Below are 57,671 nucleotides of genomic sequence, written 5' to 3'. Positions count from 1 at the left end.
CCCAGGTGTAGGCGTCATCGTGCGGTAGGACATTGACCAGGAGGAACATGTCACTGCCGTCGTCGGGGGCGAGGACGACACCGCGCCAGAAGTCGGTGATGCGGATCGTCCGCATCCGCGGGTCACGGGCGTTCTGGACGGACTCCAGGTGCAGCCCCTTGTCCGCGTTGAGTTCGGCCGCGCTCATGGCCTGGAACTTCGCCATGGCCTTGCGCACTCCGGCCCGGACCGGCTTCTCCAAAGCGTCGTAGCCGTCCCAGAAACTCTGGGCGAAGGCGAGCCGAGGCATCAGGTACCTTCCCTTCTTCCGGACGCCAGACGTCCGGCGATCTCCCGGAAAGCCGTGAGGAGTTGTTCTGGTTCGCGGGAGAGATCGAGGCTGTGCTGATAGATCCGCATCCCCCGCCCGTCCGGCCCCGCAGCCGTCCCCCGCACTTCGTGGACGCGCTCGGGCTGCCGTCCGGCCGCGTACACCAGGTGGGCCTCGCGCAGACCGAGCACCGTGGCATACGCGAGCGCCTGGTACAGGTCGGCGTTGAGAAGCCCGTCGGCCTTCTCGACCTTGTACTTGGCGTCGACGACGGCGAGCGGAGTACGGCCGTCACCGGTGCGGACGACCAGGTCGGGGCGCAGGCCCACCCGACCCGCGACGTCGAGGTGATGGGGGTCCTGGAGGCGCGCGGTCAGACCGTGCTCCCTGAGCGCCTCGCGCAGGCCGACGGTGACGAAGTCCTCGAACAGTTTGTTCATGTCGAGCAGGAAGCCGTCCACGGCGAGCGGGTCGGCCCCGGCCGGCCGGTGCTCCGGTGAGGTACCGCGCAGGACGGCTTCCGCGAGCCGAAGCGCGGGCTGGTAGCGGGAGTTGAGGCGCGACGGCTGCCACCGCGGCAGCGCCTGCCCCCGTATCAACGGCAGCGCGTCGGCCAGTCGTACCCGCTGATGAGCGAGGCGCCGCCGGACGGGACCGGGAACGTCCGGCAACCGCAGCAACCGCTCGGCGGCGGCGCGCAGGATGCGGTTCTCGGCGGTGTCGGCGGTGTACGCGTCGTAGGCGATCTCCACGGGCGGCGTACGGCCGAAGTGCCGCCGGATCTGCTCGGCCTCACGCAGTCTTCCACGCACGACCAGCGCGGTCTCCTCGACCTCCCGGTAGCCCTGGAGGACACCCCGTCGCAGCGCCCCGTCGATCTGACGCTCCACAGCATGGGCGAGGGCGGGCACGACATCGTCGTAGGCGCCGGTGCCCACGGTGCCTTCGCCGCTGTCGCGCCAGGCGCGGGCCGGGTCGAGGCTGAACCCGAGGAGAAAGAACAACCGGCTCACCGGGGTCTTGGGCATGATCCGTACGACCTGACCGCCGGCCGTGCGCACCGCGCCGACGCGGCTGCCCGCCCGCAGCAGCCAGTGCCCGCCACGGCCGGGATCGGGGGTGGCGCTCTCCAGGATCCCGGAGGCGGCCAGAGCCCGCCCGGCCTCGGTGTCCAGCGCGACGGAGACGGCGGGCCCGTACTCGCGCAGCGACACCTCAGGCATGGGCAGTGTCACGGGCGCCGCTCGCGCAGGGCGTCGAGGCCGTAGCGGGCGGCGATGTCGAGGCCCTCGCCGTAGTGGTGCTCCTCCAGCAGGGGCAGGATCTTTGTGCGCCACGTCCGTTCGAGGCCGCCGTCGCGGTACACGCCCGGCTTCATCAGGTACGACGGTCCGATGGCGAAGTCGGCGTCGTCGACGCGGGCGTTGAGGGCGTCGAGCAGGCGGGCGGGCTCCAGGTCCTTGCCCTCGCGCTTCAGCCAGCGGGCGAGCAGCCCGGCGGTCGGTTCGGTGCGCGGGGACAGCTCCACGAATGCGAAGCGGCGCCGCATCGCCGCGTCCACGAGGGCGATCGACCGGTCGGCGGTGTTCATCGTGCCGATCACGAAGAGGTTGGGCGGCAACGCGAAGTCGTCTCCCGAGTAGGTGAGTCGGACCGACTTCGTCCGGTACTCCAGGAGGAAGTACAGCTCGCCGAAGACCTTCGCCAGATTGGCGCGGTTGATCTCGTCGATGATCAGGAAGTGCGGGATGTGCCGGTTGCCGTCGCGGGAGGCGAGATCGGCGAGCTCCCGGAGCGGGCCGGCTGTCAGCCGGAAGGCCACCTCCCGCGTCTCGGGATCCTCCACGGGCCGGAACCCCTCGAAGAAGTCCTCATAGGCGTACGAGGGATGGAACTGCACGATCTTGACCTGCTCCGGACCGCCGCCGAGGTACTCGGCCAGCTTCATCGCCAGATACGTCTTGCCGGTGCCCGGGGGGCCGTAGAGCACCAACTGCCGTTCGTCGATGAGCAGTTCCCGCATCTCCTCCAGCCAGTCGCGGTCATGGACGAGGAGTTCGGCGGCGAGTTCCTCGGTGATGTCCGGCAGAGTCAGCTCTCGGGGCGCCGGCCGTTCCCCGGTGGTGTCGGCCGCCTCCGGGGCCGCGAGGTCCACCAGTCCGGTGAGCACGTCCAGGGCGTCCAGGACACCGGTCAGGTCGACGACATCATGCTGAACGGACAACTTCTGCTGCAGTTCCTCCGGCAGCTCCTCGTACGCGTGGCTCTGTGTGAACCAGGCGACGGTCCTGCGCAGATTGGACAGACCGCCCGGCGACGAGGCCTGTACGGCGTCGCCGGTGAGCTGCCCGATGTGAAGTCGACCGTCGCTGATGGTGGCCACGGTGTCGCCGATCCGCATCTGGGTCAGGAAGGCGTGCAGCTCGTCGACGAGACCCCGCTTCTGGTTGTACGAGGCCGCTCCCTCGTACCCGTCCTCCACGAAGCGGCGCAGCGTGCTCTTGGTCGGATCGCTCTCCTCAAGGGGCGGCAGATGCGCTGCCGGGAGCGAGACGAGGCCCTCCTGGAGCCACAACTGCCGCACCAGGTTGTGCCCGGAGACATTGGAGCCGCGCACCAGCCATGCCTTGCGCGGGGCACGCCAACCGGTGGAGAGATAGTCGGCGAGCGGATGGCCCTGCGCGGTGCGCCAGGACTCCGGGCCGGAGGCGTCGTAGCCGTACACGAGCGCGGCGGCGGCCGAGGAGGAGTTGCACTCGATGTCCCGGGCCGCCCTCCACCGTTGCTGGTCCTTCGGCAGGCCGGGGTCGGCCGTCACGTCGACGAGGCCGCCGCTCGCGCGCAGATCCGCGCGGTTGCGGCGGGCGTGGTCGCCGAGCCCGGGCCAGGCCTCGGCGGCCACCAGGGAACCCTCCCGCAGCAGGAACTTGTGCGTGCCGTTGCCGCCGAACTCGGCCAGCAGATGCCCGCGCGCCTCACCGCCCTTGGGGAGCTTGATGCGGAACTCGGGAGTGCCGGGAAGGAGCTCGGGCTGCGACATGACTCCACTCTACCTGTTGACACTGTCAATGGACTCTGTGTTGGTGAACAACGGCTCCCGAGAACCGTCACCGCTCCGTCGGCAGCACGCTTCCCACAGACGGCGGGCTGGTCACGTCCGCGAACTGGCCGCGGCCCGCCTTGGCGAGGCCCACGAGGCGTACGAGCTGTGCGTCCTGAGCCGCCTGATCGCCGCGTTCCACGGCGCCGCGCAGCTCGTCGCGGGCGGCCACGATCTCCTTCCGCAGGGTCGCCGGATAGGCGTCCTGTTCGGCCAGTTGGATGGTCGTGAGGGAGGTCCGGACCGCCGGATCGATTCCGGTCCAGAGGTCCTCGACGCGTTCGGTGTTCGCCCGCATGGCGTCGGGGTCCATGGCCTTGCGTGCGTCCATGACCGCCTCGGCGGCTTCCCGCAGTTCTTCCAGGAGCGGCGGCGGCAGCAGCCCGCGCCCGCTCCGGGAGGCGATGCTCGCCTGCGCGTGGGCACTTCGGGCCCGCGTGCACAGGTCCAGAGTGGTGCGGGCGGATTCCAGGAGCCCGTCCAGGGAACGGCCCACGGTCTCTCCCCTGGCGAGCGCCGCCAAGTCGGCCTGGGCCTCGGTGAGGGCGTCGAGTTCGGCGGCGGTCAGGCCGTGCTTGAAGTCGGCCAGGAAGCGGGCGTAGCGGTCGTGGAGTTCGGCTGCCTTCCTGCCCGTACCTGTGGAGACCAAGCTGCGGCGGAGCTCCGCGCCTCGCCAGTCGCCGGAGCCGAGGCGGTACTGCAAGGCGATGGTCCGGTCGGCATCGAGCTTCGCCTGAACGGTGAGCGGCACCTCTCCGCGGAGTCCCTCGGTGCGTTCGTCGACGAAGCTCCCGCAGAACTCGTTGCGCTGCGCCGAGCGCACGTGCGGTCCTTCCCAGAGCTGGAAGCGCACGGATGCGCCGTTGTCGCTGCGTACCGCGAGGTCGTCGACCCGGTGCCATTCGGTCGGGTAGTGGGTGCCGCCGGGGAAGAGGACTTTGAGGGAGCCGTCGTCCAGCTCAAGGCCGATGTGCTGTGCCGTGACCTGCTGGGGAAGCGCGGTGCCGAAGTCGCCGCCGCAGAACGAGCAGGTGCTGAGACCGGGGGCATTGACCATTCCGCAGCCGGGGCACTTCAGCCCGCCCAGGTCCAGCGGCGCGTCGCAGTCCAGGCACGCGGTCGCGGAGGCGGGGTTGTCGTTGCGGCCGCACTCCCGGCACTCCGTGCGGATCGTCGCCGGGGCGACAGCCCGCAGTCCGGACAGATCCGTGGTGCACACGGGGCAGACGGCGGTGAGTTCGGAGGCAGGGACGTGGCAGCCCGGGCAGTCCACGGTGGCGGCACCGAAGAGTGGGGTGTCACAGGACGGGCAGGCGTCCTCGGTGACAGGGATGCCCTCGATGGTGCAGCTCTCGGCAGGGCAGTCGAGGGTGTCGAGGAGACCGGCCTCCACGGCGGCACCGTGGGCGACGGCCATCATGGGGTCCACCGCGTCCGACACCGTGTCCTCGCCGAAGAGTCCCTGAAGATCACGCCGGACGGCAGGGATGCGAGTGGATCCGCCGACCAGGAGGACCCGCTGGATGTCCTCGGGCAGCGAGCCGCTCTCCGTCAGCACCGACGAGACCGTGTCCCGCATCCGGCCGAGGTGCTCGGTGAGGAGATTCTCGAAGTCGGTGCGCCGTACCGTCCCCGACCAGGATCCGCCCTGGAGACCGAGCGGAGCGAGCGTCACGTCGAAGGCGTCCCGCGCGGACAGTTCGACCTTCGCGCGCTCGGCGGCGGCCCGGATGCGGGAGGCGTCCCCTTCGCCGCCGTGGTCACGTCCGTCGAGCCGCTCGCGCAAGTGGCGGTCCAGCAGCGCGTCGAAGTCCGCCCCGCCGAGGAGGTTGTCCCCACCCAGCTGATCCACCGAGAAGTAACCGGGCCCGATCGTCAGCAGGGACACGTCGAAGGTGCCGCCGCCCAGGTCGAAGACGAGCAGGGTGGCGTAGTCCGGGGTCCCGTTCTCGCCCGACCTGATACCGAAGGCGTGCGCGGCGGCGGTCGGTTCCTTCACGATCCGCGCCACATGGAACCCGGCCAGCCGTCCGGCTTCGCGCACCGCATGGGTCTGCGGCTCGGCGAAGTACGCCGGCACCGTGATCACCGCACGCCGGAACGGCACTCCCGCCGTGTCCTCGGCATCCTTCTTGAGCCGTCGCAGCAGGACGGCGGAGACCTGTACGGGGGAGAGGTAGTGCTCGCCGAGCCGGATCTCCACCGAGCCGTCGGCTCCGGCCCGCACCGGCGGCGCGTCGTCCGGACGCGTGGCGAGCGCCTGCTGTACGAGGTCGTCGTCCCAGCGCCGCCCGATCAGCCGCTTGACCTCGGTGATGACGGAACTCGGGTCCCCCTTACGCCAGTTGAGGGCCTCTTGCCCCACCAGCAAGCCGCCTCGGGAGTCGATGCCGAGGGCGGACGGGGTGGCCGGATCGCCGTGCCGGTTGGGCAGGACGGCTGGGACGCCGTCGTGCAGCCAGGCCGTGACGGAGTTGGTGGTGCCGAGGTCGATACCGAGAGTCCGGTGCATGGCAGGGGGCTTCCTGATCGTCATGGAGCGTCGAAGGCGAACGGGGCGGTGCGGTACGGGTGGGTCGGGTCAGGTACGGCGGGAGCGGCGTCCGCGCCCGGCCGAGGGCTTGCGTGGCAGGCGGAGCCGTTGAGAGCGGGTGGTGCGCTGCGGCTGCGTTCGCTTGCTGCCTGAAGCGGCGATCGTGACCGAGGGTTCGGGTTCGGGCTTGGGCTCCGGTGCCGGTCCAGGCACGGCGATGACCACCCGCGGGGCCCGCAGGACGGCGCCGCCCAGGCGGAAGCCGGTGGCCTTCTCCCTGAGTACCGTGCCCTCCGGCCAGGTCGGATGCGGTTCCGTACCGACGACGCGCATCTCCGCCGGATCGACGACCCGGCCCACCACGTCCACCGGGATGACGTCGTGCTGGGCCAACTCGCTGCGCAGGATCCGGTGCGCCGCGTCGACCTGCTCGCTCAGCGCGATCGCGGCCGAGACCGCCTCACGCGGGGACCGCGCCTCGTGCAGGGCACCGGCCCGGCGGCTCGTGTCCGCGAGGACGTCGTCCAGCGACAGCAGCGCGGTCAGCAGGTCACGCAATCGGGCCTCGGCCTCCTCGCGCTTGCGGGACAACGCCTCGACCCGGCGCCGCAGCTTGTCGAGTTCGGACGGCGGGCCGGTCGACACGGCCGGGGCGGACTCGGTCACGGACGCTCCTCGGAGGCTTGCTGGGGCAAGGGCGGGGTGAGCATTTCGGCGACGAGAGCGGCGACGGGACTGCGAGAATCCTTGTCGGCGCGCTCGATGAGCCCGTGCCTGACGGGATCCTGTCGGGCCTTGGCCAGCGCTTGTGCCGCCTGCCTGCGCAGGGGCAGGGGGCGGGTGCCCGGCGCGATGCCAGGCACGAGTTCGTGGAGCGTGGGGCCGAACCAGGGGATCGGGGGGAGTTCGCTGGCCCCGCGGTCCGGGGCGGCGGATGCGTCGGGGGTCAAAAGAGAGCTTCCTGTCCGGTGTCGTCATGACCGTTCTTGCCGGAGCGAGGCCCGGGGCTGGGGCCGAAGAGCAGTCCCTGGGCGGGCAGTTCGGCCCCGATCCGCTCCGCGCACGCGCGGTCGCGCTGCGCCCCGCCCGGATCGCCGGTCCGCTCGCGCTCCCGGGCGCGGTTCAAGTAGGCGGATTCCACGGTCTGATCGAAACGGGCACTCACACCGGTCCGCATCAGATCCCGGAGGAACAGCTCGATGACGTCCGACGGGGTCGCGGTGGCTTCCAGGTGCTCCGCGAGCAGGAGAACGGCGGTGTCCATCTGCTCCCTGACCTGGCTGGTCCGGGCAGGGCCCGCGATGTCCACGGCCATGCTCAGCAGTTCGACGCGGTGCTCCATGGTGGCGCGGGTGTCGTCGGTGTCGGGGGCGATGGTTGCGGTCATCGCCAGTCCCGCGTAGTGGTCCTGGAGCCATATCCGGGCCGGCACGCACTCCGGGTCGCGTTCGAGCAGGCCCCGCACGTCGTCGACACAGAGCTTGTCTCCTCGGGCGAGGTCCGCTCTCAGGTGCTTGTCGAGGCCCGACCGGGCGTCAGGGTCCCCGGGCGTCACGTCCAGGGCACGCGCGAAACGCCTACGGCTCTGCGCCGGGTCGCTCTTGAGCAAGCGCTGACCTTCACGCACCAGCACGGCGGTCAACTCAGCCGCCACGGAGGAGTTCTGCGGCAGAAGGGCATGGGCCAGGCCGAGGCCCTGGATCCGTGTGACGGCTGAGTAGCCACGCCCGTTGTTGGTCCGCCCGACGTTCGTCGCGGCACGCAGTACGGCCTGCTGCTCCTTGGCCCCGAGGCGGCGTCCGAGCCGCGCCGCCGTGCTGAAGTCCGAGAGCGCCGAAGTCCACTCACCGGCCCGCACCCGGTCCTGGCCCCGCCCCGCAAGAGCCTGGGCCAGCGCGTCGGCGCAAGCACGGTGGTCGGGTGCGTCCACGGTCCAGGCGGTCGTGTCGGGATGGCGCGCGGTGTAGGCGTCGAGGAGGTCGGTACGGCGGCCATGTCGTACGAGATGACCGGCGGCGAGCCCGAGGGGGATGAGAGCGTCGGGGGCGGCGGCGGAGGGGACGACGACGGGGTCGAGGCCGTCGCGCTCGGCCTCCCAAGCCGTCCGCCACGCGGAGAGGGCGTCACGGCCGGCTCGGACGTCCAGGGCGTGCAGCAGGTCGGTGATGCGTCCGTGCAGATGGCGACGGGCTTCGTCCCAGAGTGTCTCGGGTACGGGGGTGTCGCGCCGTTCGCTGAGGAGCCCGTGGAAGTCGCTCAGATCCTCCTCGTCCAGGAGCTGTGCCCACAGGACGATCGCGAGCGCGGCGGTACTGGCTTCGGTGTGCCGTCCGTCTTCGCTCAGCCTGCGCAGAGCACTCACCGCAAGGGAGTGGACGATGTCTGTGTCGGCCCAGCCCAGGTCGTCTCGGTCAGGGCACCATCGGGCCGCCTCCGGCCAGTTTCCCGCACGAGCGGCCAGGGCGGCGCGGAGTATGGCGTAACGCATTGAGGTGTCGTCGGTGTCGGACGTGCCGAACTCGTTCTGGAACCGCTGGAGAAGCGGCCGTACGAGACGGAACTCCGCGCGGTGGAAGGCGTGTTCGGCATCGAGCAGGAGGCTGCGTGCCGTGACGGTCCGTTCGGGCTCGCCGGTGTCTTTCCCCTGCACGGTCTGTCGTCCCCCATGATCCCCCGTCCTGCAAGGGACCACCGTAAGGAGGCGTGTTGGCAACGTCAACGCGTGATCGGGCGGGATGGCTGATTTGCGCTGGGTGCCTCTCAGGCCGGGCTGGCCAGTTCGGCTCGCACGGTCTTGCCGCTGGGTGGGTGGGGCAGCGTCTCCCAATGGTCGGCGATCGCGGCGACGAGGGCGAGGCCGCGTCCGTTGGTGTGGAGTGCCGTGTCGGAGGAGGCGGCGGTCGTGGGCTGGGGTTGCGGCCATCTGTCACCGCGTGCATCGGTGACATCGATGCGGAGGCGGTCGGCCGGGGCGTCGAACACGAGGGTCAGCCGGAAGCTACGACCGGGCAGGCGCCCATGGAGTACGGCGTTCGCGGCGAGCTCCGCGACGACGATCTCGGCACGCTCCGTGAGGTCGTGCGGGGCGTCCCAGGACCGTAGTTGGCTCACGCTGAGCAGCCGGGCGAGGCGGGCGCCGCGCGGGGTGGGGGAGAGCAGCTGCGTGAAGGTGATGGAGGGGGTGGTGAGTTGGGGTGGGGATTGGCTCATGGAGCCAGCGTGGCGGGGGTGTGGGGGCTGTTGCGAGCGCGGCACCCCGTACGCGGAGTCAGCGTACGGGCACGCAGGGTGGACAGTACGTCTCTTCTGACGTCACGCTGAGTGGTGATCGTGTGCGGGCCCGAAGGGCTGGAGAGAGGGGCGGCGGATGGACATCGTCGAGGCGGAGACGGATGCGGAGGCGGTTGTGGGGGTTGGGGCCGCCCGGACAAGTCCGGCGGGGGAGTGGGAGCGGGAACCTCATCCGTCCGACAGTCTGCGTACGTTCGGGGCGGTCGTCCAGGCGTTGCGGGAACATGCGGGGCTGAGCCGGGAGGAGCTTGCCGCGATCGTCCAGTACTCCAAACACACCGTGGAATCGGTGGAGTTGGGGCGCCGGATGCCGGACGAGGCGTTCGTGGCGCGGGCGGAGGGGGTGACCGGCAACACGGGTGCGCTGCGGCGGGCTGCGCGTCATCTGAGCCGGGGGGAGGTGGGGCTGGCGGCTTGGTTCCGGCGGTGGGCTCGGCTGGAGCGGGAGGCGGTGAGTCTGTGCACGTATGAGTGTCGGCTGGTGCCGGGGTTGTTGCAGTCGGAGGCGTATGCGCGGGCGGTGTTCGAGGGGACGATTCCGCTGCGGACGGATGGGCAGCTGGAGGAGCAGCTGGCTGCGCGGATGGGGCGACAGGAGATGATGCGGGAACGGCCGACCGTGCCGTTCAGCTTCATTGTCGAGGAGCATGTCTTCCGGCGGCGGTTCGGGGACGCGGGGGCGATGCGTGAGCTGTTGGACCATGTGCTGGAGCGGAGTGCTCCGCGCAATGTGACACTGCAAGTCGTGCCGTTGGATGCAGGGTTGCACGCGTGCCTTGATGGGCCCGTGCAGGTTCTGGAGACTCCGGAGGGGCGGCGGCTCGGCTACTCGGAGGGGCAGAAGAACGGGCGGCTCATCTCCGACTCGAAAGAGGTGAGTGTGCTCTGCCAGCGCTATGAAACACTGCGCTCGCAGGCCCTGAACCCGACGGAATCGCGGGGCCTGCTGGAGCGACTGCGAGGAGAGCTATGAGCAGCGGTACGACGGAACTCGCCTGGTTCAAGTCCAGCTACAGCGGCAGCGAGGGCGACAGTTGCGTGGAGATCGCTCTTGCTGAACAGGCCGTCCACGTAAGGGACTCCAAGGATGTGAGCCGCCCGGCTTTCGTGGTCGGTCGTGAGGGCTGGCGGTCGTTCGTGCGGTTCGTGGACCACGCCTGAGCGGAGTGGTGCACGAGTTGGTGGCGCTTCGATCAGGCGCCACCGCAGCACTTACGGGGCATCGGCCTGGGTGTCGTCGTCCTCGTCGTCGGTCGCCAGTGCGGCCGGTAGCGGCAGGCCGTACTTCTCGCACAGGAAGCGGGTCTGGCAGTACCGCTGGGCGTCGGCGGCCACCCTGCCGAGGATCGCGGCGTTCATGCCCGCGCCGACGAGAATCCCCACGAACGGCACGACCTTGGCGACGCTCTGCACCGGCACCCTGGAGCCGGCCGGGCTGAGCTGCTGCATCAGCTTCTCCAGGGCGGCCACGAGGCGATGGTCCTGGCGGAGCTTCTGCGACCAGTTGACGCGTCCCTTGAGCGCGTGCGCTGCCCGTGCTGTGTCGCGCAAGGGCTCGGCCTTGGCCGCCTGGGCCATGAAGGACCGGCGTACCAGGCGCTGGATGAACCGCTGCTCGTCGGGGTCCTTGGCGTCGTAGCCGTAGGAGTACGCGATCCGCGAGGCGATCGACGTGCTCAGTACCTGAATGACGAGGATGTCCGCCGTCATCGCGGCAGGGATACCGGCGACGGGGACCAACGCCAGAACGCCCATGGCGCCGCCTTCGAAGGCCCCTGCGGTGCGCCATTTGAGGGTGTTGCGGGTCAGCAGCCGGTCGCAGAACTTGAGGTCCTGCTTCCGCAGCTCGGTGAAGCTTTCGAGTTCGAGCCCCTGTTTGCGAGCGAGTTTCTCGACGTTCTTCGGGTCGTTGAGCTCCCTGGCCGACTCGTTGACGAGTTCAAGCAACGCCGCAGCGCCCGCTAGCGCCGGTCGCAGGGCCTTGTCGGCGACCGCGTCGCCCGCGCGCCGCATGGGCTCCGAGACAGCGTCCGGGACCACGTCCGCGACCCGTCTCGTGGCCTTTCCGGCGGCCTCGCTGGTGCGACTCAGCGCTGTGCTCGCCCAGTTCGGCAGGCCGCGGCGGTTGTTGCGGCGCTGCCAGTGGTCGTTGAGCCTGGCCCATACCTGCTCGTCGTACTTGCTCATCGCGGGTATGCCGTCGAGGAGGTGGCCGGCGTCGGGGCTCACTGAGGTTCTCCGTTTCGACGGTGGGCCTGTTGTGCGGGTTCTCGTGACACTTCGACACCTGAAGTGCGGGCCCGCGCAGGGTGGTTGGGCCCGCTTACGCCTTCGGGGCGGTTCAGGATCAGGCTGTCAGGCTGGGTGCCGGGGGCCCTGGCCTGGAGGCGGGGCGAGGGGGGAACGGTACGTGCCGGACTCGACCTCGGTGAGCGGGGATTCTAGGGTCAGGCCGGAGGTGGCCATGCGGTCGTACTCGGTGAGGACGAGGCGCTTGGTCCGGTACTCGCCGAACGCGGAGATCTCGTTGTTCTTGAGGCCGCCGGACTCCGTCTGGAAAGACTCCAGGATGTAGTCGGTGTCCTCACGAGAGATCCCGTAGAGGTGGAAGAAGTACGCGTCCAGTTCGGCGCGCAGCTGTGCACGTCGGTCCTCGTCCCACTGGAACGGCTCGCCCTCGTCGTCGAGGTCGCGAGCGAGAGGGTTCATGTCGTACGCCGTGTAGACAAGTTCGAGGACGCGGGGGAGGAGGAAGGGGAGGTGAGGTTCGAGGGTGGTAGGTGTGGGGACTGGGAGTTGCTTCCAGATGAAGATCTTCATGTGCGCGTCGCTGATCTTCTGGCGGCTCACGAAGTCGAAGACCAGAGAGGACTGCGTGGCTAGGAGTGCAGCAATCAGCGGTGGAGAGACGCGGGGGAGCATAAGGGGGAAGGTCTCAACGACGGCGGCTCGAGGGAGGAACGCGGGGATGGCGGTGCGCTCGTTGGTGAAGTAGGTGATGTCACGCCATCCCAACAGCCAGTCATGCGTCCAATGCGTTATGGCGAGGCGTTCGCCGACGCCACGCACCTCGGTGTCCTTGCCGCGCCGGACTGTTGAGATGGGACCGTCTTCCAGGACCCAGTATCGAGGCTCAGCGCATGCCGCAGGATCGGATTTCTCCGAGGTGCTGATGCGGCGCCGGTCTTCGCTGCCAGTACCGGTGAATGAGTTCCAGCGGTGGTCGAAGAGGTGAGCCATCTTGCCCTCGTACAGCGGCAGCATCCGTTCGCCGTCGCGCTCGAAGATGTTGCCCTGGAGTTCCCACCCCTCAGCCTCAAGGTTGTTGCGACTGCGGTAAAGATCGGAGTCGTCCGTTGTGTTGAACAGGTTCTTAAAGGACATACCCCAGGGGTTGCCGTGCCGGTCTCCTTCGTTCCACAGCACGGGGATGAGCCGGTGGATTTCTGCCACCAGGTCCGCTTCGCGCTGGGATCGTAGCTTGGGGAGGGTGCCCGTGTTGGGGTTGATGATGGCCAGGTCGTCAGGTTTGAGTGTAACGACGCGGTCCTGCTCGTAGATGTCTGTGACATCGGACATGGAAAACCCGAGGCGGGCCACGTCCGCTTTCCTTGCCCGCCCTGTCACGGACAACAGGCAGAACGATTGCTTCGAGTCGATGTCAAACCACTTGCCGCCCCTGGGAAGCGCTGGAGACTTCGGGCGTCTCACCTCGAAGTCGTACAACGACGCCAGCGTGCCCCGCCGTGTGAAATCCGCGAACAGATGTTGGGAGCCCGCACCCGTTGCAATGGCCGTCGGCACGATAAGGCCGAAGCGCCCGTCTGGTGCTACCACACTGGAAGCCCGCTCTGCGAATAGCGTGTCGGTTTGTAGGGAGTTGACGCCTGGCTCCGTCAGCCCCTTCGCACACAACGGGAACACTCTCGAGTCCCCTGCGAAGTGGAACGTCCCCTTGATCGCACGCCGCGCTTCCCGGTATAGCTTCCTGGCCTCAGGATTCTCTTGCTCCCACTCGGCGATGCGAGTACGCCGTGCTGTACCGGAGATTGCCGCGATCTCCGGCGCGACCACGCTGAAGTACTTCTTGTCCTCGAAGTCGACCTTGTCCCACGGCGGATTCCCCACCACACAAGAGAACCCCCCGGCCCACCCCGTCCCTGAATCAACGGACCCCGCCCCGGCCGACACATCCCCGTCCTCCGGAACCGCGAAGATCTCCGGGAACTCCAAGTGCCAGTGGAAGAAGGCGTACTGGTCCCGCAACCTCACGATCTCGTCGTGGGTCGACTGCGGCGCCGCGTCCCCCTCCGGATCCTCCAGCCCTCGGAACACCTTGTGCGTGATGGCTGGCGGAGCCTCCTCGCTCTTCACCCAGACGAACGCCGCACACCATGCGTCCGCGAGATGCAGGGCCCGCAGATACTCGGCCGAATTTGCCCAGTCCCGGTAGTCGGCTTCCTTGCGGCGGATGTCCTTGAGGTCACCGGCCGGGGCCGCCGTGATCCGGCGCAGCCCGCGCGCGAACGAGCCGTTGGCGACCTTCGTCTCCGTCTCGACCTCGAACAGCCCGCCCTGGCCCTCACGTTCGTGCGCGTTACGGGCAAGCAGCTGCCGTGCCCACCCCTCGTCGTCACCCTCGGCCTTCTTGAACGCCTTGTCCGGGATCCCGTCCCGCATCAGCGCAGGCGTCGCACCAATCAAGCCGTTGCCGTGCTTGATGTGGGCGTCCAGGAAGCCGAGCGGTCGGCCGGGCTCCATCGCCTCCAGCCACAGGGACACCTTGGCTAGTTCGACGGCCATGGGGTTGAGGTCCACGCCGTACACACAGCGCTCGACGACCTGGTGCAAGGCATGCCGCACCGCCCTGTCCGTGGGCTCCGGGTTGCGCTTCCGCACCGCGGCGACACGCTTCGCGATACGCCGGGCCGCCGCCACCAGGAAGTGCCCGGACCCGCACGCGGGGTCGCACACTGTGAGGGACAGGAGCTCCTCGACGATCGTGTCGGCGGGGTCGGGCCGCCCCTCGGCGCTCGCGCGCTGCTCCCCGCGCTTGACGGCGTCGTCGATCACCGGGTTCAGCGTGGAGTCCAGCAGGGTCTCGGTGAGCGGGGTCGGGGTGTAGTAACTGCCGGTCTTCTTGCGGTCGTTGCCGATCCGGTCGACCAGTTCGAAGGTACGGTCGGCCGCGCTGTGCTTCGGCACCAGCTCCAGCAACGCCTCGTACACGGACCCCAGTTCCTCGGCGCCCATTCGCAGGTAGTCCACCGGACGCCAGCGCGCGGAACCGGCGTCCCGTACGCGGGCCAGGTGCTTGACCGCCTCGAAGAGGTGACGGTTGGCGAGCCGCACGCCACGCAGGGGCCTGTCGGCAGGGGTGTCGTTGAAGAGGCCGCCGAGTCCCTTCAGGCCCAGCTCGGGGCGGCCCTGCTCGGAGCCCAGCCCCTCGATCAGCAGCTCCAGGGCGCGGTACCGGTCGTCGTGCGCAGTGCCGAGGCGGCGTAGCGCGTGACGGCGGAGGCGGGCCGTGGAGAAGTAGCGGGAGAAGCGGTCGACGGTCCGTTCGTCCGCGTCGGGGTCCAGCAGGGCGCCCCGGTCCTCGGCCACGAAGAGGAAGATCATGCGGTAGATGAGCCGCAGCAGGGCCGTCTGGAAGGCGTGGACGTCCAGGTTGGTGCGCAGGTGGGTGTTGTCCGGGTGGCTCAGGAAGCCGGTGCCGAGGACGGTGAGGGCCGCCTGGACGCCGTCGCGGAAGTGGTCGAGGGCCCGGCTGCCGGACTCTATGGCGACCGTACGCCACTTCTCCAGCCAGCACCCCGAAGCCGCCGCCCCCTCCGGCACCGCGAACCGCGACGCGTGCAGCAGGCTGTACAGCAGCACGAACTCGCTGAACAGCTCACCGTCGAAGAGCGCCTCCAGGTCGAACTCGACATAGGCGGCCGTAGAGAATGACGACGAGTCGCGCAGCAGACGCAGACGCCGGCCATTGGTCAGGACCGCCCACAGGTGAGCCTCCGTACGGTTCAGGCAGTCCTGAAGCATCGACTGCGCCGGAACCTGCCCCGCCGCCGGGCGCTTGTCCAATTCCTGGTTCCAGGGGATCAGGTGGACCAGGGCCGGACCATGCCGGTGCGAAACCGGGAACCGCTTCTCCGGCTCCGAGTCGGCCGGGATACCCCCCTCCCCGACCTCCGTCAGCGCACCGAAGTCCAGCTTCCGGAAGAGCTGGGCGAGCCAGTCGGTACCGGCCCGGCCCGTCGGGTCGGCAGCGGGGGCGCCGGTGTTCGGGTCGGAGGGCAGGGCCTTGCGCAGGTCGCGCCAGAGCGGCTTGAGGTACTCCCAGGCACGCTCGGCCTCGTCGCGTACCGGGACCGACGCGGGCAGGCCGTAGTCGGCGGACTTGGTGCCCGGCAGGTTCCGCGCCTCGGCGATGCGCAGCAGCATGTCGGCGGGGAGCAGCCCGCCGACCGTGGTGACGGCGGTGAAGGCGAGGGCGGTGCGGGTGGCGGTGACGGGCATCAGGCTTCGGCTCCGGACACGGTAGAAGCGGGCTGCTGCGGCAGGTAGACGTACACACCGAGGACGTCGGCGGGCTCCTGCGGGACGACCTTCAGGCCGCGGACGATCTCCTCGTTGGCCTTGCGGACCCGGCGGTGCGAGGCGTCGAGTTCGGCGGCCAGGCTCGTGCCGTACTCCGTGAGATGCCCGGCCAGATCCGGCAGACCGTCCAGCGCACGGCCGATCTGGTTGCGGGCGAGCTGCTCATGGGTGTTGGCACTGGCTCGCGCGGCCAGCAGCGCGGCGGCCGCTTCGTCGTCCAGCCAGCGGGCACGCGACGGCATCCCCTCGTACGCGAGCAACCGGGCGTCCTCCGCGACCAGTTGCCGCTCGCCGGTGCGGGAAGGCAGCGTGAGGTGGAAGCGGTACCGCACGAGCAGGAGCGTGGTCCGGATCGTCACCGCGTCCGTCGTCACCACACCGCAGCGGCGCGCCGGGCGCGGGCCGGGGGTGTTCGCGTCGAGCGCCGAGTCGAGGACGTACGAGGCGATCGCGCCGATCGCCGGGTCGGTGCGGACCAGCGCGGCCTCGCCCCGGCCGATCGCCGGTGTCGTACGGAACGGGATCTCCCGGTCCTCCTCGATCAGGCGTCCGCCGAGTGTGGCGGCGAGTGCGTCACGCAGGCCGGCGGGAGCGCCGCCGGCCTGGGCGGTGAAGTCCCCACTCTCGTCACGTGGGTCGCGGACCAAGGCGTCTAGGTCGCGCAGTGCTTCCAGGGCGAAGCCGCGCACCTCGTCGGCGCCGCCGAGCGCGGCCCGTACGGCGGCGACCTCGCGGGCCACCTCCTCCGGGTGGATGCTGCGCTGGGCGTACTTGGACTGGGAGGTCTTCTCCCGCTCGGCGGCCGAGGACCACTCGCGCTCGATACGGTCGAAGGACTCCTGGTGGCTGTCGAGCTCGAACAGGCTCTCCTGGCTGCCGTGACGGCCGTGCAACAGCAGCCACTCCACGACGGCGTCCGTCACCCCGGAAGCCGTCTCGTCGGGGACGGAGACCGAGATGCCCAGGTCCTTCTTGATCTGCCGGTGCTTGGCGAACAGCACCTCCAGGACCTTGCCGTCGATGCCGTTGTCCTCGCCGAACATGGTGATGACCCGGATCTGGTCGCGCTTTTGGCCGTACCGGTCGACGCGGCCCTCGCGCTGGTCGTGGCGGGTCGGGTTCCAGGCCAGGTCGTAGTGGACGACGGCGTCGAAGTAGTGCTGGAGGTTGACGCCCTCGGAGAGACAGTCGGTGGCGATCAGCACACGGCGGACGGCTGGGTCGCCCGCTTCCTCGGCGGATTCGGCGGCGAGCTGCTCGATGCGCTCCAGACGCTGCTGCGGGGAGAGGGTGCCGGTCACCGCGGCGATCTTCGTCTTCTTGCCGAGCTTGCCGTCGAGCTGAGTGGCCAGGTACTCGGCGGTCGGGATGTAACGGCAGAAGACGATCGGGTGGTAGCCCTCGGCGATCAGGCTCTTCAAGTGCTTGGTGAGAGCCTTGAGCTTCGCGTCCTCCGCCGGGCCTACCAACTCCGCGGCGCGCTGCGAGAGTTCGAGCAGCCGGGCACCCGCCTCCTCCGACTCGGCGGCGCCCGGAGCGACGTCCATGCCCTCCAGACGGTCGTTCTCGGCGGAGTCGGCGGCGACCGGGGCGCCCAGGACATCCGCCTCCTGTGCGGTGCGGGCGGCGGCGGACTCCGAGCGGGTCTTCAGGGTCTGGGCGGCGGCGGCCGGGGAGGAGACCATCGAGCGCAGCAGAGCGATCACCGACCACCAGGCGACCCGGGCCTCCCGCCTGCCCTGCTCACCGGCGGCCTGGACGCGGTCCCTGGCATAGGCGATGGCGTCGTCGAGCAGTGCCCGGTAGGCAGGGCCGAGCTTGTACGGTTCGTCCTTCGTCCAGCGGTCGGACGGGAACGCGGTGCGCTCGGCCAGGGAGTCGTCGCTGAGGCCGTCCTCCTTGGTGAGGTAGGTGCGGACGTCGGCGCGCTTGCGGGCCACGAAGTACTCGGCGAGTTTCGCCCGCCCCGCCGGTGTCTCCAGGTTCAGCGTCGCGAGCTCCGGCCGCACCAGGCCGAGCAGGTTGCGGAACGCGGACTCCTTGCCGGAGTGCGGGGTCGCGGTCAGCAGCAGCAGGTGGCGGTCGGCGTCGGCGGAGATCCGGCGCAGCAGTTCGTAGCGGAGCTGGTTGGAGGTGAACGAGGCGGTGCCCTGCCCGGCGTCGTCGGCGGCCACGCAGCTGTGGGCCTCGTCGACGATCACCAGGTCGGGGCAGTTCCGTACGAAGTCCTCGCGGTGCCGGGTCGACTTGATGAAGTCCGTCGAGATGATCGTGTACGCGTGCTTGTCGAACAGGGACTGGCCCAGTTCCAGACCGCGTTCGAGCCGCGTCACCGTGGAGGCCAGGACCAGCTCGGCGTCGATGCCGAACTTCTCCCGCAGCTCACCCTGCCACTGCTCGGCCAGCGCGGGAGCACAGAGAACGGCCAGCCGGGTCGCCTCGCCCTGCGCGAGCAACTCCTTGGCGATCAGGCCCGCTTCGACCGTCTTGCCGATGCCGACGTCGTCCGAGATCAGCAGCCGCACCGTGCGCTGCCGCAACGCCATCAGCAGCGGAACCAGCTGGTAGGCCCTGGGCTCCACCGCGATCGACGCCAGCGAACGGAAGGGGCCCGCACCCGACCGGAACCCGATGCGCAGCGCCGTCCGCAGCAGACCGGCGGCCCGCTGATCGCCCAGGTCGGTTGGGCTCGGCGCCGCGAACTCGGCCGGCCGTACGTCCTCGAAGGCGGGGAAGACGGCCGCGATGTCGTCCTCGCTCCCGCCCAGCGGGCGCAGCACCAGCATGTCGGAGGCGCTCTCGGGCAGCACCACCCATTCCCGGCCCCGGGCGGCGACCAGGGAGCCGGCTGTGTACCTGAGGCTCATGAGATGTCTCGGTTCCTAAAGTCGTAAAGGTCGGGAGCCGCTGAGACGAACAACGGAGGTGGTGCGATCAACGGAGGTGGAAGTAGAGGGCGTTGGTGTCCGCTACGGTGTCCCAGTCGGCGTCCGTCGGGAACCGCACGACGTCCCAGCCGGCGTCCTCCAGGCGATACCCGGCCTCGATGTCGCGGGTGGAGTCGGGGGTGCGGCCCGGGAGGTCGACGAATACGGCGAGGTTGGCGCCGTCCAGCCGGAAGACGAGGTCCGGGCAGGCCCCGGCCTCCGGGACGAGGACGCTCACCTCGTCCGGCAGCCGGTAGCCCTTCGCCCTCAGCCAGCCGAGCAGATCGCCCTGCGCGACCAGGGCCGCCAGATCCGCCTCCACCGGGGTCGGCGAGGTGCTCGCGGGGGCCAGCCTGCGGAACCGCTCGCTGCGGGACTCGCCGCGGTCCTCGCGCTCGGTGCGGGCCTCGGACAGGCGCAGCAGCAGCGGTTGGGCCGCGTGCCGACTCAGCTGACGGTGGTGTGTCTGGTTGCCGTAGGTCAGCAGACATGCGTAGCAGCCGCGGGCGCACCTCTCGCCGTCCGCCGGCCCGCCTTCGTCCTCGCCGGTGTCCCGGTCGAAGTGGCAGATCTCCAGGGCGGTCTTCGCGGCCTCGGCGAGGGCACCCCGCTCGTGCTGGATCCGGCGCAGCACACCGGCGCCGCCCTCGGCGGCCTCCGTGAACAGCATGCGGCGGCGCGGACCCTCGTCCGGCGGGAGCAGCTCCGCGGTCAGCTCGGAGTCCTCCAGCTCGAACGCCGCCTCGATGCCCCGCTCCAGCGCGTACAGGAACGACCACGCCACCGGCTCGGGCAGCGGCTCCTCCAGGGTGACCACGAGAATGTTGCGGCGGTCCTCCACGAAGGGCAGGACCCGCTTCTTACGGCGCTTCTCGTTGCCGTCCTCGTCGACCACCGGCATACCGGTGCCCTCGATGGCGTCGGCGGCGGCCCGGTCGTTGAGCCAGCGGCCGTCGCCGAGGTCCAGCCAGTAGCCGTCCGGCTCATCCTCCTTGTCGCGGACGCGGCCGAGGTTGGTGATGCGCACGGTCGCGGAGTCGCCGTAGTCCAGGTCGAGAACGGGCACTCCGTCGCCGTCGGCGACATGCGAGGTGAGGCGTCCCGTGCGGGCGCCGTGGTCCTGGAAGGCGTACGAGGTCTCCAGCCGGAAACCGGCCCGGCGGCGCTCCTCCTCGTCGGAGGAGATCCGCTCGCGCGGCGTGGTGTACACGGTGTGCAGGTGGAGCAGGCCGGTGCGCTTGCCGCGCAGCTCCTCCTTGCACATGTCGCACTGGTCGAGGCCGGGTTTGACGGCGTAGTGGTAGCCGCAGCCGTCGCAGCGCCGGGCCTCCGCCGTCGCCAGCTCGCCCGAGGCGTCCGGCGGCAGCTGCACCCGAGTGACCTGGTAGCGGGCACCCTCGTGGTAGATGAGCGCACCGGGGCCGAACTCGCGGATCGCGAGGAAGCGGGGGCGCTGCAGATAGTCGCCGTCGGCGTTGCGGCGGTTGCCGGAGCGCGGGATGTACGCGGCCAGCGGCAGCCGCGGGAAGCTGTAGCCCGGCAGGAACCCCTCGGACGCCAGATAGCGGTACGGGTTGAAGTCGCTCATCACCGACTTGCTGTCGGTGGAGCGGTTCAGCAGCAGGTTCGTCTGGGTCTCGGCCTCCCGGCGGCGGCTGCGCGCCCGGCTCTGCTCGCCCTGCGTGAGGGTGTGGTCGACGACCCGCTTGTTCTGCTCGTACTGGTCGATGACGGCGGCCCGGAACAGCTGGCGCCACCGGTCGAAGGCGGCGTCGAACTCCTGCGGGGCCCGCTCGATCCGGTCCTCGATCCACTCGTCGTACCACCAGGTGGTCGACTCGAAGTCCGCGATCAGCGGGGCGAGGACGGTACGGGCGGTGGCGGCCGCGCGCCTGCGGGCGTCCTCCTCCAGGGACCGGTTGAGGATGTCGGAGCGGAGCGGGAGCTGCATCTGCGGATCGGGGCGGTCGTCCCCGTCCGGGTCGTAGGCGACATCGACGACCTCCGGAATCGCGATGCCGAGCTGCATCTCCGTCTCCGCCAGCCAGATGCCCTGAAGATGCGAGCGGACCAGATCCTCGTTGGCCAGGTCGAGGCGGGGTGGGGCCACCTGGCCCGACACCATGTCCTGGGAGCGCCGGAAGTAGTACTGGTCGTGGCTGTTGCCCGTCGCGCAGTACGTGGTCACCAGCGCGGGCTGACCGGAACGGCCCGCGCGGCCCGAGCGCTGCGCGTAGTTCGCCGGGGTCGGCGGCACATTACGCATCAGCACGGCGTTGAGCGAGGAGATGTCCACGCCCAGCTCCATCGTCGGCGAGCAGTACAGGAGAGGCAGTTCGGCCTTGCGGAACTGCTCCTCGCGCTCCAGCCGGTCCTCCGGGAGGACCTGGGCGGTGTGCTCACGTGCGTACAGACCGGCCAGTTCGGCGGCCGCGGTGCGGTACAGGTCGCGGAAGAACGGGTTGACGCGCGGGCCCTCGCCACTGCTGTAGGTGCGCGCGAGCGGGTCGACCGCGCCGCGTTCACCGTTCCCGGCCCGCCAGATCAGCGCCGCGGCCGACACCCGGTAACCGGTGCGCTTCTGCGCCGCACGGCGCCGGTAGGCCGGGCCGGAGAGCTCGGGGGTCGCGTCCACCTCGCGCACCAGGTCGGCGTCGACCAGTACCTTCAACAGGTCCTCGATGACGCCCTGGACGCCGTCAAGAGTCACGGACTGCTCGCGCAGCTCGGGCATGTTCCGCCGCAGGTACTTGCCGAACTTGCCACGGGCCGACAGGAACAGCGCGGAGCGTTCCATACCCGGCCGCGAGCCGTACGGATAGGCGGTTCCGACAGTCGGGCGGTCGCTCTCGCTCAGCACCCACGCCCCGGTCAGCCGCTCCTCGCTCGCCCGCTGCAGGGTGTCGAAGTCGTCGCGGAAGTACTGGACATCGATGGCCAGCGCCCGCCGCATGAAATCGAGCAGAGTACGGGCGATCTCCTCGCGCAGCGCCGGATCGGCGTCCCGCAGCACGGCGTGCGCGGACTGCCAGCGCTCGTCGGCGGCGGCGAGCCAGCCCAGGTCCTCGTAGTCGATCCTGAGCAGCCCCGTCTGCTCCAGGTTCGGCATCGTGATACGCCAGCCGCGCTCCAGGTCGCGGTAGAGGCGGTACCCGACGACGTCCCGGAAGGCCTTCACGGCCCGGCGCTCCATGGCCGGGGTGAGGTTCGCGACGTCCGTGAACTCGGCGGGCGTCAGACCCATCACCTCGGTGACGGCCTCGGCGAGGTCGTCGTGGCTGAGGCCCTCTTCACCGGCCCGCACCGCGGCCTGGTACAGGGCGCCCCGCAACTGGGTCACCTGGGCGAAGTCGTTGAAGTGACCGGCCTGCAGCGAGGCGTCCTGCCGGTTGTCGACGAAGGTGAGGAGTTTGCGCGCCTCCTTGCCCAGGCTCTCCTCCGGGACCGCCCGCAGGGACTTCACGATCGACGCGGAGATCAGCGAGGTCGCCGAGGAACGCCCCTCCTGGTCAAGGGTGGCCAGCTTGGCGAAGTCCCGGCCACGCGTCTGCTCGTAGGAGACCTGGCAGTGCACACAGAACAGGAACGGTGCCGGGACGAACGCCGCCACCAGCCCCTCACCCGACTCGTGGCCGTGGGCGTCCACGACGACCCGCTTGGGCACCCGAGGCCGGTAGGACTTCTTGACGACCGTCACACCCTGCGCGTCCGACTCCAGCCAGGATTCCGGCAACCGCCGGTCGTCAACGGCCTTCTGCGGATCGGCCGGCCAATCGTAGTCCTCGCCGGGCATGCCCAGGTACAGGTAGCCCTCGCCCGCGCGGCCGCCCGAGGCGGAGGTGTCGCGGCGCGGCTCGTACCGGAACGCGCCGTCCTCCTCCGTCCGCCAGACGGTCAGGTACTCCTGGCCGCACTCACGGCAGAACGCCAGCGGGAACAGCGGCTTGCCGTCGCTGTCCGGCTGCTCCAGCTGGTACGTGCGGGTCAGCGGCCGGGTCAGCGGATCCTCGAGCGTGGTGAAGACGGTGTCGCCCTTGGAGAGGAACTGGTGGAGCCGGAACGCGAACAGCGGCCGCTCGGTCACCGGATGCTTGGCCTGCGCGCCCGCCTCCAGGGTCGTGCGGATCGCCTCCCGCACGGTCTCCTCGGGCACCCCGGACGCCGCGGCCAGCTCGGCCGCCGCCTCCTCGACGGTGTCCGGGGCACAGCGCCGCAGCCGTTCCGTCCCTTCCTCGCGCTCCAGACCGAAGCGGGACTCCACCCAGCGGGCCAGCGGGTCCTTCGTCAGCGCGTCGTACGAGCGGGGCGCAGCCGGCACCCGAAGTCGCTCGGCGGGCACGTTCTCGGAGGCCTCCTCGGTCGCCCGGACCAGGGTCTCGCCGATGACCCGCTTCGGCAGCACCGTCGTACCGAACAACCGGCCGGCGACCCTCGCCACCTCACGCTGCTGGTCCTCCCAGGAGCCCTCGGTGGACATGGTCGCCGAGGTGCCGATGCACTGCAGGGTCGCGGACGCGCGGCAGGCCTCACGCACCCGGCGGATCAGGAACGCCACGTCCGCGCCCTGCCGGCCGCGGTAGGTGTGCAGCTCGTCGAAGACGAGGAACTGCAGCCCCTCGGCCATGCGGATCAGGCTGGACCGGTCGTCCGGCCGGGTCAGCATCAGCTCCAGCATCACGTAGTTGGTCAGCAGGATGTCCGGAGGGTTCTTGCGCAGTTCCCGACGGTCCTCCTTGGACTCCTGACCGGTGTAGCGGGCGAAGGTGACCGGCTCCCGGCCCTTTCCGAAGCCGTGGCGCAGATACTTCTCCAACTCGCCCAACTGCGAGTTGGCCAGCGCGTTCATCGGGTAGACGACGATCGCACGCACCCGGCCACCCGCATCGGGGCCGACCGCCTGACGCTCCTTCAGTACACGGTCCACGATCGGGACGATGTACGACAGCGACTTGCCGGAACCGGTGCCCGTGGTGAGCACGTAGGAGTCGCCCGCCTGTGCGGCCTCGATCGCCTGCCGCTGATGAAGGTGGAAGGTCAGCGGACGCCCGTCGGGGCGCAGCGAGCTCTCCTTCTTGTCGGCCTGGAAGATCTCCGCGCATCTCGGGTGGAGCACGCCGTCCCGCACGAGATCGGTGACCTGACCGCCGTCCGCGAAGAACGGGTTCAGCGACAACCAGGGGTCGGGCCACTGGGACTTCGCCGCCAGATCGTCCTCGACGAAGCCGGCGATTCGGGCGTCCCGGATCACCGTCGCGCTCCTGGTGAAGCTCTCGTACTCGCTGATCAGATCGGAGTGGATACCGAAGACGTCCATCGCCTCGGGCAGACGGGGCTCTCTGCGCGGCACGGGCGTGGGTGCGGCCGGGGTGGGCTGGGGGAGGAGGGCGCGCAGTCGCGCCACCGGGTCCATGACCTGCCAGTGCGGAGCCAGCAGGGCGGCCGTGTCGTCCGGTGCGAAGGCGAGGGGGACCAGCGTCTCACGGACCAAGGCGGCGTTGTCGGGCCGGAGTTCGGCGTCCTTCTCCAAGAGGCGGTCCACCAGCCGGACCAGCTCGGCGGGCAGGTCCGGGCGCACCAGGGTCAGCTGCGGCGGCCGCTCGTGCTGATGCTGTTCGGAGAGCTCATAGGGGGTTCTCGCGGAGAACGGCGGCCGCCCTATCAGCAGTTCGTACAGGATGCAGCCGAGCGCGTAGAGATCGGCCGACGCGGAGACCCGCTCGGCACGGAACTGCTCGGGCGCCATGTAGCGAGCCGTGCCGACGCTGACTCCCGTACTGGTCAGCCGCGTCTGGTCAGGATCGTCGACGACCGAGCCCATACCGAAGTCGAGGACCTTGACGGTGCCGTCGCGGGTCAGCATCGCATTGGCCGGCTTCAGATCGCGGTGGACGACCCCTGCGGTGTGCGCGGCGGCCAGACCGGCGGCGAGCTGCGCCCCGAGGGCGGCGACCCAGGAGACCGGCAGCTGGGGTTCTTCGTCGATGAGGTCGGCGAGCGGATGGCCGTCCAGCAACTCCATGGCGAGATAGGGCAGTCCGCTGCCGCCCGGAGCCTCGTCCACACCGCCGTCGATCAGCAGGGTGAGGTTCGGGTGCCCCTGGGACAGCATGCGCATGATCCGCACTTCACGGCGGAAGCGGTCGATCTCCTTGCCGGACCCCGAGGCGTCGACGGCGATCCCGGTCCGGCTCCGCAGCACGGTCTTCACGGCGACCTGCCGGTGCCGGGAGTCCGGGGCGGCCTGACGGTCCTCGGCACGGTGTACCTCGCCCATGTTCCCGCGGCCCAGAATCCCCGTGATCCGGAACCGCCCGGCGACCGTCTCCTGGCCCACTGGCCCTCCCCGTTCTCACCCGTCGCATACAAGGTGGGTACATTCCGTAGGGAGCGTATACCTTCACCTTGTTGACGAGCATCACACCTTCCTGTTGACGTTGTCAACGGGCACCTCTTGTTGTGTCTTGGCCGGAAAGGCTCGCTCCTCTGTTCCCCTTGCTTACAGTCATTCTTTTCGGCGCAGGTCTCATGAGAGGGCCAGGTCTGTGGGCTACGGGGGGCGGGGTTGAACGAGGCCGCGGGATTGCCGTATCCGGTCGAGGAACTGCTCACGGCCGCGCGATTGGAGATCGCAGCGGAGCTGCGCAGCGACGGCAAGGACGGCGGCAAGGTCTCGCTCTCGGCCGGGCGCAGGGTGGCCACCGCCGACGGCAGGCATGAGTACCTCTTCGACTGCAAGCGGTGGCTGGACGCCCTCGACGGCAAGGCGGCGCTGGTGCGCATGTCGAGGTCGACGGGCGAGTGGGCGCCTGCCGAGGTGTCGCGCATGCCCGAGGGCAAGGTGCGTGTCGTGACCGGGGCGGACCTCGGGGCGACCCCCTCCCATGTGCAGATCCGGGAGGACGACGCGGCCACCTGGCGCGTTCTCGTGGAACGGCTGGAGACGGTGGCGCAGCCGAATCACCCCGTCCAGACGGATCACGCGACCTGGGCTCTCGGACAGGGCGACCCGCGGCCGGGGAAAGGTGCGGGAACCACCGCCCAATGGGTTGCGAACTGGGCGTCACTCAAGCTCAACCCTCGTCAGCGCCAGGCGGTGGCACAAGCCCTCGACGGTGACGTGTTGTTCCTGTGGGGCCCGCCGGGGACGGGGAAGACCGATGTCGTCGGGCACATCATCGAAGGGTGCTACCGCCAAGGGCACTCGGTGCTCTTCCTGGCTCCCACCAACGTCGCCGTGGACCAGGCTCTGGAACGCATATGCGAGCTGCTCTCGGATGAGGAGGGCTTCGACAGCGGGCTCGTACAGCGCGCCGGGACCATCGCCGGCGCCTCGCTGCGGGACCGGTACGGCGACCAGGTCGACGCCGAACGGATCGGTGCCCGGCTGAGCGCCCACCTGGACGAGTCCCTCGTGCAGCTCGGCACGGCCTTGCGGCACACCCAAGAGGGCATCGCCGTCCATGACAGAGTGGACGGTCTCCGTACGGACCTCGCGGCTGCTCGACGGCGTCAGAACGATGCGGGCACCAGGCGGAGGGATCACCTTCAGGCCCAGAACGCCGCACGATCCATGATCGCCGCCCAAGAGGAACTGATCAGGAAGACAGGAGCCCCGAGCGGCATCTTCGCCGGTCGCAAGCAGGCCCAGCTCGACAAGGCCCAGGCCGCTCTCCACCAAGCCCGCATCGACGTCCAGCAGGCGTCGACGGGGCTGGCAGCGGCGGACCGCGACCTCCGCCGGGCCGCGGCCGAGGCCGACAGACTGGACAAGGCGATCACGGTCGAACAGTCGAGGCTCGTCGGGCTGCCCGCCCGTGCGGCCTTGCCGTCCCAGGCCGAGCACATCCAGCAGCAGATCGGCGAACTGGAAGCGCAGCGCCGGAAGATCAAGGAGACCGTACGCTCGAAGTGCCGCGTCCTCGGAGCGACCGTGACCATGGGCGTGCAGGTGCGCAAACTCCTCGACCGAGTCGACGTGGTCGTCGTCGACGAGGCTGGGATGGTCAACCTGCCGGCCGCTTGGTACGCCGCCGGACTGGCAAGGAAGCGGGTCGTGTTCGTCGGAGACTTCCGTCAGCTGCCGGCGGTGACGAAGGCCGACAGCGACCGTAAAGCGTCGGAGGCCGAGCGGGAGCACGCCCGGCAATGGACTGCCCGGGACGTTTTCTCCAGTGCCGGGCTGGTGAGTGCGGGCGGGTCGGTGATGCCGGATGCGCGGCTCGTCGCACTCGAGACCCAGTACCGCATGCGCAGCGCGATCTGCGATCTCGTCAACACCGTCGCGTACCCGGACGCACCGCTGAAGACGGGGCGCGATGACGATTCTCGGATCCCGTTCAACGCCTTGGTCGACGCGCCACTGATCCTCGTCGACACCTCGCGCCAACGCATCCGTGGTCGCGACCACCAGACCAACACCGTTCACGAGGCCGCCGTCCACGAACTCGTCCGCGGACTCCAGTACGAGGGCGTGCTGCCCGGCCGTAAGTGGGACGACGTACCTGTCGGGGAGAGGGCGACCGACCGCCTTGCCGTGATCGCCCCGTACAGAAAGCAGGTCCAGGCGCTCAAGAGCAGCCTCGGCCACCGATTCGGGGAACAGTTCGAGGGCCTGGTCGACACCGTGCACCGCTTCCAGGGCAGCCAGCGACCCATCGTCATCCTCGACACAACGGCAGGGGCCGGAACCCAGCCCGGCTACTTCTTCCAGGGAACCGGACTGTCCTCGAACACCTGTCGTCTGCTCAACGTCGCGATCAGCCGCGCCCAGGACCACCTCATCGTCATCGCGGACGTCGAGCATCTGCGGCAGCACCTCTCCGCAGCCAGCGAAGCGCGACGGATGCTCGACCATCTCGAAGCGCACGCCCAGTGCATCTCCGTCGACCAGCTCATCCCCGTCCGCGAGGCCGCACAACTCGCCTCGCTCTCCGAGGAGGAACTCTCCCGGCCGGCGTTCTTCCCGGCCGACGAGGTGCCTCGCGCCGTGAGCTGGGACATGGATCGGGCCACGCGCAGCATCGAGGTCTACTGTCCCTTCCTCGACCCACGACCTGTGCGGGCGTGGTCCACACAACTGGCCAAGCGAGTGGCGGACGGTGTCACTGTCACCGTCCGTACCCGGCCGCCCGAGGAGCAGCCCTCGGACGCGGCCGTGGAACGCGTCCGAGGACTCGTCCAGGAACTGAGAGCGGCCGGATGCCAGGTGGAGTTCCGTGACCGCATGCACGAGAAGGTGCTCGTTCTGGATGCCGCTGTGCTGTGGCACGGTTCGCTCAACCTGCTGGCCAACTCGGGCCCGACGGATCTGATGATGCGCCTGACGGACCGCGCCGCATGCGAACGAGTCGGGCGGGTGATCGAGCGCGCTCGCAAGGAGCGTGCCGCATGGAACCCAAGGGCCTCTCGTCCGTCGGACGGCCGGGCTACTACGCGGGATGGAAGTCGGCTCTACCTGAACGTTCCCTATGCCGAGAAGGATGAGGCGAAGAGTTTGCTCGGTGCGCGGTGGGACAACCGACGCCGCCAGTGGTACGTGGACGCGAACCGCGTCAGCCGCGAACAGGCGTCAAGGTGGTTGCCGGATCGTCTCGATGACGATTCCTGAGGGCGCACTGCTTCTGCCGAGCAGAGCGAAATGCAGGTTGCAAAGGTGTGCAGGCGGACCAGCTCAACACGTCATCCGCTGCACTTCCGTGCAGTTGGAGGTTTGTCCCCGGCTCAAAGTCCCAGAGAAGCCGCCGCACCCCTTCCAGCCTTGTGTCGGAGCAGGCCGGGAGGGGTGCCACGGCCTTCCTTCGAGGGGTGATCAGATGTCCCGGGAAGAGACCAGGCGGCGCCGTGACCTGCCACGCTGGGGGGCCGTGAGTCACTGACCTGCGTAGATGGCCTTTCGGCTGTTTCACGCTCGTGCCCGTTGATGCAACTGGAAGTCCCAGAAAAGCCCCAGAGGACTTCCACCGCTGTCGAACACTCTTTCGACCCCTATCCAAAGTGGGGTGGTGCATTGTGCGTGCGGAGCCTGTGCATCGGTGGTCCACCCTCAGCGACCGGCAGCGCGCCCAGGCTGACATCTTTCCGATGACGCACCACGTGGAGTGCGTGGCGATTCTGGAGGCGGTGGGGAAGGGGCTCTGAGCCGGGGTTCCGGGGGAGCTGCGGCTTGGACGGGGCGTCACCATCTGTTCTCGACTCCTGTCCCGGGAAGGCGCTCGAGCGGGAAACCCCGGGTCGAGCGCCCAGTCAGCTGGTGAACGCTGGTCACAACCACTCACCTGTTGTGACGATTCGTTGTACCGCCCAGGTCGACAGTACGGAAGTGATCACGAGCCGGTGCCGGCCCGCCCTGACGGACGGGGGCCGCGGTACCGGTGATGCGAAGTGCTGCCCAGCCCGCGGCCCGCAGTCGCGATGGCGCCGCCGAGTTCGCACCGCGCCGGCCAGACGCGGCCAATCGCAGTGGGCGTTTCGAGGGTCGGTGGCACCCATGTGCGGCTGGCTCGAGGCAGTAGCGGCCGTCCGCCGACCGCGAGGTGTCCGCCGCCGCGTCACGTCCGCGCTGAAGTTGTTGCCCCGGACGGGGATCCGTCCGGGGCTTCGGTCCGGGCAGGGAGCGCCGGACTCCTTTCGTTCCTCCTGCCTGCTGCGTGACCCGTGAAGTGGTGGCGCAGGTCAGCGCGCGGCGGGTGGGGCGAGTCGCTGCAGGTGGTGGACGCCGCGGCCGAAGGTCGACCAGGAGCTGTTGACGTACAGGGAACCGTCCGCAGTGGTGGTCAAGCCGCGGACGCCGGTGATGGGCGAACTCAGGCCGTCGACCTGCTCCCAGGCGGAACCGGTCCAGCGGACCAGCTTCTGGTCGTTGCCGAGCCCGGAGAGTCCGGCGTAGAGCTGCCCGCCGTAGTGGGCGAAGGCGCTGACCACGGCCCACCTGGTGATCGGCACGTCCCGGTGGCTCCAGGCCTTGCCGTCCCAGTGGATGACGTACGCGCCGGTCCTACCGCCCAGGGGCTGCCCGTCGTCGATGCTGCCGGCCACCCAGACGTCGTTCGGCCCGTTGCTGATGACCCTGCTGAGCGTCGTGCCCGCCTTCGGGGTCGGAGGCACTGGGATCTCGGTCCACTTGGTGCCGTCGTAGTGCAGGACGAGCGCTTGGTGGCGCTCGTTGGCGGGCTTGCCGGAGCCGCGGGAGCCCACGGCCCAGATGTCGTTCGCCGACCTCACGTCGAGAGCCTCAAGGCTCCCTTCGGTCTGGGGGAATTCGGTGCTGTTCCAGGCCGTACCGTTCCAGTGGGTCACAGTCGGGTACTTCTTCCCGGGCTCGCCGCTGCGCTGGGTGCTTCCGACGGCCCAGAGACTGGTACGGCTGACGGCCTTCGCGGCGCGTATCTCCAAGTTCTGTGTGTCGGGGCTGAGATTGGGCGACCACTTGGTGCCGTCGTAGTGGTTGATCCCGAAGCCGGATCCCGGGCTGTACGTGCGGCCGATGGTCCACAGGTCGTCAGGGGCCGTACCGGTCAGCGCCTCGAAGCCGGCTTCGCCGGGCGGCGTCAGTTGCTTCCAGGTCTCCGCGGACTTCTGCCACAACTTGTGTGTGGGCGTGGTGCAGTCGTCGCAGTACTCCGTGGTCTTGGCAAAGGCGTTCTGTCCATCGAACGGGAGGAATTCCGAGGTCGCCTTGTCAATGGGCTGGGAGAGCGTCTCCCAGCCGGGCGTCACCGCCGCATTCGCGGGCGAGGCCGCCAGAGCCATACCCAGAGCTGCCGTGGATAACAGCGCCGAGACTGTGCGCAGCCTGCGGGAAGTGTTCTTGAACATGGGTGAGGTGTTCTCCGTTGCTTGTCGTGCGGTGCCTGCAGGAACCCGCCCGCCGGGAATCTGCTGTGCAGGCCAGAGGCCCTCGAGGGGCCATCGACCTCCGATTGAGAGCGAGGAGGCCAACCGAAGGTTATGCAGAATGCGTGGAATTTCTCGACCATGATCACTGAGCGAAATCGGTTGCCTCGACATCCCATACGGAGTGCCAAGACCTGCGCGGACGGCCGGGGCCCGATCCTCGATCGTCATTTCCAGGCGTGCCGACCGATCGCTCGACCTGGTTCTTCTGCGGGCGTTCGCACGTGGGGCACCATCGGAACAGCAAGCCGTACCGCTCCGGGTCCGCCAAGGTTCACGACTGGCCTATTCGTGGCGGAACGGCGGCATCGCCGTTCGACGGGGCATCACCGTAACTGGTCCCCGGTGGATCAGCGCGCGGCGTCGGATGCGTGGGGTCTCCCAGGCCCGCCAGGGCCGAGGGGAAGCATCGCAGGCGGAGGAGTGTTCTCGTACTGGGCGTGTTCGGGCACTCCGAAACGCGGCGTGAGGGTGCCTCCCATCGGTGGCCGGTGGAGTGCCGTGGCGTCGTCGTGCGCCCGCCGGGGATCACGGGACAGCCCTCGGGCGTCCCGAACGGTTCGACCCCGGCTCATGGGCAGGTCAGCGACTGCCGCCGGCCTGCGTGGGATGCTCCCACTTCAGGGCAGATGCGCGGAGTCCTTCGATCGTCCGCCGGACGTCCGGGACCGGGACACTGTGGCCCGGCCGTGCGGCCGCGGCCATGGCCAGCCCCCGGCGGGCGAGGTCGGCCTCGCCCGGGGACCAGTGGGAACGCTTCTCGAGTTCCGTGAGAGCGTCATCGACGCCGCCCTCGGCCGCGCAGCCCAGTTCCGCGAAAGCGGCCTTGGCGGCGGCGATGACCATGCCGCCGCACAGCCTCGCCGCGACGCCGGGCTCGCCGTCGTCGATCGCCCGCTCTGCGAGCGAGAGAACGGCGTCGGAGCCGCTGCCCAGCGCGCGCAGATCGTGTGTTCGGAACAGGCCGCGGACGTCCTCCATGACGAGGTCCATGTACAGCTGGCGGTAGAACGACGGGCAGGCGCAGTCCCGCACGTCCGCCCGCCACCAGTAGTTGACCGAGACCGAGGGTTCCTCCTGGGCGGAGACCTGGTGCCACCAGAAGGCCGGGATGAAGAGCAGGTCACCCGGCGTGACCACGGCCTCCCAGTACTCAGCCTCCTCGAACCTGGGGAACTGCCGAGGGTCCGGGGCCTTCAGATCGACGCGGCTGAGGTGCCGGGTGCGGATGTCGAGCGGCCCCGGGTAGAGCAGGTCGCTCTGGGCGGGGTTGAAGAGCAGAAACCTCTTCGTTCCGTCGAGCTGCGCGAACAGGTTGTTCATGTTGTCGTAGTGCAGGGGTGTGTTCGACGCGCCCGAGGCCATCCACAAGTTGATGTCGGTGATGACCGCGGCCGGAACACACGGGGGGACCGTCAGATCGCCGTGCAGCTCGGAGAGCGCGTCGGTGATCGACATCTGCTGCATGCTCAGCCGGCGGCCGGACTCCGTGTTGCGGAACTCGGCGGCGAGCTGCGATCCGCGTACCGACTCGTACCGCAGTCCGTCACGCGCGTCCGGGTCGTACCGGAACGCACCGTCCGCGTCCGCGATGCTGACGAGCACCTCACGGTCGCCCAGACGCTCGGAAATGTACTCGGGAGTCCACTGCCGCATGGAGCCGAGCGCGTCGGTGCCGCGGATTATCAGCGGGGTCGTGGTGAGGACCGAAGCGCGGGTCATGGGTACGTCAGGAAGTGAGGAAATGACTTCCACATGTCCCAGTGAGCGGGCTCCCGGCATGACAGCTCTCCTTTCCGAAAGGAACGTGTGATGAAGAACCGGCGCCGGGGTCAGTCCGTCACCGGGCTCCGGGCGATCCGAACCACGATGGTTCGACAGTGGTGTTCATGTCGAGGGCACGGGTGCCCGAACGCCCTCCGAGCCGCCGGCCTGGGCGTTCAACCGGCGCACCCGCCGCAGTTGATCGCGTGGGCAAGGTGGCGACCCGTCCGCCCGCTGCGGCAGACTCCGGGAGAACCGAGTCCCGGTCCGCTCGATCGCGCGGAGATCGCGAGATCGATGGCGGTCGCCCACCGCCCGGTACGAGGACTGGGAATCGCCCCGGACGCGTGGGCGCAGAACACCCCGCGACGTCCCGGTACCCGCAGGCAGCCCAGCACCGGCGAATCGCGTACCGCTTCGGAAGGGAACACCCAACGCATGAGCCACAGCACAGCAATTCCCCTTGTGATCGAATCGGAGGAGGGCGAGAGTCTCGTCGAGCGGGTCCGGGCCCGGCGCGAATCTCTGCGGGCCTCCCTGCTCGAGCACGGTGCGCTGCTTCTGCGTGGATTCTGCGTTCCCGACGTGACCGCCTTCGACTCCGTCGTCCGCGCCCTGTCAGGGGTCCCGCTCACTTACACGGAACGCTCGTCACCGCGCAGCGCGATCCAGGGGCAGGTGTACACCTCCACGGACTACCCGCCGAACGAAGAGATCTTCCTGCACAACGAGAACTCCTACCAGCAGTCCTGGCCCATGGCGCTGTACTTCTACTGCGTACAGCCACCGTCGACGCTCGGGGCGACCTCGCTGGCCGGCACCCGCGACGTACTGGCGAGGCTCGACGATTCCGTACGCGAGGAATTCGTCCGACGGGGCTGGCGGGTGGTGCGCAACTTCCGTCCCGGGATCGGGCTGACCTGGCAGCACGTCTTCAACACCGACGACTCTGCCGCCGTGGAGGCGTACTGTGCGAAGAACGGCATCGAAGCGGAATGGCTGCCGGGCGACGGGCTGCGCACCACGGCGGTCAGGCAGGCCGTCCACCGCCACCCTGTGTCGGGCGAGCAGGTCTGGTTCAACCACGCGGCCTTCTTCCACCTGACCACCCTGGACGCGGAGATCCGAGAAGGGCTGCTCGAAATGTTCGACGAGCCGGATCTGCCGACGAACACCTATTTCGGGGACGGTGGCGCCATTCCCGACGACGTCATCGAGCACGTACGTGACTGCTACCGGGCCGCGACCGTGCGGTTCGACTACCGCGAGCACGACGTCCTCGTGATCGACAACATGCTGACCTCGCACGGCCGGGAACCCTTCACCGGCTCGCGCAAGATAGCGGTCGCGATGGCCGAGCCCTTCCATCCGTAATCCCGGCACAGCGGCGATTGCGCGTACCGCAAGTCCAGCTGCCGACACACTTCACGCCGCGCTGAGCGGTTCGGGCATCGCTTGCCGGCAGCCGGATTCGCGGTTCTCGCCCGCGCCCGCCCGCTCGCCCGCGCGGAGAGGAGAGCCCTGTGAATCTGACCCTCGAACCCAGCGTGCTCCATCTGCTGCGTCGCCACGCAGCAGATCGGCCCGATCGGACCGCCGTCACGTTCGTGCACGACCACGATGCGCCCGACGGCGCGCAGAGCCTGACCTACGCCGAACTGGACGCGGAGGCACGCCGCGTCGCCTCCTGGCTGCAGGAAAACAGTGCCCCCGGTGACCGGGTGCTGCTGCTGCACCCCGCGGGGTTGCCGTTCGTCACCGCATTCCTCGGATGCCTGTACGCCGGGGTCGTCGCGGTGCCGTCTCCGATGCCGGGCCAGTTCCAGTACCAGCAGCGCCGTGTGACGAAGATCGCCCGTGACGCGAACGTGAGCGTGGCGCTCACCGACGCCGGCCAGTTGGCCGAGACGGAGAAGTGGATCGCCGACACCGGACTCGGGCTGCCCGCGGCCGCCAGCGACGCCCCCGAGTTCGGCGACAGCCTGAGCTGGCGCGACCCCGGCGCCTCGGCCGAGGACCTGGTGCTGTTGCAGTACACCTCCGGGTCGACCGGCGACCCCAAGGGCGTCATGGTCCACCACGGCAACCTGCTGCACAACGCGGACAGCCTGCGGCGCGCCCTCGGCTTCACCGAGGAGACCAACTTCGGCGGCTGGATCCCCCTCTACCACGACATGGGCCTGATGGGGCAGCTGCTGCCCGGCCTCTTCCTGGGCAACACCTGCGCGCTGATGTCGCCGATGGCGTTCCTCAAGCGTCCACACCACTGGCTCGCCCTGATAGACAAGTACGACATCGGCTTCTCCGCCGCGCCCAACTTCGCCTACGAGCTGTGTCTGCGCCGGGTCACCGACGCGCAGATCGCCGGACTCGACCTGTCGCGCTGGAAGTTCGCCGCCAACGGCTCCGAACCGATCCAGGCCAGCACGCTGCGTGAGTTCGCGGAGCGGTTCGCCCCTGCCGGCTTCCGGGCCGAGCAGCTCGCGCCGTGCTACGGGATGGCCGAAGCGACCGTGTTCATCTCCGGCCGCTCGACCCGGCCGCCGCGCATTCAGGCGGTGGATCCGCAGGCGCTGGAGAAGCACCTCGTCCAGGACCCCGAGCCGGACGCTCCGGTGCGCGAGCTCGTCGGCTGCGGCGACGTGCCCGACTTCGACGTGCGCATCGTCGACGCGGAGAACCGGAGGGTGCTCCCGGACGGCACGACCGGGGAGATCTGGCTGCGCGGGCCGAGCGTGGCGTCCGGCTACTGGGACCGTCCGGATGCGACGGAGGGGACCTTCCGCGCCCGCACCGCCGACGGGGACGGGCCCTATCTGCGTACCGGCGACCTCGGTGCCTTGGTGGATGGGGAGCTCTATGTCACCGGCCGCACCAAGGACTTGCTCATCGTGCACGGCCGCAACCTGTACCCCCACGACATCGAACACGAGCTGCGGCTGTGGCACGCGCCGCTGGCGGCCCTGGCCGGAACGGCGTTCACGGTTCCCGTTCCGCAGGAGGAGGTGGTGCTGGTCCACGAGGTACGCGGCCGCTTCAGCGAAGATCAGCTGCGCGAACTCACCGTCGGTATGCGGGCCACCGTGCACCGGGAGTTCGGAGTGCACACCGCTGGCATCGTGCTGATGAGGCCCGGGACGGTGCGGAAGACCACCAGTGGCAAGGTGCAGCGCGCCGAGATGCGCGGCTTGTTCCTCGCCGGAGAGCTCTCCCCGCTGTACGCGGACATGGCGCCCGCGCTGCAGGCGACCATGGCAGGGGCGGCCGGGTGACCGCGGAGATACCGGCGTGGCCCTCCGCCCTCCCCGCGGTGATCGCCGACACGATGGCCGCGGCGGCTGCGGCGGGAGGCCCGTTCAGCGTGACCCGCAGCGCGGCCCTGGACGCCGCGGAGGCATTCCCCGACCAGGAGTGCGCCCTGCTGGACGCCGGCGGCCTGCCCCGCGCCTATGTCCCGGCGCGGCTCGGCGGAGTACCGGGCGGCCTCCCCGAACTGCTGCACTCGCTGCGCGAGGTGGCCCGCCGGGACGTGACGGTCGCCGTCGCGCACGGCAAGACCTTCCTCGGCGCCGTGTCGACATGGGTCGCCGGGACCGAGCAGCAGCAGCGGGCCATGGCCCGGCTGGTGCTCGACGAGAACGCGGTGGTCTCGTGGGGCCTGACCGAGCGGGGAGTAGGCAGCGATCTGCTGGCCGGAAGCCTGACCGCCGCCCTCGGCCCGGACGGGGAGTGGCGGCTCACCGGTGAGAAATGGCCGATCAACAACGCCACCCGGGGTCGGCTCATCTGTGTCCTGGCACGCACCGATCCGGCCGGCGGCCCGCGCGGGTTCAGTCTGTTCCTGGTCGACAAGTCCGCACTCCCGGAAGGGGCCTGGCAGCCGCTGCCCAAGGAGCCGACGCACGGGATCCGCGGCGCAGACATCAGCGGGCTTCGTCTGTGCGACGCGCCGGTCCCGGCCGACGCGCTCATAGGAGAGGCCGGCGACGGACTGGGGACCGTCCTGCGTGCGCTGCAGCTGACCCGCACCCTGTGCGCCGCGCTCTCCGTGGGTGCCGGAGAGCACGCCCTGCGGCTGGTGCGCGATTTCGCCGCCGAGCGTGCCCTCTACGGCACCCGGTTGCTGCTCCTGCCGCTGGCCCGGCGAGTGCTGGGCCGAGCCGCTGCGTCCATGGCCCTGGCGGACGCCGCAGCCCTGCTGGCCGCACGCTGCGCTCACGGTCTCACCGGGGAGATGAGCACGGTCTCGGCGGCCGTCAAGGCGGGAGTGCCGTGGATCGTTCAGCAGAGCATCGACGATCTGGCGGAACTTCTCGGTGCCCGAGGCTTCCTGACGGACTTCCACGCAGGCGGCATGTTCCAGAAGCTGGAGCGCGACCACCGGATCGTTGCGGTGTTCGACGGCAGCACAGCAGTGAACCGATCGCTGCTCATTTCCCAATTCCCGCTCCTGGCCAGGCTCATCCGTAGCGGTGCCTACGACGCCACCGGACTCGCCGCGACCATCGGCGAGACCCCGCTGCCGGAGCTCGATCCCACGGCCCTGCGCCTGGTGAGCCGCACGGGCTGCAGCGTCGTCCAGGCGGTACCGGACGTCGCCCCGCGGATCGCCACCCTGGCGGCAGCGGGTTCCGTGCCGCGGCGTGCGGCGGAACTTGCCGCGATGCTCTCCGCACAGACGACGGCACTCGCGGATGCCATGGCGGAGCTACCGCCGACCGCCAGGAACGCGCCCGCGGACGCGTTCGCGGTGGCCCGGCGATTCGAGGCGTGCTTCGCCGGTGCCGCCGCCCTCCACCTGCTCGCCGCACCCGGCGGGACGGAGCGAGCCGCGGAGCTGACCGCGGCCCTGGAACGCTGCTTGGAGTTGCTGGTGCCCGGCCATCGGCCGCCGTCCGACGCCTACGAGGCCCTTGTCTCGCCACTCGCGCAACCCGTGGAGGAACCGGTCCGATGACTCTCGTCGACCCCGCTGGGACCGCATCCCCCGCCGCACCCCCCGACCCGATCGACCGGTTGGAGGCGCTGTTCGGCGATGCTGGCGACGCCGCCAGTCCCGTTGGCCGGGACGCGGTGCTTGCCGCCGATGCCCACGGCTCCATGCTGTCGGCCGGGGAAGACCTGCTGGACGCGTTCGGACTCAACGCCCACTTCGTCCCGAAGGCCCTGGGCGGCCGGTTCACCGGCCCGGAAGAGCTCATCGGCGTGATGCGCGCCGTCTACCGGCGCGATCCCTGTCTGGGCCTCGGCTACGGCGCGGGATCCTTCATGGCCGCCGTCAACGTCTGGACCGCGGGGAGTACCGAGCAGCAGACCTGGCTCGCCGACCACCTGCTCTCCGGCGGTCGGGTGGCATGCGGATACCACGAGCTGGCCCACGGCAACGACTTCGCGCGCGCCGAGCTGACCGCCCTGCCCGGACCGGACGGGCAGCTGCGCGTGAACGGCCGCAAGGAGGTGGTGGCCAACCTCGATCGGGCCGGAGCCATGGTGCTCTTCGCCCGCACCGACACCGCTCCCGGCAGCCGCAGTCACTCCCAGCTCCTGCTGGAGAAGGACCGGCTGCCCCCGGGCACGGTCACCCGCCTGCCCCGCTTCGGCACCGTCGGGATGCGCGGCGTACCGCTCGGCGGAATCGAGTTCACCGACTGCCCGGTCCCGGTCGACGCCGTGGTCGGAACCCCCGGCCACGGCCTGGAGACGGCCCAGCGTTCCTTCCAGCTCACCCGGATCGCGCTGCCCGGCATGACCGTCGGCCTGCTCGACACCGCGCTGCGCACGGCCCTGCGCGGGGCCCTCGGCCGCCGTCTGTACGGTGGTACCGCCGCCGACCTGTCCCTCTCCCGGACGGTGCTCGCCGAGGCGTTCGCGGACCTGCTGCTGGCAGACGGTTTCATCACCGTGGCCGCCCGCGCGGCGCACACCGCTCCCGCGCAGTGCGCCGTGTACGCCTCGGCGGTCAAACTCCTCGTCCCCGCACTGCTGATGGCGGCGGTCAACCGGCTCTCCGAGCTGCTCGGCTCGCAGTTCTACCTCCGCTCCGCGGAGCAGCCGCTGTTCCAGAAGCTGCAGCGGGACGCGCTGCCCTCGGCCTTCGGTCATGCCTCCCGGGTCTCCTGCCAGTCCGCGCTGCTGCCCCAGCTGCCCCTGACGGCGCGGCGGACCTGGAACAAGGACGTCGGCCCGGCACTGCCCGCCACGTCCTTCCGGCCGACTGAGCCGCTGCCACCGCTGGACTTCGGGGCCCTCGCGGTCACCGCGGGCGGCCGGGACCCTCTCTCCCGCACTCTGCTCCAGGGCGCCGAACGGCGTACCGGCGAGGACGCGGAGATCGCCGCCCGGGCATCGGAGTACGCCGCCGAGATACGGGCCCTGGTCACCGCGGCAGCCACCCTCACCCCCGACCAGGTGGGCCCCAGCGCACCACCGGACGCGTTCGACCTGACGAGCCGCTGGGCGGCGGTGCTCGCCGCCGCGGCCTGCCTGGGCCTGTGGTGGGAACGGCCGGCCGGCGGGCAGGCCCTGGGCGCTGACCCGGTCTGGGTACTCGCGGCCCTGCACCGGCTGGGTGCCCACACCGGACGCCACCACGACCCGCTCCCCGAGCCGCTCAGCCGGTCCCTCTACGCAGAACTCCTCCGGCGTCACGACGCCGGTCTCACTTTCGACCACGCCGGCCGCCCCACGGGCGCCTGACCCCAACTGATACAGCACCCACGGAGGTTGCCATGTCCGACATCACCGACCGCCCGGCCACGGTCGACACCGCAGAGATCCGGGAATGGCTGCGCGGCTGCGTGGCCGCGTACGTCCGGCTCCCGGCCGAGGACATCGACACCGGTCAGCCGCTGTCCGAGTACGGTCTCGACTCGGTGTACGTGCTCAGCCTGTGCGCTGACATCGAAGACCGTTACGGCATCGAGGTCGAGCCCACTCTGCTGTGGGACCACCCCGCCATCGACCCGCTCACGGACGCCCTGGTCCCGCTGCTGGCCGGCCGCTGACAGGACGCGCGGTGGCCCGCTCGGGCCACCCGCTCCACCGGAACACCATGACGACGGGCCGCCGGAAAACCGGCGGCCCGTCACCCATGTCCGTCCGTGCCGTCAGCCCGTGGTGAGCCTGACGGGCAGCCGCTCCGGGCCGTTGACGACGATCGAGTCGAGAAGCTTGGGAGTGCCGTCGAGCTCGACCCGCACGGACCGGTCGAGCAGCTCGCCGTAGAGCAGTCGCAGCTCGACCCGGGCCAGCATGCTTCCGAGACAGAAGTGCTCGCCGAAGCCCAGGGCCAGGTGCCGGTTGGGCTTGCGGGTGATGGTGAAGGTGTCAGGGTCGTCGAACACCGTCTCGTCGCGGTTGGCCGAAGGAAGCCAGAAGACCACCCGGTCACCGGCCTCGATCTTCTTGCCGTGGATCTCGGTCGTACGTACGGCGGTTCTCATGATGTGCGTGGCGGTGGATGTCCAGCGCAGGATCTCCTCGACCGCCGACGGCAGCAGGGCCGGGTCCTCGACCAGTCGCTGCCACTGCTCCGGGCGTTCGAGGAGGGCGAGCATGCCCCCGGCGGCGGATATCCGAGTGTTCTCGGTGCCGCCGACCAGCAGGTTGTCGCAGTTCAGGATCACGTCGTCGGGGCTCAGGCGCTCACCGTCGACCACAGCCGTCGCCAGTACGCTCACCAGGTCGTCGCCCGGGCTCGCTGCCTTCTCCGACTGGAGCATCTCGAAGTAGCCGAGGATATTCAGGTGTGCGAACCGGCGGGTGAGCGGGTCGCCGGCTGCGAAGGCCTGGCTCGTCAGGTCGTAGAGGTGCTCCCAGTCGGACTCCGGCACCCCCATCATCTTGCAGATCACGTACAGCGGGACCCGGGCGGCGACATCCGTCACGAAGTCGCAACTGCCCTGCTCCAGGGCCTTGTCGACGATGCCGCGGGTGATCTCCGCCATCTCGTGCTCGAGCGCGCGGACCGAGCGCACGGAGAACCACTCGTCCACCAGTCCACGCAGCCGGCGATGGCGCGGTGCGTCGGTCAGCGCGAGGGTACGGCCACCGCCGGGGTCGGCCCCGTGGTCGTCCGGCCGGAGCAGGATGCCCTGTGCGGAGCTGAAGGTCTCCGCGTCACGGTAGGCGGTGCGGATGTCCTCGTACCGGGTCAGGGCCCAGAAACCGGGAAGCTCCGTCGGTGGGTGCCAGTACACCGGCTCATTGGCGCGGAGCCAGCGCCACTGCACAAACGGATCGCCGTGCGAGTAGAGTCCGGGATCCACCAGATTGATCGGCGGGGCCGGGGCGGCCGGCTCATTGTGCATGGGAATGCCTCACAGTTTCCTCGGAATTCGAGACCGGAAATATCATGCACGCGGCCGGGGTCTCGGTGGAATATTGCCGAGTTCTCGGCATCCGGGGTGCATCGGTTTGAAGCCCCCTGCCGCACGGAGCGTCCATTTTCGTGACGCCGCCGGACCCCTCGTGTTCAACCGCCGCCGCGGCGCAGTTGAACGGCTCACGGAGACCGGGCGGACACGGGCAGCGCGGTCGTTCGGGCAGCCACTTCTCATTGATCGCGGCAGTGTCCCTGAGCCATAGTGGATCACGTATTGGGCAGTGGAGAGTGCGTGCCGGGGGAAGCGTGTGCGGTGTCAGAGGCACACGTCGCAGCGTCAACTGTTGGCGCGATTCCATCGGGACGGTGACTATTCGGTCCCGGGCTGGTCCGGCTCAGGGCCGCATCCCAGGGTGTCGGTCGAACCGACACCCTGCTCAAGTGTTTGTGCTTTCGCCTGCGTCGTGCGCGGGCTCACGAAGTCCGCAATATCAGGTTGCAGCGGTGTGCAAGGGGGCTGGGCAGTCATGCGGCATGTCCGGAGGCGGCGGCCCGTGCTGTTTCAGCCAATGAGTCGAACCGAATGGAGTGCGCGGGAATGGCCATGTCTGAGGGTGAGCTCCGGGAAATGATGGCCGGCCAGCTCGCGATCTGGTACAGCCATCAGCTGGCACCCGAGAACCCGTGCTTCAACGGTGCCGAGTACCTGAAGCTCGACGGGGACGTGGACCTGGGTCTCCTGGTGAAGGCCTCGCATCGCCTCATGGAGGAGGCCGACGCCGCCCGGCTGCGCATCCGCGAGGTCGACGGGCAGCCGCGGCAGTACTTCCATGCCGTGGACGACTACCCGGTCGAGGTCGTCGACATCAGCTCCGAGGCCGATCCGCACGCGGCGGCCGAGAGCCTGATGTGGGACGACCTGCGCAACGAGAGGGGAGCGGCCCAACGCCCCCTCTACACCATCAAGATCTTCACGGCCGGACCCCGGCTCACCTTCTGGTACCAGCGGGCCTACCACGTGATCCTCGACGGCCGCAGCGCGGGCCTGGTGGTCGGTCGCCTGTCGCAGATCTACAACACGCTGCTCCAGGGCGGATCGGTGGAAGAGGGAGCCCTGCCCTCCAGCACCGTCCTGATGGACGCCGAACGCGACTACCGGGCCTCCGCCGACTACGAGGCCGACCGGACCTACTGGCGCGGTGTCCTGGCGGGCCTCCCCGAGGCGGAGGGCCTCGGCAGCACCTTTACGGAACGGGCCCAGCGCGCCCCCGTCCGCTTTGTGGAAAGCATCGACGCCGCGGCCGCCACGGACATGAAGGCGGCCGCCCGCGGACTGGGAGCCAGCCTCGCCGGCCTCATGATCAGTGCCGCCGCCCTCTACCAGCACCATCTCACCGGGCGGCAGGACGTGGTCGTCGGCGTTCCGGTGAGCGGCCGTGCGGGCACGCGAAACCTCGCGATTCCGTTCATGACCAACAACGTCCTTCCGATCCGCGTGAAAATCGCCCCGGACACCACGGTCGCGGACCTCGTGCGCCAGACCACCCGGGCGGTGCTGGAGGGACTGCGCCACCAGCGGTACCGCTACGAGGAGATGCTCCACGACGCGATGCTCGGTGAGGGCGGCCTGTGGGACCTGCTCATCAACGTCATGTCGTTCGACATCTACGCACTGCCGTTCGGGGACTGTTCCGTCACTGCGCACAATCTGTCCAGCGGCCCGGTCGACAGCACACGCATCGACGTGTATGACCGGTCCGGCCTGAAGATCGCCGTCGACGTGAACCCCGACGCCCCCGACCTGTCGCCGGGTGACGAGGTCTGCCGCCGCTTCCTTGCGCTGGCGCACTGGCTCGTCTCGGTCGACCCCGCCGAACCGGTCAGCCGGTCCGGCCTGCTGGATGCGGACGAGCGGCGCCGGGTGCTGGTGGAGTGGAACGACACCGAGGCCGAGTTCACGGGCCTGTCCGTGCCGGAGCTGTTCGCTGCGCAGGTGGTGCGGGCGCCGGAGGCGGTGGCGGTGCTCGCGGACGGTGTCGAGGTGTCGTACGCCGAGCTCGACGAACGGGCGAACCGGCTGGCGCACTATCTGCTGGGCCAGGGCGTCGCCGCGGAGTCGGTGGTGGGCATCTGCCTGCCGCGCGGAGTGGACGCCGTGGTGGCGATCCTCGCGGCGTGGAAGGCGGGGGCCGGCTATCTGCCGGTCGACCCGGACCATCCGGCGGAGCGCATCGCCTATCTGCTGGCCGACAGTGGCGCGGTCGTGACACTGACCGACAGCGCCGCACTGGTCGGGCAGCTTGCCGACGCGGCACATGTCGTGACGATGGATGATGCGTTGACGGCCGGCCGGGCGCCTGTGTCGACGCGGACGGCTCCCGGGGTGGAGATCCGTCCTGAGGGTCTGGCGTATGTGATCTACACGTCGGGTTCGACGGGCCGTCCGAAGGGTGTCGCGGTCACGCACGGTGGTCTGGCGAACTACGCGCAGTGGGCTGCGGGTGCGTACGAGACGGTGGGTGGTGCGCCGTTGCACTCGTCGTTGGCGTTCGACCTGACGGTGACCAGTGTGGTGGTGCCGTTGATCTCCGGTGCGCCGGTGGTGGTGAGCCGCGAGGGCGGTGCTGAGGGTCTGGCCCAACTGCTCCGGAGCGGTAGCGGGTTGGGTCTGGCGAAGGTGGTGCCGGCGCATCTTCCGCTGTTGTCGGAGTCGCTGTCGGACGCGGAGGTCAAGGATGCTGCGGCCACCTGGGTGGTCGGTGGCGAGGCACTGCCGGGTTCGGTGGTGCAGGCGTGGCTGGAGCGTTCACCCGCTTCCGTTGTGGTGAACGAGTACGGTCCCACCGAGGCGGTCGTCGGTTGCTCGGTGTTCGAGGTGCGGGCCGGACAGGAGGTCGGCGACTCGGTGCCGATCGGCCGTCCGATCGCCAACATGCGCCTGTACGTCCTGGACGGCTTCCTGCGCCCGGTGGCTCCGGGTGTGGCCGGTGAGCTGTACATCGCGGGTGCCCAGCTCGCCCGGGGCTATGTCAACCGGGCTGGCCAGACGGCCGAGCGGTTCGTGGCGAACCCCTTCGAGCCCGGCGCGCGGATGTACCGCACCGGCGATGTCACACGTCTGCGTGCGGACGGCCAGCTGGAGTATCTGGGGCGTGCGGACGAGCAGGTGAAGGTCCGCGGCTTCCGGATCGAGCCGGGCGAGGTCCAGGCCGTGGTGGCCGCCCACCCGCACGTCTCGCAGGCCGCTGTGGTTGCCCGCGAGGACACGCCCGGTGACATCCAGCTGGTCGCGTACGTCGTGACCGACGACGCGTTCGACGACCTGCAGGACGAGGTCCTCGCCTTCACGGCCGAACGGCTGCCCGAGCACATGGTCCCTGCCGCAGTCGTCGTCCTGGACGCCCTGCCGCTCGCCATGAGCGGCAAGCTGGACCGGAGAGCGCTGCCCGCCCCGGACTTCGGCACCCGGGGCGGTACCGGGCGTGGCCCGTCGAACGCTCGCGAGGAGATCCTCTGCGCTGCCTTCGCCGAAGTCCTGGGGCTGGAGCGCGTCGGTGTCGACGACAATTTCTTCCAGCTCGGCGGTCAGTCGCTGATGGCCATCCGACTGGTGGGGGCGATCCGCAAGCTCGGCGTGTCGGTGTCGGTGCGAGCCTTCTTCGACTCACCGACGGTCGCCGGTCTCGCTGCCTCCGTGGGCGCTGGAGGGGTCGCCGTGCCGGCGAACCTGATCCCCACCGACACGCAGGAGATCACCCCCGAGATGCTGCCGCTGGTCGACCTCTCGGCCGACGAGGTGGCACGGGTGGTCGCCACGGTCGAGGGCGGGGCGGCCAACATCGCCGACATCTACCCGCTGGCCCCGCTTCAGGAGGGCCTGCTTTTCCACCACCTGCTGGCTGAGGGCGGTGAGGACACCTATCTGGCCTCGGCCGTCCTTGAGTTCGACTCCGAGGAGCGGCTGGACGCGTTCACCGGTGCCCTTCAGCACGTGCTGGACCGGCACGACATCTTCCGTACCGCGATCGTCTGGGAAGGGTTGACCCAGCCGGTCCAGGTGGTCTGGCGGCACGCCCAGCTGCCGGTGGCCGAGGTGACCCTCGACCCGAAGTCCGCGGACCCGGTGACCGACCTGCCGGCGATCGTGGGCCGGACCGTGGACATCACGCGGGCACCACTGCTCGGGCTGCATGTGGCCCAGGTCGCGAATGGTCGGAGGCTGGTTCTGCTGCGTCTGCACCACCTGGTGCAGGACCACACGACGGTCGAGGTCCTGCTCGCCGAGATCCGGGAGTTCATGCAGGGGCGCGGCGCCGAGCTGCCGCAGCCACTGCCTTTCCGTGATGCCGTCGTCCAGGCCAGGGCCGGTTTGGACAACGGGGGCCACGAGCAGTTCTTCGCCGACCTCCTGGGGGACGTCACCGAGCCGACCGCACCGTACGGGCTGCTGAACACGCGTGAGCCCGGGACGGACTCGGTCGAGGCCGAGATACGGATCGCAGCGGACCTCGAACGACAGCTGCGCAGGGTCGCGCGGAAGGTGGGCGCCAGCCCCGCGACGCTGATGCACGTGGCGTGGGCGCGGGTGCTGGCGGCGGTCAGTGGTCGGGACGACGTGGTGTTCGGGACGGTGCTGTTCGGCCGTATGAACGCCGACGCCGACGCGGCTCGGGTCCTCGGCCCGTTCATGAACATGCTGCCGGTGCGGGTGAGGACCGGGCAGGTGGGTGTGATGGCCGCGGTGACCGCCGTACGCAGCCAGCTTGCCGCGCTGCTCGAGCACGAGCACGCACCGCTGGCCGTGGCGCAGAACGCCAGCGGCGTGGAGGGTGAGACCCCCCTCTTCGCGTCCATGCTCAACTACCGGCACAACGACCGTTCCGTCAGCAAGAGCGGAGCCCTCTTCGACGGCGTCGAGTTGCGGTACTACCGGGAGCGGACCAACTACCCGCTCGCGGTGAACATCGATGACGACGAGGACGGGATGCGTCTCACCGTCGACGCGGTCTCCCCGACGGACCCGGAGCAGGTGGGCACGCTCCTGTGCACGGCCACCAGGAACCTGCTGGCCGCGCTGGAACGAGCGGCGGCGGGCGGCCCCGAGACCGCGCTGAGTGCGGTCGACGTGTTGGACGGGGCTACTCGTCGGCGGGTGTTGGTGGAGTGGAACGACACGGCGGCTGAGGTCGAGCTGTCGACGTTGGCGGGGTTGTTCGAGGCGCAGGTGGTGCGGACGCCGGGTGCGGTGGCTGTGGTTGTTGATGGTGTGGAGGTGTCGTACGGGGAGTTGGATGCGCGGGCGAATCGTCTGGCGCGGTTGTTGGTGGATCGTGGTGTGGGTGCGGAGTCGGTTGTCGCGGTGGCGTTGGAGCGCGGGGTCGACATGGTGGTGGCGCTGCTTGCGGTGGTGAAGGCGGGTGGTGCGTATCTGCCGGTCGATCCGGAGTATCCGGCGGAGCGGGTCGCGTTCATGGTGGAGGATGCTGGGCCGGTCGTGGTGGTGACGTCGCAGGCTCTGGCCGGTGCGGTGGGCTTCGGGGTGCCGGTGGTGGTGCTGGATGAGCCTTCGGTGGTGGCTGAGCTGGCGGTGTTCGGTGCGGGTGTGCTCTCGGACGGGGAGCGTGGTGGTGTGTTGCTGCCGTCGCATCCTGCGTATGTGATCTACACGTCGGGTTCGACGGGTCGGCCCAAGGGTGTGGTGGTGCCGCACGAGGGCATTGTGAATCGTCTGGTGTGGATGCAGTCCTGCTACGGACTCGACGCCAGCGACCGTGTGTTGCAGAAGACGCCGTTCGGGTTCGATGTGTCGGTGTGGGAGTTCTTCTGGCCGTTGCTGGAGGGTGCCACGCTGGTGGTGGCTCGTCCGGGTGGTCACCGGGATCCGGCGTATCTGGCGTCGCTGGTCGTGGAGCAGAGGGTGACGACGGTGCACTTCGTGCCGTCGATGCTGGAGGCGTTCCTCGCTGAGTCGGCTGCGGGTGAGTGTGCGCGTGTTCTGCGGAATGTGGTGTGCTCGGGTGAGGCGCTGTCGGTGTCGGTGCGGGACCGGTTCTTCGCGGTCCTCGGTGGTGTGGGGTTGCACAATCTGTATGGGCCGACGGAGGCGTCGGTCGATGTGACGGCCTGGCAGTGTGAGCCGGGTGCTGATGGTGCCGTGGTGCCGATCGGTGGGCCGGTGGCCAATACCCGGGTGTTTGTGCTGGACGGCGGACTGTCCCCGGTGCCGGTGGGTGTGGCGGGGGAGTTGTATCTGGCGGGTGCCCAGCTGGCCCGCGGTTACGCGGGTCGTGCGGGACTCACGGCAGAACGGTTTGTCGCGAACCCGTTCGGTTCGGGTGAGCGGTTGTACCGCACCGCTGATGTGGTGCGGTGGAACGCGGATGGCCAGCTGGAGTACCTGGGCCGTGCGGACGACCAGGTGAAGATTCGTGGATTCCGGATCGAACCGGGCGAGGTCGAGGCCGTCGTCGCCGCGCATCCGCAGGTGGCGCAGGCCGCCGTACTCGCCCGCGAGGACGCGCCCGGTGACATCCGCCTGGTGGCCTACGTGGTGGCCGGGAGCAAGTCGGACGATCTCCCGGAGCTGGTAAGGGTGTTCGCGGGCGAGCGACTGCCCGAGCACATGGTCCCGTCGGCGGTCGTCGTCCTCGAGGCGCTGCCGCTGAGCATGAACGGCAAGCTGGACCGCAAGGCCCTCCCGGCGCCGGAGTATGTCACCGGAGCGGGCCGGGGTCCGGCGAACGCGCGCGAGGAGATCGTCTGCGCTGCCTTCGCCGACGTCCTGGGCCTGGAGAGCGTCGGCGTCGACGACAACTTCTTCCGCCTCGGCGGCCACTCGCTGCTCGCCGTGCGCCTGGTGGAGGTACTGCGCGGGCATGGTGTCTCGGTGTCCGTGCGGGCGTTCTTCCAGGCCCCGACCCCGGCCGCCCTCGCGGCCTCCACAGGCGCCACGCAGGTGGAGGTGCCGGCGAATCTGATCCCCGCCGACGCGCGGGAGATCACCCCGGGGATGCTGCCCCTGGTCGACCTGACCGCCGACGAGGTCGAGCGGATTGTGGCCACCGTCGAGGGCGGCGCCGCGAACATCGCTGACGTCTACCCGCTCGCCCCGCTCCAGGAGGGCCTGCTCTTCCACCACCTCCTGGCCGAGGGCGGCGAGGACGCCTACGTCCTGCGGGCGGCGCTGGAGTTCGACACCCGAGCGCGTCTGGACGCCTTCGTCGAGGCGTTGCAACTGGTGGTGGACCGGCACGACATCTTCCGCACCTCGTTCGTGTGGGAAGGGCTGCGCGAGCCGGTCCAGGTGGTCTGGCGGCACGCTCAGCTGCCGGTCACCGAGGTGACCCTCGACCCGCGGACCACCGACCCGGCGGCCGAGCTGCAGGAGATCGTCGGCTCCGCGATGAACCTGGGTCGCGCCCCCCTCATCAGGGTGGACTTCGCCGCGCTGCCGGACGGGGGCTGGATGGCACTCGCCCGGATGCACCACACGGTGCGTGACCACACCGCGCTCGAAGTCGTGCTCAGCGAGGTGCGCACGATCGTGGCCGGGCACGCTGCGGAGCTGCCGACGCCGCTGCCGTTCCGCAACTTCGTCGCCCAGGCGCGCGGAGGGGTCTCGCTCGCGGAGCACGAGCGGTACTTCGCCGGTCTGTTGGGTGACGTGACGGAGCCGACCGCCGCGTACGGCGTGCTGAACGTGCGTGGCGACGGGGCGGACTCGGTCCAGGGCGTGACCAGGTTCGGCGAGGAGCTGAACGTACGACTGCGGGAGACCGCGCGCAGGCTCGGGACCAGCCCTGCCACGCTGATGCACGTGGCGTGGGCCCGGGTACTCGCCGCGGTCAGCGGCCGCGACGACGTGGTCTTCGGCACGGTGCTGTACGGCCGGATGAACGCCGGTGCCGGTGCCGACCGGGTGCCCGGACCGTTCATGAACACCCTTCCGGTAAGGGTGCTGACGGACCGGCAGGGTGTAATGGCGGCCGTCACCGCCATGCGCGACCAGCTGGCCGAGCTGCTGGAGCATGAGCACGCGCCGCTCGTGGCAGCACAGCGGGCCAGTGGCCTTGTGGGCGACACCCCCCTGTTCACCTCCTTCATCAACTATCGCCGCAACGAGGGCCAGAGTGCCGCGGAGCGCGCTGGGGCGGTGATGGAGGGGACCCGGCTGCTGCTCTCGCGGGAGCGGACCAACTACCCGCTCGTGATCCTGGTCGACGACAACGACGACGGCATCGAGGTCGCCGTCGACGCGGTGGCCCCGATCGACTCCACCGCGGTGGGCGCGCTGGTGCTCACCGCTGCCGAGAGCCTGGTCGCGGCCCTGGAGACAGCGCTGGACGGTGGCGCGGATGTGCCGTTGAGCACGGTCCGGGTGCTCGAGGACGAAGAGCAGTCCCGCCTGCTGACGGAATGGAACGACACGGCCGCCGAGGTGCCGGCGGACACGGTCGCCGATCTCTTCGGGGCGCAGGTGGCACGCACTCCCGACGCGACGGCGATCGTCGCCGACGGCGAGCGCGTGTCATTCGCCGAGCTGGACGCGCGGGCGAACCGTCTCGCACACCACCTGGTAGGCCAGGGCATCGGCGCCGAGTCCGTGGTGGGCCTCGCACTGCCCCGCGGTATCGCGATGGTCACCGCGATGCTGGCGGTCTGGAAGGCGGGAGCCGGGTATCTGCCGCTCGACCCCGGGCAGCCGGCGGACCGGACCGCGTTCATGCTGACCGACAGCCAGGTGGTGCTGGTGCTCACCACCGAGGAGATCCTGGACGATCTGCCTGCGGGCCGGATCCGGACGGTTGCGCTGGACGGGACGCTGACGGCCATGCAGCTGGCCGCGGCGCCGTCGATCGCGCCCGAAGTGGTGACCGACCCGGACAGCCTGGCGTACGTGATCTACACCTCCGGCTCGACCGGCCGGCCGAAGGGCGTGGCGGTCGGCCACGGAGCGCTGACCAACTACGTCGCCACCGTCCCCCCGCGGATCGGGTTCACCGGGCCGGGCAGCCGGTACGCGCTGCTCCAAGCCCAGGCCACCGACCTCGGCAACACCGTCCTCCTGGCGAGCCTGGTGACGGGCGGTGAGCTGCACATCCTGGAGGAGGGTGCGGTGACCGACCCGACCGCGGTCTCCGGTTACCTGGCCGAGCACGCCATCGACCACCTGAAGGCCGTCCCCTCCCACCTGGCTGCGCTGAGCGCCGTGGCCAGCCCGGCGGAAGTCCTCCCGGCGAAGGCTCTCGTGCTCGGCGGTGAGGCGGCCGCCCCGGGCTGGGTGCGGGATCTGGTGGCCGAGGCCGGCGAGTGCGCCGTCTTCAACCACTACGGTCCGACCGAGACCACCATTGGCGTCGCCACCACCCTGCTGACGGCCGACCTCCTGGCCGACGGGGTGGTCCCGCTCGGCAAGCCGGTCGGCAACACCCGGCTCTTCGTACTGGACGACCGCCTGGAACCGGTACCGGTGGGCGTGGCGGGCAGCCTCTACGTCGCGGGTGCGCAGCTGGCGCGCGGCTACGTCCGGCGTCCGGGCCAGACCGCCGAGCGGTTCGTCGCCAACCCGTACGAGCCGGGGGCGCGGATGTACCGCACCGGTGACCTGGCGAAGTGGACCGCGGACGGCCAGGTGGTCTTCCTGGGCCGTGCCGACGAGCAGGTGAAGATCCGTGGTTTCCGGATCGAACCGGGCGAGGTCCAGGCAGCCCTTGAGTCGCACCGGCAAGTCGCGCAAGCCGCGGTCGTCGCCCGCCAGGACACCCCCGGTGACGCCTCCCTGGTCGCCTACGTGGTGCCCGGACACGGCGCGGACGCCGAGGGCCTCGCGGCCCAGTTGCGGCAGTTCGCCGCAGCGCGGCTGCCGGAGCACATGGTGCCGTCCGCCGTGGTGGTGCTGGACGCGCTGCCGCTGACCGGCAACGGCAAGCTGGACCGCAAGGCGCTCCCGGCGCCTGACTTCGCGGGCCTGGCCGGCGCCGGCCGGGGTCCGGCGGACGCCCGCGAGGAGATCGTCTGCGCAGCCTTCGCCGAAGTCCTGGACCTGGAGCGGGTCGGCGTGGACGACGACTTCTTCGAGCTGGGCGGGCACTCCCTGGTCGCGGTCAGGCTGGTGGAGATCCTTCGGGTACAGGGCGTGTCCGTCTCGGTCCGGACCTTGTTCGACAGCCCGACCCCGGCCGGTGTGGCAGCGTCCGTGGGGGCCGAGCGCATCGAGGCGCCGGCCAACCGGATTCCCGCAGGCGCGACAGAGATCACGCCGGAGATGCTCTCCATGGTGGAGCTCGCGGCGGAAGAGATCGCCCAGGTGGTCGCGACCGTCGCCGGCGGCGCAGCCAACGTGGCCGACATCTATCCGCTGGCTCCGCTGCAGGAGGGCCTGCTCTTCCACCATGTGCTCGCGGACGGCGGCGAGGACGCCTATGTGATGCCCGCGGTACTGGAGTTCGACTCGCGTGAGCGGCTGGACGCGTTCGCCCAGGCCATGCGGCACGTGGTGGACCGGCACGACATCTACCGCACCTCGTACGTCTGGAAGGGGCTGCGGGAGCCCGTACAGGTCGTGCTGCGGCACGCACCACTGTCGGTCACGGAGGTCGCGCTGGACCCGCGGGGCACCGACCCGGTGGCCGAGCTGGTGGAGCGGGGCGGCCACTCGATGGACCTGTCCAGCCCTCCGCTGATCACCCTGCACATCGCGGCTGCGCCCGGCGGCGGCAAGTGGCTGGCCCTGGTCCGGGCGCACCACATGGTGCGCGACCACACGGCCCTGGTGGTGCTGCTGACGGAGGTCCAGGCATTCCTGACCGGCCGAAGCTCCGAACTCCCCGAGCCGCTGCCGTTCCGCAACTTCGTCGCTCAGGCGCGCGGCGGCGTGGCGCAGTCGGAGCACGAGCGGTACTTCGAAGCCCTGCTGGGCGATGTCGAGGAGCCCACGGCCCCGTTCGGCCTCGTCGACGTGCGCGGTGACGGCGCGGCCCTGGTACGCAGCCAGGTCGCTCCCGCACCGGAGGTGGACGCCCGGCTGCGCGAGGTTGCCCGCCGCCTGGGGACGAGCCCGGCGACGCTGCTGCACGTGGCATGGGCGCGAGTGCTCTCGGCCGTTTCGAACCAGCAGGACGTCGTGTTCGGCACCGTCCTGTCGGGCCGGATGAACGCCGGCGCCGGCGCCGACCGGATCCCCGGCCCGTTCATCAACACTCTCCCGGTGCGGGTGCGCAATGACCAACTGGGCGTGATTGCCGCCGTATCCGCGATGCGGAGCCAGTTGGCGGAACTGCTGGAGCACGAGCACTCCCCGCTGGTGGTCGCGCAGCGTGCCAGCGGTGTGGCGGGCGGCAGCCCACTGTTCACCTCTTTCATCAACTACCGGCGCAACGCCGGCCGGAACCTGGATGAGCGCTGGGACGGGGAACTCGAGGGCACCAGGCTCGTGTTCGCCCGTGAACGCACCAACTTCCCGCTGGCGCTCATGGTTGATGACAACGGTGAGGCGATCGCGCTGTCGGTCGACGCGGTGGTGCCGGCGGACGGGGTTGCCGTGGGTGAGCTGGTGCGTACTGCGGTGGCGAATCTGGTGTCGGCGCTGGAGACGGCGCTGGACGGCGGCCCGGAGGTGCCGCTTGGTGCGGTGGAGGTGCTGGGCGAGGACGAGCGGTGCCGAATGCTCGACGAGTGGAACAGCACCGGCCGGAGTGTGGCCGGGGCGACGGTGCCGGGCTTGTTCGCGGCGCAGGTCGCTGCGACACCGGATGCGGTGGCGGTGGTCGCGGACGGTGTGAGCCTGTCGTACGCGGAGTTGGACGCACGGGCGAACCGGCTGGCGCGGCTGTTGATCGGTCGTGGAGTGGGGCCGGAGTCGGTGGTGGCCGTGGCTCTGGAGCGCGGCGTCGAGCTGGTGGTCGCGCTGCTGGCAGTGCTGAAGGCGGGTGGCGCATATCTTCCGGTGGATCCGTCGTACCCGGCGGACCGCATCGCGCACATGCTGCGGGAATCGTCACCGGTTCTCTTGTTGACGGATGGTCGTACAGCTGTCGAAACCGGGGAACTGGCCCGTGTGGTCCTGGGCGGTGCGCCCACGGGCGGGGAGCTGGCGGGGCTGGCGGACGGTCCCTTGGGAACGGCGGAGTTGCTTTCTCCGTTGGGTGTGGACAACGCGGCGTATGTGATCTACACGTCCGGTTCGACGGGGCGGCCCAAGGGCACTGTCGTGGCGCATCGGGCGGTTGACCGGCTGGTGCGTGAGTGCGGTTACCTGGATCTGGGGCCCGGAAACGTGGTGGGCCAGCTGGCGTCGGCTTCTTTCGACGCGGCGACTTTCGAGATCTGGGGTGCGCTGCTGAACGGGGCGGCGCTCGCTGTCGCCGGGCCCGGCGCGGTTTCGGTGGCCGAGCTGCGGATGTTCCTGGCCGCGCACGAGGTGGACACGCTGTGGTTGACAGCCGGTCTGTTCCACGAGGTGGTGGATCAGGACGTCTCGGCGCTGGCCGGGGTGCGGCGGTTGCTGGCGGGTGGTGACGCGCTGTCGGTGCCACATTGCCGCCGGTTGCTGGCCGCGCTGCCTTCGCTGCGGTTGTTCAATGGCTACGGTCCGACTGAGAACACGACGTTCACCGCGGTCCATGAGGTGCTCGCGGAGGAGCTGGTCGAGGGCGTCGCGTCGGTGCCGATCGGGGTGCCGATCGCCGACACGCGGGTGTACGTGCTGGATGCCGCGCTGTGTCCGGCGCCTGTGGGTGTGGAGGGTGAGCTCTACACCACGGGTGCTGGTCTTGCGCGTGGGTACGGGGGACAGCCCGCGATGACGGCGGAGCGGTTCGTGGCATGTCCGTTCGAGCCGGGGGTGCGGATGTACCGCACGGGAGATCGGGCTCACTGGACCGCGCAGGGTCGACTCGTCTTCGCGGGCCGTGCGGACGAGCAGGTGAAGATCCGCGGTTTCCGGGTCGAGCCGGGTGAGGTCAGCGAGGTGCTGTCCGAGCACCCGCAGGTGTCGCAGGCCACGGTCATCGCGCGCGATGACGTCGGCGGCGAAATGCGTCTGGTGGCCTATGTCGTCGCCGACGGCGACGGCAAGGAACTGTCCTCGCTGGTCCACGAGTTCCTTGCCGAGCGGCTGCCCGGCTACCTCGTCCCGTCCGCGGTGGTGGTGCTCGATGCGCTGCCGCTGACCGCCAACGGGAAGCTCGACCGCAAGGCCCTGCCGGCACCGGAGTACAGGGCGGGCGAGGGTCGCGGGCCGGCCAACAGCCGCGAAGAAGCCATCAGCGGCCTGTTCCGCGAGGTTCTCGGCCTCGCGCAGGTCGGTATGGACGACGACTTCTTCGCCCTGGGCGGTCATTCCCTGCTGGCCACCCGCCTGGTGACCCGGGTACGTGAAGTCCTGGGGGCCGAACTGCCGCTGCGGGTGGTGTTCGAGGCCCGGACCGTAGCAGGCCTGGCCCGGCGGGTGGGAACCGAGAAGTCAACCAGGCCGGTTCTTCGGCCGATGCGCAACCACGAGGAGTCCTGATGGTTCCCCTGTCCTTCGCACAGCGCCGGCTCTGGTTCATCGGGCAGTTGGACGGCCCGAGCGCCAGGTACAACCTTCCGGTCGTGCTCCGCCTCTCGGGCCAGGTGGACCACGTGTCGCTCAACGCGGCGCTGAGGGACGTGATCGGACGCCACGAGGTGCTGCGCACCGTCTTTCCCACGACGGACGGCGAGCCTCACCAGCGCATCCTCAAGATCGACGAGCTCGAGTGGGAGCTGAGCGCGACCGAGGTTGCGCCGGGGGATCTGGACGATGCGGTCGCGGCCGCGGCACAGTACGCCTTCGACCTGTCGAAGGAGGTCCCGATCCGGGCCTGGCTCCACTCGACGGGTCCCGAGGACCACACGCTCGTGGTGACCACCCATCACATCGCCGGTGACGGATGGTCCATGCGGGTGCTGGCCCGAGACCTTTCGGCGGCGTACGCAGCGCGCACGTCGGGACGGGTGCCGGATTGGGAGCCCCTGCCGGTGCAGTACGCGGACTACGCCCTGTGGCAGCGGGAGCTGCTGGGCGACGAGGGCGACCCTGACAGCCGGATGTCACGTCAGGTCGAGTACTGGCGTGGTGCGTTGGCCGACGTTCCCGAGGAGCTGGGGCTGCCGTTCGACCGTCCGCGCCCGGCGGTTGGTTCCCACCGCGGCCACCGCGTGCAGCTGGAGGTTCCCGCCGAGGTGCACGCACGGGTGGCGGAGCTGGCGCTGGCCGAGGGTGTGACCCCGTTCATGGTGCTGCAGAGCGCACTGGCGGTGTTGCTCTCCCGCCTCGGGGCCGGCACGGACATCCCGATCGGCTCGGCGGTTGCCGGGCGCGCCGACTCAGCCCTGGACGAACTGGTCGGCTTCTTCGTCAACACCCTGGTCATCCGCACCGACCTGACCGGCAACCCCACTTTCCGGGAACTGCTGGCTCGTGGACACCAGACGGCCCTGTCCGCGTTCGAGCACCAGGACGTGCCGTTCGAGAAGCTGGTGGAGGAGCTCGCGCCCACGCGCTCGATGGCGCGCCATCCGCTCTTCCAGGTGATGCTGACCCTCCAGAACAACGCCGCGGCCGTACTGGAACTCCCCGGGCTGCGCACCGAAGTGGTCGCGGCGGACGTCCACGGGGCAAAGTTCGACCTCGAGCTGGACTGTTGGGAGACCTTCGACGCGACGGGGCGGCCGGCGGGTCTGCGTGGCTCCCTGACGGCGGCTGCGGATCTGTTCGAGGCGGCGTCGGTCGGGCTGCTGGCGGAGCGTCTGGTGCGTGTCCTGTCCGCGGTGGTGGGCGATCCGGATCAGCCGACGAGCGCGGTAGCGGTGCTGGACGCCGCGGAGCGCGAGCGGTTGTTGGCGGACTGGGGCGGCGGGGTGGCGCCGGAGCCGTCGGTGTTCCTGCCGGAGTTGTTCGCGGCGCAGGTGGCGCGGACGCCGGACGCGACCGCGGTCGTGTTCGAGGGCGAGGAGCTCTCGTACGGGGAGGTGAATGCGCGGGCGAACCGGTTGGCCCGGCTGTTGATCGGCCGGGGTGTGGGGCCGGAGTCGGTGGTGGGGGTGTGTCTGGAGCGCGGTGTCGAGTTGGTGGTGGCGCTGCTGGCGGTGGTGAAGGCCGGGGCCGCGTATCTGCCGTTGGATCCGGAGTACCCGGTGGAGCGGCTGGCGTATGTGCTGGAGGATGCCGCGCCGGTCTGTGTCGTCACCTCGGAGGGATCCGCGTCGGCGCTGCCGGCGTCTGCGTCGCGGGTATTGGTGGAGGATCCGGCTGTTGCGGGGCTGGACTGTGGGCCGCTGGGCGTGGTGGTGCGGTCGCAGGATGCGGCGTATGTGATCTACACGTCGGGGTCGACGGGCCGGCCCAAGGGTGTGGTGGTGTCGCACGGCGCGTTGGCGGCGCATCTGGGCGGTGCGGGGGAGCGGGTACCGCTGGACGGCGCCGACCGTCTGGTGGCGGTGACGACGGTGTCGTTCGACATCGCTGCGCTGGAGCTGTTCCTGCCGCTGCTGTCCGGGTCGTCGGTGGTGGTGGCCTCTCGCGAGGTGGTTCGGGATCCGGCCGCGCTGGCGGAGCTGGTGGTCTCGTCGGGCGCGACGGTGGTGCAGGGCGTGCCGTCGCTGTGGCGGGGGTTGTTCGAGGCGGGTGGCTGGCCGACGTCGGTGCGGATGTTGGTGGGCGGTGAGGCATTGCCGGACGACCTGGCGGCACGGATGGCGGCCACCGGTGCGCCCGTCGTGAATGTGTACGGGCCGACCGAGGTGACGGTGTGGGCCACCTCCGCGCCGGTCTCGGGTGTCGGGCCGGTGGTGGTGGGGCGCCCGTTCGCGGGCGTGCGGGCGTTTGTGCTGGATGAGTGGCTGTCGCCGGTGCCGGCCGGTGTGGCGGGTGAGCTGTATCTCTCGGGCGCGCAGGTCGCGCGGGGCTATGCGGGCCGTCCCGGTCTGACCGCGGAGCGGTTCGTCGCCAGCCCGGTCGAGTCGGGTGTGCGGATGTACCGCACGGGCGATATGGCGCGTTGGACGCCGGACGGGCAGTTGGAGTGCCTGGGGCGTGCGGACGATCAGGTGAAGGTCCGCGGCTTCCGGATCGAGCCCGGCGAGATCGAGGCTGTGCTTTGCCGCCACGCCTCGGTGGCCCAGGCGGCAGTGATGGCCCGCGAGGACGTTCCCGGCGATGTGCGCCTGGTCGCGTACACAGTTCCCCGGCCCGGCGCTGCCGTGGACGGTGCCGAGCTGCGCAGCCATGCGGGATCGAACCTGCCCTCGTACATGGTCCCGTCAGCGGTCGTGATACTGGACGCTCTGCCGTTGACGTCGAACGGGAAGCTGGACCGTAAGGCCCTGCCGGCGCCGGAGCACACGGTGGGCGAAGGCCGCGGCCCGGCGACCCTCCAGGAGGAGCTGCTCTGCGGCGTCTTCGCACAGGTCCTTGGGCTGCCCGAGGTCGGGGTGGACGAGGACTTCTTCGCGCTCGGTGGCCACTCCCTCCTCGCGACCCGGCTGGTCAGCCGGATTCGGGCGGTGCTGGGGGTCGAGCTGCCCCTGCGTGCTCTGTTCGAGACGCCCACGGTGGCGGGCCTGGCGACCCGGCTGTTGGATGCGGACTCGGCTCGACTGGCCCTGACAGCGGGCGATCGGCCGGACCGCATCCCGTTGTCGTTCGCACAGCGCCGCATGTGGTTCATCGGTCAGCTCGAAGGTCCCAGCGCCACCTACAACATCCCGGTTGCCTTGCGCATGACCGGAACCATCGATCACCAAGCCCTGAACAGCGCGCTGCGCGACACTCTGGCACGCCACGAGGTGCTGCGCACGGTGTTCGCAGTGGCCGAGGACGGCGAGCCGTGGCAGCGGATCATCCCGGTGGAGGAGCTGGAGTGGGAGCTGTCGGTGGTTCGGGTGGCTCCGGAGGAGTTGGACGTTTC

Annotated in this window: 25 protein-coding genes (1 of these 25 running past the window's edge); 10 read left to right on the top strand and 15 right to left on the bottom strand. The window is 69.9% G+C overall.

Annotated elements, in window-relative coordinates:
* The 8 genes from AC068D_RS27700 to AC068D_RS27665 all read right to left on the bottom strand — a co-directional run.
* On the bottom strand, window positions 1-289 hold the 5' portion of the coding sequence (locus tag AC068D_RS27700) for a UvrD-helicase domain-containing protein (RefSeq protein WP_478825811.1). The gene continues 1,853 nt to the left of window position 1, outside the view; 289 of the gene's 2,142 nt are visible here — the first part of the coding sequence; the start codon lies at window positions 287-289; the stop codon falls past the left edge of the window.
* Window positions 289-1,533 carry an McrC family protein gene (locus AC068D_RS27695; RefSeq protein WP_478825810.1) on the bottom strand — a complete coding sequence of 415 codons (1,245 nt, stop codon included), beginning with the start codon at window positions 1,531-1,533 and terminating at the stop codon, window positions 289-291. The genes AC068D_RS27700 and AC068D_RS27695 overlap by 1 nt, the downstream gene beginning before the upstream one ends.
* An 8-nt stretch (window positions 1,534-1,541) precedes the next feature.
* Window positions 1,542-3,350 carry an AAA family ATPase gene (locus AC068D_RS27690; RefSeq protein WP_478825809.1) on the bottom strand — a complete coding sequence of 603 codons (1,809 nt, stop codon included), beginning with the start codon at window positions 3,348-3,350 and terminating at the stop codon, window positions 1,542-1,544.
* A 67-nt stretch (window positions 3,351-3,417) separates the two neighbouring features.
* Window positions 3,418-5,922: an Hsp70 family protein gene (locus AC068D_RS27685; RefSeq protein WP_478825808.1), complete on the bottom strand. Its 2,505-nt coding sequence runs from the start codon at window positions 5,920-5,922 to the stop codon at window positions 3,418-3,420.
* Window positions 5,923-5,991: 69 nt separating this feature from the next.
* A complete protein-coding gene (locus AC068D_RS27680) occupies window positions 5,992-6,609 on the bottom strand; it encodes a nucleotide exchange factor GrpE (RefSeq protein ID WP_478825807.1) in 618 nt (205 codons plus the stop codon).
* Window positions 6,606-6,893: a hypothetical protein gene (locus AC068D_RS27675; protein ID WP_478825806.1), complete on the bottom strand. Its 288-nt coding sequence runs from the start codon at window positions 6,891-6,893 to the stop codon at window positions 6,606-6,608. Before AC068D_RS27675 ends, AC068D_RS27680 begins: the two co-directional genes overlap by 4 nt.
* The gene (locus AC068D_RS27670; RefSeq protein WP_478825805.1) at window positions 6,890-8,593 is read right to left on the bottom strand and encodes a hypothetical protein; all 1,704 of its coding nucleotides are present in this window, start codon (window positions 8,591-8,593) and stop codon (window positions 6,890-6,892) included. The genes AC068D_RS27675 and AC068D_RS27670 overlap by 4 nt, the downstream gene beginning before the upstream one ends.
* Before the next feature lie 110 nt (window positions 8,594-8,703).
* The gene (locus AC068D_RS27665; RefSeq protein ID WP_478825804.1) at window positions 8,704-9,153 is read right to left on the bottom strand and encodes an ATP-binding protein; all 450 of its coding nucleotides are present in this window, start codon (window positions 9,151-9,153) and stop codon (window positions 8,704-8,706) included.
* 157 nt (window positions 9,154-9,310) lie between these two features.
* Between AC068D_RS27665 and AC068D_RS27660 the strand changes: the two genes are divergently transcribed.
* Together AC068D_RS27660 and AC068D_RS27655 are read left to right on the top strand one after the other, a co-directional pair.
* Complete coding sequence (locus AC068D_RS27660) at window positions 9,311-10,207, top strand: helix-turn-helix domain-containing protein (RefSeq protein WP_478825803.1); 897 nt, start codon at window positions 9,311-9,313, stop codon at window positions 10,205-10,207.
* Entirely contained in the window at window positions 10,204-10,395 is a 192-nt protein-coding gene (locus AC068D_RS27655; protein ID WP_381456026.1) for a DUF397 domain-containing protein, read from the top strand. The genes AC068D_RS27660 and AC068D_RS27655 overlap by 4 nt, the downstream gene beginning before the upstream one ends.
* Before the next feature lie 51 nt (window positions 10,396-10,446).
* Here AC068D_RS27655 and AC068D_RS27650 read toward each other — a convergent pair whose 3' ends face one another.
* The 4 genes from AC068D_RS27650 to AC068D_RS27635 all read right to left on the bottom strand — a co-directional run bounded on the left by AC068D_RS27650 (window position 10,447) and on the right by AC068D_RS27635 (window position 25,095).
* Window positions 10,447-11,463 carry an EcsC family protein gene (locus tag AC068D_RS27650; RefSeq protein WP_478825802.1) on the bottom strand — a complete coding sequence of 339 codons (1,017 nt, stop codon included), beginning with the start codon at window positions 11,461-11,463 and terminating at the stop codon, window positions 10,447-10,449.
* 126 nt (window positions 11,464-11,589) lie between these two features.
* The gene (locus tag AC068D_RS27645) at window positions 11,590-15,753 is read right to left on the bottom strand and encodes an Eco57I restriction-modification methylase domain-containing protein (protein WP_478825801.1); all 4,164 of its coding nucleotides are present in this window, start codon (window positions 15,751-15,753) and stop codon (window positions 11,590-11,592) included.
* Entirely contained in the window at window positions 15,753-18,701 is a 2,949-nt protein-coding gene (locus AC068D_RS27640) for a helicase-related protein (protein WP_478825800.1), read from the bottom strand. The genes AC068D_RS27645 and AC068D_RS27640 overlap by 1 nt, the downstream gene beginning before the upstream one ends.
* A gap of 67 nt (window positions 18,702-18,768) precedes the next feature.
* Complete coding sequence (locus AC068D_RS27635; protein ID WP_478825799.1) at window positions 18,769-25,095, bottom strand: protein kinase domain-containing protein; 6,327 nt, start codon at window positions 25,093-25,095, stop codon at window positions 18,769-18,771.
* A gap of 228 nt (window positions 25,096-25,323) precedes the next feature.
* Here AC068D_RS27635 and AC068D_RS27630 point away from each other — a divergent pair, with 228 nt between their 5' ends.
* Window positions 25,324-28,368, top strand: coding sequence for an AAA domain-containing protein (locus AC068D_RS27630; RefSeq protein ID WP_478825798.1), 3,045 nt, complete (start codon window positions 25,324-25,326; stop codon window positions 28,366-28,368).
* A 1,064-nt stretch (window positions 28,369-29,432) separates the two neighbouring features.
* On the opposite strand, the gene AC068D_RS27625 is transcribed toward AC068D_RS27630, so the two are convergent.
* On the bottom strand, window positions 29,433-30,575 hold the full coding sequence (locus AC068D_RS27625; RefSeq protein WP_478825797.1) for a hypothetical protein: 1,143 nt from the start codon (window positions 30,573-30,575) through the stop codon (window positions 29,433-29,435).
* A gap of 660 nt (window positions 30,576-31,235) precedes the next feature.
* Complete coding sequence (locus AC068D_RS27620) at window positions 31,236-32,375, bottom strand: cupin-like domain-containing protein (protein WP_478825796.1); 1,140 nt, start codon at window positions 32,373-32,375, stop codon at window positions 31,236-31,238.
* Window positions 32,376-32,855: 480 nt separating this feature from the next.
* Between AC068D_RS27620 and AC068D_RS27615 the strand changes: the two genes are divergently transcribed.
* From AC068D_RS27615 to AC068D_RS27595, 5 genes are all read left to right on the top strand, one after another.
* Window positions 32,856-33,791, top strand: a complete 936-nt coding sequence (locus AC068D_RS27615; protein WP_478825795.1) for a TauD/TfdA family dioxygenase — start codon at window positions 32,856-32,858, stop codon at window positions 33,789-33,791.
* A 149-nt stretch (window positions 33,792-33,940) separates the two neighbouring features.
* Window positions 33,941-35,689, top strand: coding sequence for a fatty acyl-AMP ligase (locus AC068D_RS27610; RefSeq protein ID WP_478825794.1), 1,749 nt, complete (start codon window positions 33,941-33,943; stop codon window positions 35,687-35,689).
* The gene (locus AC068D_RS27605; protein WP_478825793.1) at window positions 35,686-37,374 is read left to right on the top strand and encodes an acyl-CoA dehydrogenase family protein; all 1,689 of its coding nucleotides are present in this window, start codon (window positions 35,686-35,688) and stop codon (window positions 37,372-37,374) included. Before AC068D_RS27610 ends, AC068D_RS27605 begins: the two co-directional genes overlap by 4 nt.
* Window positions 37,371-39,113, top strand: a complete 1,743-nt coding sequence (locus AC068D_RS27600) for an acyl-CoA dehydrogenase (RefSeq protein ID WP_478825792.1) — start codon at window positions 37,371-37,373, stop codon at window positions 39,111-39,113. The genes AC068D_RS27605 and AC068D_RS27600 overlap by 4 nt, the downstream gene beginning before the upstream one ends.
* A 32-nt stretch (window positions 39,114-39,145) precedes the next feature.
* Entirely contained in the window at window positions 39,146-39,421 is a 276-nt protein-coding gene (locus AC068D_RS27595) for an acyl carrier protein (protein ID WP_478825791.1), read from the top strand.
* Between the two features lie 102 nt (window positions 39,422-39,523).
* Here AC068D_RS27595 and AC068D_RS27590 read toward each other — a convergent pair whose 3' ends face one another.
* On the bottom strand, window positions 39,524-40,726 hold the full coding sequence (locus tag AC068D_RS27590; RefSeq protein WP_478825790.1) for a cytochrome P450: 1,203 nt from the start codon (window positions 40,724-40,726) through the stop codon (window positions 39,524-39,526).
* A 612-nt stretch (window positions 40,727-41,338) separates the two neighbouring features.
* On the opposite strand from AC068D_RS27590, the gene AC068D_RS27585 reads away from it, so the two are divergent.
* Together AC068D_RS27585 and AC068D_RS27580 are read left to right on the top strand one after the other, a co-directional pair.
* The gene (locus tag AC068D_RS27585) at window positions 41,339-54,250 is read left to right on the top strand and encodes an amino acid adenylation domain-containing protein (RefSeq protein ID WP_478825789.1); all 12,912 of its coding nucleotides are present in this window, start codon (window positions 41,339-41,341) and stop codon (window positions 54,248-54,250) included.
* A partial coding sequence (locus AC068D_RS27580) for an amino acid adenylation domain-containing protein (RefSeq protein WP_478825788.1) occupies window positions 54,250-57,671 on the top strand: 3,422 nt, incomplete at its 3' end. The genes AC068D_RS27585 and AC068D_RS27580, both read left to right, overlap by 1 nt.

The sequence above is a fragment of the Streptomyces sp. NPDC043861 genome, assembly GCF_056435905.1.
This window is presented reverse-complemented; position numbering and strand designations above follow the sequence as displayed.

Excerpts from the sequence above, each read along its gene's own strand:
- AC068D_RS27640 (WP_478825800.1), bottom strand. The coding sequence starts at position 18,701 with ATGAGCCTCAGGTACACAGCCGGCTCCCTGGTCGCCGCCCGGGGCCGG.
- AC068D_RS27660 (WP_478825803.1), top strand. The coding sequence starts at position 9,311 with ATGGACATCGTCGAGGCGGAGACGGATGCGGAGGCGGTTGTGGGGGTT.
- AC068D_RS27665 (WP_478825804.1), bottom strand. The coding sequence starts at position 9,153 with ATGAGCCAATCCCCACCCCAACTCACCACCCCCTCCATCACCTTCACG.
- AC068D_RS27590 (WP_478825790.1), bottom strand. The coding sequence starts at position 40,726 with ATGCACAATGAGCCGGCCGCCCCGGCCCCGCCGATCAATCTGGTGGAT.
- AC068D_RS27600 (WP_478825792.1), top strand. The coding sequence starts at position 37,371 with ATGACTCTCGTCGACCCCGCTGGGACCGCATCCCCCGCCGCACCCCCC.
- AC068D_RS27585 (WP_478825789.1), top strand. The coding sequence starts at position 41,339 with ATGGCCATGTCTGAGGGTGAGCTCCGGGAAATGATGGCCGGCCAGCTC.
- AC068D_RS27620 (WP_478825796.1), bottom strand. The coding sequence starts at position 32,375 with ATGACCCGCGCTTCGGTCCTCACCACGACCCCGCTGATAATCCGCGGC.
- AC068D_RS27655 (WP_381456026.1), top strand. The coding sequence starts at position 10,204 with ATGAGCAGCGGTACGACGGAACTCGCCTGGTTCAAGTCCAGCTACAGC.
- AC068D_RS27625 (WP_478825797.1), bottom strand. The coding sequence starts at position 30,575 with ATGTTCAAGAACACTTCCCGCAGGCTGCGCACAGTCTCGGCGCTGTTA.
- AC068D_RS27645 (WP_478825801.1), bottom strand. The coding sequence starts at position 15,753 with ATGCCCGTCACCGCCACCCGCACCGCCCTCGCCTTCACCGCCGTCACC.
- AC068D_RS27695 (WP_478825810.1), bottom strand. The coding sequence starts at position 1,533 with ATGCCTGAGGTGTCGCTGCGCGAGTACGGGCCCGCCGTCTCCGTCGCG.
- AC068D_RS27615 (WP_478825795.1), top strand. The coding sequence starts at position 32,856 with ATGAGCCACAGCACAGCAATTCCCCTTGTGATCGAATCGGAGGAGGGC.
- AC068D_RS27690 (WP_478825809.1), bottom strand. The coding sequence starts at position 3,350 with ATGTCGCAGCCCGAGCTCCTTCCCGGCACTCCCGAGTTCCGCATCAAG.
- AC068D_RS27685 (WP_478825808.1), bottom strand. The coding sequence starts at position 5,922 with ATGCACCGGACTCTCGGTATCGACCTCGGCACCACCAACTCCGTCACG.
- AC068D_RS27595 (WP_478825791.1), top strand. The coding sequence starts at position 39,146 with ATGTCCGACATCACCGACCGCCCGGCCACGGTCGACACCGCAGAGATC.